Genomic DNA, 57,671 nt, shown 5'->3' with positions numbered 1-57,671 from the left:
CCACGGTGAGGGTCACTTCTCTGTTGATGAGAAAGCGCGTCAGGTTAACCTGACCGAGCGCGGTCTGGTGTTAGTCGAAGAACTGCTGGTGAGAGAAGGCATTATGGAAGAGGGGGAGTCACTGTACTCTCCTGCCAATATTATGCTGATGCATCACGTTACGGCTGCATTGCGTGCTCATGTGCTGTTCACCCGTGATGTAGATTATATTGTGAAAGACGGTGAAGTGATTATCGTGGATGAACACACCGGGCGTACCATGCAAGGGCGTCGCTGGTCGGATGGTTTACATCAGGCGGTGGAAGCAAAAGAGAATGTCGCTATTCAGAATGAGAACCAGACATTAGCCTCAATCACTTTCCAGAATTACTTCCGTTTATATGAAAAACTGGCCGGTATGACCGGCACGGCGGATACGGAAGCCTTTGAATTCAGTTCGATTTATAAGCTGGATACCATTGTTGTTCCTACCAATCGTCCGATGATCCGTAAAGATCTGCCCGATCTGGTCTATATGACCGAAAGTGAAAAGATTGATGCCATCATTGAGGATATCAAAGAGCGTTCTGTAAAAGGCCAGCCTGTACTGGTTGGTACGATTTCCATTGAGAAATCAGAGGTTGTTTCTCAGGCGTTGGATAAAGCGGGCATTAAGCACAGTGTGCTGAACGCCAAGTTCCATGCGATGGAGGCGGATATCATCGCGCAGGCGGGACAAAGCGGTTCGGTAACCATCGCCACCAACATGGCCGGTCGTGGTACGGATATCGTACTGGGCGGAAGCTGGCAGGCTGAAATCGCACGGTTGGAAAACCCCGATGAAGCGCAGATAGCCGAAATCAAGGCGGAATGGCAGAAACGCCATGATGCGGTGCTGGCGGCTGGCGGTTTGCATATTATTGGCACTGAACGCCATGAATCCCGTCGTATCGATAACCAGCTACGTGGCCGTTCCGGTCGTCAGGGGGATCCGGGTTCGTCACGTTTCTATCTGTCGATGGAAGATGCGCTGATGCGTATTTTTGCTTCCGATCGTGTCTCCAACATGATGCGTAAACTGGGTATGAAACCCGGTGAGGCGATTGAACATCCCTGGGTAACTAAAGCGATTGCCAATGCGCAACGTAAAGTAGAAAGCCGTAACTTCGATATTCGTAAGCAATTGCTTGAGTATGATGATGTCGCCAACGATCAGCGCCGGGCAATTTACTCTCAGCGTAACGAATTGCTGGACGTTTCTGATATCAGTGAAACCATCAACAGTATCCGTGAAGATGTTTTCAAAGTGACCATTGATAGCTATATACCGCCGCAATCGCTGGAAGAAATGTGGGATACCGAAGGTCTTGAGCAACGTCTGAAAAATGATTTTGATCTGGATATGCCGATTAAAGAATGGCTGGATAAAGAGCCAGAACTGCATGAAGAGACGCTGCGTGAACGCATTTTCCAGCAGGCGGTTGAAGTTTATCAACGTAAAGAAGAAGTTGTGGGCAGCGAGGTCATGCGCAACTTTGAGAAAGGCGTTATGTTACAAACGCTGGACTCCCTGTGGAAAGAGCATCTGGCGGCAATGGACTACCTGCGTCAGGGTATTCATCTGCGTGGCTATGCGCAGAAAGATCCCAAGCAGGAATATAAGCGTGAGTCTTTCGCCATGTTTGCCGCCATGCTGGAATCATTGAAATATGAAGTGATCAGTACGTTGAGTAAAGTACAGGTTCGTATGCCGGAAGAGATTGAAGTGCTAGAGCAGCAGCGTCGTGAAGAAGCAGAGCGTCTGGCACGCCAGCAGCAGTTGAGTCACCAGGAGGAAGCCAGTCTGGATACCGGTGTGCCTGTTCAGGCGGAACGCAAGATCGGTCGCAACGATTCCTGTCCCTGCGGTTCCGGGAAAAAATATAAGCAATGCCACGGTCGTTTACAGAAGTAACCGATTGTGAATTGATTAATATGAAGTGAGTAATAATAGAAAGGCGGTCACAGACCGCCTTTTACTTGATAGGAAATATCATGGTGCAAAAACAGTTATCCGTTGCGGTAGGTATTATTCGCAATGCTGAACAACGCTTTTTTATTGCTCGTAGACCGGAAGGTGTTCATATGGCGGGGATGTGGGAGTTTCCCGGCGGTAAAGTCGAAACGGGAGAAACCCCTGAGCAGGCGTTAATTCGTGAGTTGCGTGAAGAGACGGGGATTAAGGCGGAAAACCCGCAGCCTTTAAATACAAAAACTTTCTCTACGTCGGAACGAATGATCACACTGCATTTTTTTCTGGTGGAGTGCTGGAAAGGCGATCCTTACGGTCGTGAAGGACAGGCTTCCCGCTGGCTGCGTGCAGACGAGTTGCTGGAAGATGAATTTCCTCCAGCGAATGCGGAAATGATCCGCTGGTTGAAATCTAATTAACCGTTTTCTTGAAAACGCCTGCCTTTACCATTAAACCGCGGCAATGTCCTTTACTGTTGCGGTTCACTCCACTCTTCGCTGTCTGAAACGATGTCATTGCTGGGGATACGTTTTTCCTCGTCAGCCCATTCACCGAGGTCGATGAGCTGGCAGCGCTTGCTGCAAAAAGGGCGATAAACGCTTTTCTTATTCCAAATAACCATTTTCTTGCAGGTCGGGCATTTTACTGTGGTGACGTCATTATTCATGAGATTCTCTTAACATATTTCATTTTAACAACAGGCCAACTCAAACGCTAAACGGGGGGGGATTTGCCCATTATCACTATCCAGAGATAAAAAGCGGATAGCATAGCGTGTTTTATGACCAGAAATTTGCGGGTAGAGCTGATAAGCCAAATCGATGCGCAAGCGTAATAGATCGGCCTCGGAGGCATTATCCTGATAGAAGCCGTTCAGACTAATCTGCGAACGGAAGGTGGCAGAATGGCGAATCAGTTCCAGTACCATATCCAGCGATTTTTTTAGCGGCGCCAATGAGTTCAGCCAGCTGGAAACCAACTGCTCGCGCTGTTCCTGTGGCTGATGAAGCCAGATATGCAGTGTAGGTAAATCGAAACTGCAACATCCTCCCGGTATACTGATCCGCTGACGAACCATGCCGATCAAACGATCTTCCCGCAATATTTGTCCCATCCGCGGTGCGGCCATCAGCGCAGTTGATAGTTCTTTTAACTGGCGACGCAGGGCATGGATTCGCTCCATATCAACACCGGGAACGTCACTCCATTGCAGTAATTTTTGCTGCTGGCGTTCCATCTCTTTTAATAGTTCAGTCCGAACATCCCCGCGTTCTAACACATCCATCAGGTCGGCAATGGAACGAAAAAATGTCAGTGCGCTTCCCATGTCGATCAGGGAATAGTTGCGATGCAACTGCTGTAACAATGACTCAATACGCAACCAGGTACGTGTTTTCTCGTTTAAAGGATATTCAAACAAAATGGCTGAGGAAGCGTCACTCATTCTTAGTAATCCTGTCAGCGGCTGAGGCAGCCAGCTCAAGGTAACGGCGATGTAATTGCGCAACCCGTTGAGCAAGGTCTCTTTGGCTACGGTTATTATCAATAATATCATCGGCATAGGCTAATCGCTGTTCGCGGGTAGCCTGAGCTGCCAGTATATTTTCTGCTTGTTGACGACTGATCCCATCTCGGGCAAGGGTGCGTTCAAGCTGAGTATCCCGGCTCACATCGACAACCAGAACACGTTGGGCTAGTTGTTGCAAACCATTCTCTATCAGTAATGGCACAACCCACAAGACATAGGGATCGGTCAATTCCTGAAATTGAGACTGTGTTTCTGTATGAATCAATGGATGTAACAGATTATTCACCCATTGTTTATCCTCCGGCGAGGAAAAGATTTTCTGACGCAACGCCGCACGATTCAAGGAACCATCGGCGTTGAGGAAAGGGTCGCCAAACCGCAATCTGATAGCTTCCAGCGCATGTTTCCCCGGTTCAACCACCTGACGCGCAATGATATCCGCATCAATGATAGTTACCCCGAGTTTGTAAAACTCATCGGCTACCGTGCTTTTCCCACTGCCGATGCCACCGGTTAAGGCTACGATATATGTCATTACGCCTATTCTGAACGTTAATATACCTGTTTGCCTGAAGCTGTCGCGTTGTTGCGGCAATTTCATCGATTTTGGTATAAGTAAATTTAGTCGATTTTATCCCAAATAAAGGTAAATTCGCAGTCTTGTCGTAGGATTATTCCCGCGTATGATAACGTCACTGGGAATGGTATTAATCACGCCGATCACAACTTTTGCGAATCGTCGCCACTAACCAGGAATTCAAACCTCATGCGTATTGAAGAAGACGTAAAGTTAGGCTTTAAAGACGTACTCATCCGACCTAAGCGTTCTACCCTTAAAAGCCGTTCTGATGTTGAGCTTGAGCGTCAATTCACTTTTCTCCACGCCGGGTGTGACTGGTCTGGCGTACCGATTATCGCCGCTAATATGGATACCGTAGGTACGTTCCGTATGGCAGAGACGCTGGCATCATTTGATGTATTGACGGCGGTCCACAAACATTATTCGCTGGAGCAATGGACGCAGTTTGTTCAACGTTCATCCGTGTCTGTGTTACGCCACGTTATGGTGTCAACCGGTACGTCGGAAGCGGACTTCATCAAATTGAAAAAAATTCTGGCGTTGTCGCCGGAGCTGAAGTTTATTTGTATTGATGTCGCCAATGGTTACTCCGAGCATTTTGTCACGTTTCTGCAAAAAGCGCGTGAGGCCTGCCCGGACAACGTGATTTGCGCGGGTAACGTTGTGACGGGTGAAATGGTCGAAGAGCTGCTTCTGTCTGGCGCGGATATCGTTAAAGTCGGTATTGGCCCCGGTTCTGTCTGTACCACCCGTGTTAAGACGGGTGTTGGCTATCCACAGCTTTCCGCGGTGATTGAGTGTGCCGACGCCGCACATGGTCTGGGGGGGCAGATCGTCAGTGATGGCGGCTGTTCGGCGCCGGGCGATGTGGCAAAAGCGTTTGGCGGTGGCGCTGATTTTGTCATGTTGGGGGGAATGCTGGCCGGGCACGATGAATGTGAAGGCACCATTGTTGAAGAGAACGGCGAAAAAATGATGCTGTTCTATGGGATGAGTTCAGCTTCAGCAATGGAACGCCATGTCGGTGGTGTTGCGGAGTACCGTGCAGCCGAAGGGAAAACGGTCAAATTGCCGTTGCGGGGCCCGGTTGATAGCACTGTGCGTGATATTCTTGGCGGATTACGCTCTGCCTGTACTTATGTTGGCGCTTCACGTTTGAAAGAACTGACTAAGCGCACCACATTTATTCGCGTTGCCGAGCAGGAAAACCGCGTTTTCAATGGTTGACGGATAACCCTCCGCCAGGTGGTTATGTGGACTGATGATGATGGTATTGGCTGGTTCAGGCACCGGCCAATACATTACCCAGTTGAAAAATAGGCAAATACATGCCAATCACTAGTGTACCGACCATCCCCCCGACAATCAGCATAAGCACGGGTTCCAGTGTTTGAGTCAGTGTTTCTGCCTGCTGTTGTGTTTTTCTCTCATGCCACTGTGCTAATTGCCTAAACAAGGTATCTAATGCCCCGGTTTCCTCCCCCACTTGAATGAGCTGCTGACAAGGTGCGGGAAACAGCGTGACAAATTGCCGTGTCGCGTGATGCAGGGTTATGCCTTGATGGATCTGTATTTGTATCTGCTGGAGGGCGGCCTGATAAACGGGGTGGTGGATGGTGGCGGCGGCGTCTAATCCTGCGGGCAATGTCAGCCCTGCGTGTTGCGTCATGGCCAGTACATTAAATATCTGGCTCAGGCAGTTACCGCGAATCAGATTCGAGATGACGGGCAACTTTAGTAGCCATGTCTGTTCCTTTTCCCGCCAGACCGATTTGCGCTGTCGTAAGTTGAAATAACTCAGTAACGCGGCCAATGTGGCGATCAGACCCGCTAAACCATAATTGGCTATCCAGTCCGCCATATTAAGTAACTGTTGGGTAAACCAGGGCAGCGGCGTGTCGAAAGACGCATACAGACTGGAAAATTCCGGTAACACCAATGTCAGCATCAATACGCTGACCAGCGTGGCAATGATTAATACAAAGCAGGGATAACGCAGTGCCTTGATAACCTTCTGGTGTAGCTGAGATTGCCTTTCCTGTTGCAGGGCCAGTTGGAGGCAGCATTCATCGATTTTTCCTGTCAGCTCGCCCACAGCGATCAGAGAACGATAGATGACGGGAAAGATATGCGGATAATCCGTCAGTGTTTCGGAAAGTGACTTCCCTTGTGCAATCTTGTCACTGATTTCCCTTAGGACACAACGCCAGCCTGGACGTTCATGCTGTTCAGCCACCAGTTGGAGGGCCTCCAGTAAAGGAAGTCCTGCCTGTAAAAGCGTCGCTAATTGTTTGATAAGCTCGCTGAGTTGTTCCCCTTTCCAATAACGTTGTGACAGATACTGGCCTGTCTTCAGCAATAAAGGCTGATATCCCTGAGTAATTAAGCGTGTATAGGCTTGTTGTCGATGGGAGCTGATGATTTCTCCGTGGGCTAATGTTCCTTCCGGTGTGACGGCCTGCCAGTGATATAAGCGCTCCAGTTTCATGACGCATTCTCTTGAGGCAGGATGTCTTCGCCAACAACCCGATAAATCTCTGTTATTGACGTCACGCCTTCATTAACCAGTGATAATCCGGCAGTGAACAATGTAGGGGAAGCCGACGGACGCGAGAGTTGGGATAGCTGATTGCTGTCGGCATTATTTGCCAGCGCTTGCTGTAGCTCAGGTGTAATGATCAGCAATTCATAGATAGCAATACGGTCGTAATAGCCGGACAGACAGTGACTACAGCCGTTGGCTTGCCAGTTATTCAGCGGGCCGCGCCATAGCGTGGTTGGAAGATGAGAGAGTGGTTCGGCCTGAGTTTTACAGTGGGGACACAAACGTCGAACCAGACGTTGAGCAATCACCAGTTTCAGCGCGGCGGCGATCAGGTAGCCCGGTATGCCGAGATGACTCAGCCGGGTCAGGGTTTCTACCGCAGAATTGGTATGCAGCGTGGACATCACCAGATGCCCGGTTTGTGCGGCTTTGACGGCGATTTCAGCGGTTTCTGTATCGCGGATTTCGCCAACCATGATGACATCCGGGTCCTGGCGTAGCAGCGCTCGTAATATGCGGCTAAAATCCAGATCGGCTTTAGGATTGATTGCCGTCTGATTGATACCCGGCAAGGGAATTTCAATGGGGTCTTCTACGCTACAGATGTTTCGGCTGATATTGTTCAGCCAGCGGATGGCGCTGTACAGCGTAACGGTTTTGCCGCTCCCGGTGGGACCTGTCACTAAAATCATACCTTGCGGAGCACTGAGCACCTGGATGAATCGATCCAGATCGGCGGGCGAAAGTCCCAGTTTATCCAGTGCCAATTCCTGCTGTCGGGTTTGGAGAATACGCAGCACCACTTTTTCACCATGTTGTACCGGCAATGTTGCAATGCGCAACGAATAGCTCTGCTGGTCAAGCACAATGCTGAATTGCCCGTCTTGCGGTAGCCGCCGCTCGGCAATATTCAGTTTGCCCATGATTTTCAGCCGGGCGGTAATACGTGAGATCAACTCAGTTGGCGGGGCGGCTGTTTCCTGTAATACGCCGTCAATGCGCAAACGAATGCGGTAATAGGTCAGCAAGGGTTCAAAATGAATATCGGATGCGCGGCGTTGAATGGCTAGACGCAATGTTTGATTGATAAAATGAACCGCAGGGCTGTCTTCGTCACCGTCACTAATGTGACTATTTGTTTCATCATGGTAAGCCTCTATGGGTTCCGCAATGGTTTTTACCGGATTAAGCTGCTGCTCCATCCTCGCCTGAGGCCAGTGCTCTATCAAAATCCGGCGGTTGCCGGCGAATCGCAGCGCAGCAATCAGTTCCGCTGAAGGCGCACCGTTGATGGCAACTGATAAGGCCTGCTCATCCATATTCAACAGTAAAGCATGATGGCGGTGACATAGTATTTGTAGTTCATTGGCAAGATGTTCTGCGTCAGTCATCATTAGCCCGCCGTGTCATCAAAACGGAAAACATCCCGACAGGCGGATTGCAGACTGTCTGCTTTACTTACGGTGGCGCAGTTTTTTGTCCAGCGTGATGTGCTGGCTTCTGAATCCCATACGGGGGTCAGCACCACGCGCAACCCTTGTAATGTAGATTGTCCGTTTAAGGTAATGATGCCCTGATTAACGCTCACCGCACTGACATAGCGCGAGGTTTTACTGGCGGGGATGCCCTGGTTTCCCGTGTTGCAGGTGGAAAACGCCGCGTTCTCTAATCCACAAAGATCGATGGCGGTTTTATATGACGCCATTGTTTGCAGCATATCAGTCAGGGCCGCTTTTTGCAGATACCCCTGATAAGCGGGTACGCCAATGGCGCTAAGAATGGCGACAATCGCGATGACGATCATCAGTTCAACCAGCGTAAATCCCTGTTGTTTTTCCATTGTTAATATTCCTGTTGTCATTCATGTCGGCAGGATAGAAAACGTTGCGACATCTGACGAGAGGGAGCGGTTAAAACAGGAATAGGGTTCGGAAAAGGTTTTACAGGTTGCAGTTTATTGAATGATTTTTGCGGGCCGCTTTGCAATTTCCGCCAACGCAGAAAACGGAAGGGAGAGGGGGATAGGCCCGGTATTTCCCAGGCCGTCAAGGCGATTCAGATAAAACGCATCGATAAATCCAGTGCACGGATATGTTTGGTCAATGCACCGACGGAAATATAGTCCACACCGGTTTGCGCGTAGCCGCGTAGTGTCTCTATCGTCACATTGCCTGATATTTCCAATAGGGCTTGGCCCTGGGTGATGTTCACTGCCTCACGGATTTTCTCCAGACTGAAATTATCCAGCATGATGATATCGGCCCCGGCATCCAGCGCCTGTTGCAACTCATCGAGTGATTCCACCTCTACTTCTACCGGCACATCGCTGCGCAGTAACAACGCTTTTTCCACTGCCTGCCTGATGGAACCAGCCGCGATGATATGATTTTCTTTAATCAGAAACGCATCGGACAGGCCAAGCCGATGGTTGTCGCCGCCCCCGCACATCACTGCATATTTCAGTGCGGTTCGCAGCCCTGGTATGGTCTTGCGTGTATCAAGCAGCCGGGTGCGGGTGCCTTTCAGCAAAGAGGCATAATGGCCGACTTCGGTTGCCACGCCGGAAAGCGTTTGCAGGAAATTCAGTGCAGTTCGCTCCCCGGTGAGAAGCTGTTTTGCCGGGCCGGTTATATCGCACAAGGTTTGGTTTGGCGTGATGAAATCTCCATCGGCAACCTGCCAGATAATGGATGTTGCGTCACCAAGCTGAGAAAAAACTTCCTCAAGCCAGCGTTTGCCGCAAAAGATCCCCGCTTCACGGGTGATAATCCGGGCCTGGGCCTGAGTATCATCCGATAACAAGTGTGCGGTAATGTCATGAGTGGCATCCACAACACCGCCCAAATCTTCACTTAATGCCAGCCGGACGCTGGCGGGAATATCCTGAGTAATACGATTGAGCAGGTCAGTCTGGCGTTGTTCCTGACTGTAGCGACGCGTTGTCATCACAAAAAGCTCCGAAAGGGGGATTCGGGCTATATGCTACCTTGTTTGGTTGACGACATCCAGAATGAATAATTGTTATAATTCAATTAATTAGTATGTATTTGAGGTGTGTCGGAAAAGATGGAGTCTATTGGTTAATCATATCGGCTCAGGACAATCACCGTTGACGCGGCAACGGGGATGGTTTTCTGGTGAACATTCCATCCCCGCGTCTTTGCCATATCAGACCTGATGTGGCGAAAAAAACTTAAAAGTTGTAACCCACGACCAGATAATAGCCCCAGCCGGTTGATTTCACTTCAAACGGGCCTTGACCGAAGTTAAGCTCGGCGCCGTCCGCCCATTGTCCTCCATTGTGAAAGTAACGGGCGACGACGGAATAATGCCAGCGGTCATAACCTAGTGCCAGAACGTGGCTGGAGGCGATGGCGTTACCGGTACGGGTGCGCCCGTCCTGATTGCGCAGATCGGAACCGAAGTCAAAGTTAGTGAAACCGATATAAGTGACGTTACCGCCCCACATCGTTCCTAACGGATAAAAATACTTAACTTTAAAGCGGTAGCCGTCCCATTCGTTTTCATTGCCCGCACCATAGTTCTTCCACTGGTATTTGGCATAGATATTGGCGGAAAGCGATAAATCTGTACCGGTATCGATATCGGCACCTAACCCCATGTACCAGGTACTTTGCCGGGAATCGCTGCTGCGCCCGTGATCGTAAATGATGTTGTTGGCGACATACCACTCTTTGAACGGACCGACGCGCAGGTCGGCGCCTGTCAGCTTATCGATGGAAAAACGCGGTTCAATTTCCATAAACAGTGGCGAACCGTCGTCCCAGACGCCACTATTGTTTGAATTTCCTGTGCCGAAAAATTTTGGCACATCAACATAGCCATAAAAATCGAACCAGTCTTTGCGGGCAAACGCCTCATATTCCAGATACACATCATTATTCAACTGTGGCCCGAAGCGAGTGTGATAACTACCCACAATGTTGACACTCTGGTGCCACCAGTCGGAAAGATATTCTGTTTTACTACTGTCAGCGAGAGCGGGCACACTGTAGGACAAGGCGATCAAAGCGCCTGCGGCGAGAGAATTTTTCATATGAATTACCGTGTAGTTAGCAAAGCGCGTTGTGATATCGGGTATTGTGGAATAAGTTTTTGTAATAGCTACAAAAAGTCTCTGATTATTTCAAATCGTTATTTTAAATAAAAATTGAGATAGTGCACGCAAGTTAATTCATGTATTCATTGCGTTGCATAAACATTGTGATATTGATCACTTTTTTCTGACGATTGGGGGCAGGAATAACGCGCTCGCACGTACGGTGTCGGCTATGCGTAAAGACGATTTATGACGTTGTTATAACGCACGGGGAAGCAATAAAATCTTTTTGTATCCAATTGGTTAGATATGATGTTGATAAACATGATACCCTGTGGACAGAGGTATTTCTGTTAAATACGGCACCTTATTCAGCCCGGCAAACGACATGATGCGAGGTTATCGCCGATGCTTTTGGAAAATGGCTGGTTATCCGGGATAAAACACATTCCTTCCCCACATTGCGATAGTCGTCCAGACGACGAAGCGCCTTCTCTACTGGTGATCCACAATATCAGTCTGCCGCCGGGAGAATTTGGCGGCCCTTATATCGATCAATTGTTTACTGCAACGCTGGATCCCTGCGTTCATCCTTATTTTGCCGGTATCTGTCATTTACGTGTTTCTGCCCACTGTCTTATTCGTCGGGATGGGGAAGTTATTCAATATGTGCCTTTTAATCAGCGAGCCTGGCATTCAGGCGTGTCTGAATTTGAAGGCCGTGAGCGGTGTAACGATTTTTCAATTGGCATCGAGCTGGAAGGAACGGATACGCTACCTTTTACTACTGAACAATATTGTCAGTTGGTTAAGATAACCCGGTTACTGATGAACACTTACCCCATTACGCCGTCGCGCATTACCGGACACAGTGATATTGCGCCGGAACGTAAAACCGATCCCGGCCCGGCTTTTGATTGGGATTTATATCACCGCCTGATGCAGGAAGGCTGGATAAAAAACGAAGGGAGTATAAACCGATGACGCTGTTTACATTGTTGCTGGTATTGGCGTGGGAGCGTCTGTTCAAACGTGGCGAACATTGGCAGTTGGATCACCGCCTTGAAGTGATATTCCGTCGTCTGCCTCCCCCTTCTTTGTTCCAAACCTTGTTTCTGACACTGTGTTGCATAGCGGCAGTAGCCGCTTTGTTATGGCTGGCTGGAGGGATTTTTTTTGGCCTGATTCTACTGCTGCTGTGGATTGCCATTAGCCTGATGTGTATTGGCGCGGGGAATGTCCGTCAGCACTATCGTCGATATCTACAGTCAGCGCAGCTTGGTGAAGTAGACGCCAGCCTGGAAATGGCGGCAGAGTTAGCTTTGATTCACGGTTTACCTGTCGGTACTGGTGAAAAAGAGCGTCTGAAGGAACTACAGAACGCGTTGTTATGGATTAACTTCCGGTTTTATTTAGCCCCACTGTTTTGGTTTACTGTCGCCGGCCCTTACGGCCCTGCTGCAATGGCTGGCTATGCTTTTTTGCGTGCTCGCCAGACGTGGCTGGCACGCCACCATACGCCGCTGGCGCGTGCGCAGTCGGGGGTTGATACGCTGTTGCATTGGCTTGATTGGATCCCGGCGCGTTTGGCGGGTGTGGCTTACGCGTTGCTGGGACATGGAGAGAAGGCATTACCGGCATGGTTTGCTTCGTTGGGGGACTATCGTAATTCACAATATTGGGTTTTGACCCAGTTAGCGCAATTTGCGTTGACGCGTGAACCGCATATCGACCCCGTCGAAACGCCCAAAGCTGCGGTGATACTGGCGAAAAAAGTGACGTTGACGCTGGTGGTGGTGGTGGCGTTACTGACGATTTATGGCGCGTTGGTGTAATCGTAACCAGCCAGCGTGTTTTGTCGTGAACAGACAAAAAAATGGCCGGAGATACCGGCCATTTCAGACCATTGACAAAGCTCATTATTAGGGAGAGCGTGCTGAGGGGTCGTAGCGGTGTAAGCCGCCGGAGCGCCCCTCGGTACGGTAGGCCCGTGTATCTCAGGCTTACAGGCTACTTTGTCAGCAACCTCAAATGGCCGGAGATACCGGCCATTTGAGTGAGGATAATCATCAGTAATTGTCTGCTGTCTAGCAGTTTAACGAGTCTGATTTTTCTGTTTGATAAAGTAACCGATACCCAGAACAACCAGCCATACCGGGATCAACAGCACTGAAATCCGAATTCCCGGCGTCAGGTACATGACGACCAGAATACCCGCCAGAAACAGCAGGCAAATATAGTTACCTAGCGGATAAAGCAGCGCTTTAAACTTGGTGACGATGCCTTCACTGTCTTTTTTCGCCCGGAACTTCAGGTGGGCAAGACTGATCATCGCCCAGTTGATCACCAGTGCGGAAACCACCAGTGCCATCAACAATTCAAAGGCTTTACCGGGGATCAGATAGTTGATCAGCACGCACAGCGCGGTGGCCAGTGCGGAAATACCAATGGCGACCACCGGAACGCCGCGGCTATCGACCGTTTGCAGCACTTTAGGGCCATTGCCTTGTTTAGACAGGCCATAAAGCATCCGACTGTTGCAATACACACAACTGTTGTATACCGAAAGCGCTGCGGTCAGTACCACGATGTTCAGTACGGTTGCCACCACATTGCTGTTCAGTTCATGGAAGATCATCACAAAGGGGCTGCCGCCTTCGACCACCTTGCCCCACGGATAAAGCGACAGAAGAACGGTCAGGGAACCGATATAAAAGATCAGAATACGGTAGATAACCTGATTGGTCGCCTGTGGAATGCTCTTTTCCGGGTTATTTGCTTCAGCGGCGGTGATCCCAACCAGTTCCAGTCCACCGAATGAGAACATGATTACCGCCATTGCCATCACCAATCCGGATATGCCATTCGGGAAGAACCCTCCCTGCGCCCACAGGTTGGTGACGGTCGCTTCCGGGCCTCCGGTGCCGCTGAGTAACAGCCAGCCGCCAAATACGATCATACCGATAATGGCCACTACTTTAATGATGGCGAACCAGAATTCCATTTCGCCGTAAACTTTGACGTTCGCCAGATTAATGGCGTTTATCACCAGAAAAAAAACGGCGGCAGAAACCCAGGTTGGAATATCTGGCCACCAATACTGGACATAAATACCCACGGCGCTCAGTTCGGCCATCGCCACCAGAACATACAACACCCAGTAGTTCCAGCCAGAGGAGAACCCTGCAAAATCTCCCCAGTATTTATAGGCAAAATGGCTGAAAGAACCGGCTACTGGCTCCTCTACCACCATTTCCCCCAGTTGCCGCATGATAAGAAATGCAATCACCCCACCTATTGCGTACCCCAAAATAACTGACGGTCCAGCCATTTTGATGGTTTGAGCGATGCCGAGAAAAAGCCCGGTTCCCACCGCGCCACCCAGGGCAATCAACTGAATATGACGGTTTTTTAAGCCACGCTTTAGCGTTCCGTCCTGTTGTTGACCATCCATTAATTTAACCCTCTACCATAGTGAACAAAAATCAAACAGCCCTGAAAAGCGCGTTAGTTTACGCTTTACGTTTGTGTAATTTTATTATTACGGTGAGATGCAGATGACTATTTCTCAGCATCTACCGTTTGTCAGAGAATAGTGACAAGCAAACAATATTGCACTGATTTCTTGCTGGCGTATAAAGAAAAATTATAGCGACATCAATGTCTCTCCCGTAAATCATCACCCTGATTGCCTGAGAATTTGTTGGCGTTCCGTTCCTTTATTATCCTTCACCCTTTTCAGCAACGTTGTTTTTATTACCCGGTGATTAGTATTGAATAATAATTCATTTATTTTGAGTAAAAATTCATTTTACTATTGTTTAAACGGTTCAGCATTGCCTGCTTTACGTTTCATAAAAGTTAAAATATAAGCAAGGGGAATTTATGGTAAGACCACAGGTGGACTACCACTTTGCCGCCTGCCTCTGGTGCAGTTGTTAAAATATGGAGGGATTGGTGGTTTTGCTCAACGTCCTTATGGACAGAAGGTGAATACTTTGTTACTTTAACGTCACGTTTTTGAAATTGGTATTACCAATTGACTCCGCGCCATTCGCAGAGATGAATCCACTATGGCATACAGCAAGATCCGGCAGCCTAAACTGTCAGATGTGATTGAGCAACAACTTGAGTTTCTGATCCTTGAAGGAACCTTGCGCCCCGGTGAGAAGCTCCCTCCTGAACGTGAACTGGCCAAACAGTTTGAAGTTTCCCGTCCTTCTCTGAGAGAAGCCATTCAACGCCTTGAAGCCAAAGGGTTACTTTTGCGCCGTCAGGGTGGTGGTACTTTCGTTCAGGCCAATCTGTGGCAAAGCGTCAGCGATCCGCTGGCGGAATTACTGAGTAACCATCCCGAATCACAATTTGATCTGCTGGAAACCCGCCACGCGCTGGAAGGTATTGCTGCCTACTATGCCGCTTTACGCGGAACCGAGTCAGATTTGCAGCGTATCCGGGATTGCCATGAAGTCATTCAGCAGGCCAGAGATGCGGGAGATTTAGACGCAGAGTCGGAAGCGGTTATGCAGTATCAGATTGCGGTAACTGAAGCCACCCATAATGTGGTGCTGTTGCATCTGCTGCGCTGTATGGGGCCGATGCTTGAGCAGAACGTAAGACAGAATTTTGAATTGCTATATCTAAGCCGGGAAGTGCTGGCGCGGGTGAGCATTCATCGCGCCGGAATTTTTGAGGCGATTGTTGCCCGTGAGCCAGAGAAGGCACGCGAAGCATCACATCGCCATCTGGCGTTTATTGAGGAAGTATTGCTGGATCTTAACAGGGAAAATAGCCGACGAGAAAGGTCATTACGCCGGCTCCAGCAACGTAAGGATTGAGCGTCCTGTTTTGTCTTTTGGGACGCTGAATACGGCGACTACGACGATGAGCCTGTCTTCATGTGCTTTACTTGGATCTGGATGAGTCAGAGCACAGGAAGACAGGCTCCAACAAACTAACTTATTAGAGAAGATAAGGAATAACCATGTCAGATCGTTTAAATAATGACGTGGATCCGATCGAAACCCGCGACTGGCTGCAGGCGATCGAATCGGTCATCCGTGAAGAGGGTGTTGAGCGCGCTCAGTTCCTGATTGATCAGGTACTGAGTGAAGCGCGTAAAGGTGGGGTGAGCGTTGCCGCAGGCAGTGCTGCCCGCCAATACGTGAACACCATCGCAGTGGAAGACGAACCGGAATATCCAGGTAACCTGACTCTGGAAAGTCGTATCCGTTCCGCGATTCGTTGGAATGCGATTATGACGGTGCTGCGTGCGTCGAAAAAAGATCTGGATCTGGGCGGCCACATGGCTTCTTTCCAGTCTTCCGCCACCTTCTATGAAGTGTGCTTTAACCACTTTTTCCGTGCGCGTAATGCGCAGGACGGTGGCGATCTGGTGTACTTTCAGGGCCACATCTCTCCCGGCATTTATGCCCGTGCTTTCCTTGAAGGCCGCCTGACTGAAGAACAGATGAACAACTTCCGTCAGGAAGTGCATGGTAAGGGCTTGTCTTCTTACCCGCATCCAAAATTGATGCCGGAATTCTGGCAGTTCCCGACCGTATCCATGGGGCTGGGGCCGATTGGCGCAATCTATCAGGCTAAGTTCCTGAAATATCTGGAACACCGTGGCCTGAAAGATACGTCTAAACAGACCGTTTATGCTTTCCTGGGCGACGGTGAAATGGACGAACCGGAATCCAAAGGGGCGATTACCATCGCAACCCGTGAAAAACTGGATAACCTGGTCTTCGTTATCAACTGTAACCTGCAACGTCTTGATGGCCCGGTTACCGGTAATGGCAAGATCATTAACGAACTGGAAGGTATCTTCGGCGGCGCTGGCTGGGAAGTGATCAAAGTTATCTGGGGTGGACGTTGGGACGAACTGCTGCGTAAAGACACCAGCGGTAAACTGATCCAACTGATGAATGAAACCGTTGACGGTGATTACCAGACCTTTAAATCCAAGAACGGCGCTTATGTCCGCGAGCACTTCTTCGGCAAATACCCTGAAACCGCCGCGCTGGTGAAAGACTGGACTGACGATCAGATTTGGGCACTGAACCGTGGTGGTCATGATTCGAAGAAAGTCTATGCCGCGCTGAAAAAAGCACAGGAAACCAAAGGCAAGCCGGTGGTTATTCTGGCGCATACCATTAAAGGTTACGGTATGGGCGAGGCGGCGGAAGGTAAGAACATCGCTCACCAGGTTAAGAAAATCAACATGGAAGGCGTGCGTTACTTCCGCGATCGTTTTAATGTGCCGGTCAGTGATGAAGACGTCGAAAAACTGCCGCTTATCACCTTCGATAAAGATTCTGAAGAATACAAATATCTGCATGAGCGCCGTCAGGCACTGGAAGGCTACCTGCCGACTCGTCAGCCGACATTCAGCGAAACGCTGGAACTGCCGACGCTGGAAGATTTCAACACCTTGTTGGAAGAGCAGAATAAAGAAATTTCCACCACTATCGCTTTCGTTCGCGTCCTGAACGTGATGCTGAAGAACAAGTCGATCAAAGATCGTCTGGTGCCGATTATCGCTGATGAAGCGCGCACCTTTGGTATGGAAGGGCTGTTCCGTCAGATTGGTATTTACAGCCCGAACGGTCAGCAGTACACCCCGCAGGACCGTGAGCAGGTTGCTTATTACAAAGAAGACGAGAAAGGGCAGATCTTGCAGGAAGGGATTAACGAACTGGGCGCAGGTTCATCCTGGCTGGCGGCGGCAACGTCTTACAGCACCAATGACCTGCCGATGATCCCGTTCTACATCTACTACTCCATGTTTGGTTTCCAGCGTATCGGCGATCTGTGCTGGGCAGCGGGCGACCAACAGGCTCGCGGCTTCCTGATCGGCGGGACGTCAGGCCGTACCACGCTGAACGGCGAAGGCTTGCAGCATGAAGATGGTCACAGCCACATTCAGTCTCTGACTATCCCGAACTGTATTTCCTACGATCCGGCCTATGCTTATGAAGTGGCTGTCATCATGCATGACGGTTTGCATCGCATGTATGGCGAAGCGCAGGAGAACATTTATTACTACATCACCACGCTGAACGAAAACTACCACATGCCGGCTATGCCGCAGGGGGCGGAAGAGGGTATCCGTAAGGGTATCTACAAGTTGGAAACCCTTGATGGCAGTAAAGGTAAGGTACAATTGCTTGGATCCGGTTCTATCCTGCGTCACGTGCGTGAAGCGGCGCAGATTTTGGCGAAAGACTATGGCATAGGTTCTGATGTATTCAGCGTAACGTCCTTCACTGAACTGGCGCGTGATGGTCAGGATTGTGAGCGTTGGAACATGCTGCACCCAACCGACGAACCACGTGTTCCTTATGTGGCTCAGGTATTGAGTGATGCGCCTGCCGTCGCCTCAACCGATTATATGAAGTTGTTTGCTGAACAAATCCGCAACTTCATTCCTGCCAGCGATTATCGCGTTCTGGGCACCGATGGTTTCGGGCGTTCCGACAGCCGTGAGAACCTGCGTCATCACTTTGAAGTGGATGCGTCTTACGTCGTGGTTGCGGCCCTGGGTGAACTGGCTAAACGCGGTGAAATCGATAAGAAAGTGGTTGCCGACGCAATCGCCAAGTTCGAGATCGATGCAGATAAAGTCAACCCGCGTCTGGCATAAGAGGTAAAGATTACATGGCTATCGAAATCAACGTACCGGACATCGGTGCAGATGAAGTTGAAGTCACCGAAGTGATGGTGAAGGTGGGCGACAAAGTAGAAGTTGAACAGTCGCTGATAACCGTTGAAGGCGATAAGGCTTCAATGGAAGTTCCTTCCCCGCAGGCCGGTGTAGTTAAAGAGATCAAAGTTGCTGTCGGCGACAAAGTTGAAACTGGCAAACTGATCATGATTTTCGATTCCGCCGACGGTGCAGCCGATGCTGCCCCTGCCGAGGCAGAAGAGAAAGAAGAGAAAAAAGAAGACGCCAAACCGGCTGCCGCTGCGGCCAGCGCCAGTAAAAACGTTGACGTGCCGGATATCGGTGATGATGAAGTCGAAGTTACCGAAGTGCTGGTTAAAGTGGGTGACAGCGTTGAAGCCGAACAGTCTTTAATCACCGTTGAGGGTGATAAGGCTTCAATGGAAGTCCCCGCGCCGTTTGCCGGCACGGTGAAAGAGATCAAAATCAGCACCGGCGACAAGGTGAAAACCGGCTCGCTGATTATGGTGTTTGACGTGGCGGGTGGCGCTGATGCCGCACCGACACCAGCCAAAGAAGAGGGCAAAGCGCAAGCTGCCCCGGCGGAAAAAGAAGAAAAAGCCGCCGCCCCGCAACCCGCCGAGAAGTCTGAAAGCAAGGGCGAATTTGCCGAGAACGACGCTTACGTTCACGCGACGCCGGTTATTCGTCGTCTGGCCCGTGAATTTGGCGTTAATCTGGCAAAAGTGAAGGGCACGGGCCGTAAAGGCCGTATCCTGCGCGAAGACGTTCAGGCTTATGTTAAAGAGGCGGTTAAACGCGCCGAGTCAGCTCCGGCTGCCAGCGGTGGCGGTCTGCCAGGTATGTTGCCGTGGCCGAAAGTGGACTTCAGCAAGTTCGGTGAAATTGAAGAAGTCGAACTGGGCCGTATCCAGAAAATCTCCGGTGCCAACCTGAGCCGTAACTGGGTGATGATCCCGCATGTTACGCATTTCGACAAAACGGATATCACCGATCTGGAAGCGTTCCGCAAACAGCAGAACGTAGACGCTGAGAAGAAAAAACTGGATGTGAAGATCACCCCGGTTGTTTTCATCATGAAAGCCGTTGCCGCTGCTCTTGAACAGATGCCCCGTTTCAACAGTTCGCTATCCGAAGATGCCCAACGTCTGACGCTGAAGAAATACATCAACATCGGTGTGGCGGTTGATACTCCGAATGGTCTGGTGGTTCCGGTGTTCAAAGATGTGAATAAAAAAGGCATCATCGAGTTGTCTCGTGAACTGATGGCTATCTCCAAGAAAGCGCGTGACGGTAAGTTGACCGCAGGCGAAATGCAGGGGGGATGTTTCACTATCTCCAGCATCGGCGGCCTGGGTACGACGCATTTCGCGCCGATTGTCAACGCGCCGGAAGTGGCTATCCTGGGCGTGTCCAAGTCGGCGATGGAACCGGTCTGGAACGGAAAAGAGTTTACGCCGCGTCTGATGATGCCGATATCTCTGTCCTTCGACCATCGTGTCATTGACGGTGCTGATGGTGCACGCTTTATTACCATCATCAACAACATGCTGTCTGACATTCGTCGTCTGGTGATGTAACCGTAAAGGCTGGCCTTTCGGCCAGCCTTTTTGTTAACGTCAGTGTTGCTAACAATCATTACGTTTCTAAAAACATAAAGAGTGGGTTTAGAGGCATAAATGTTATCAGGCGGCACTAGTGAGACACTCTTCACCGAAGGCGCTTTGCAGATTATTAACAACTCTGTAAACTGCTGACGGTGGAAGCGTCCCGGTGGATGAAGGGCGTACTTGAATTAACTCGCCATAAGAATGTCGTCTGACCCGCCGGACAATCAAAACAAGAGGTCATGATGAGTACTGAAATTAAAGCTCAGGTGGTGGTACTTGGCGCCGGCCCCGCAGGGTATTCTGCGGCATTCCGCTGTGCGGACTTAGGCCTGGAAACCGTACTGGTAGAGCGCTACGCCACGCTGGGTGGTGTGTGTCTGAATGTTGGCTGTATCCCTTCCAAAGCATTATTGCACGTTGCCAAAGTGATTGAAGAAGCCAAAGCGTTGGCGGAACACGGCATTGTGTTCGGTGAACCTAAAACCGATATTGATAAAATCCGCCTGTGGAAAGAAAAAGTGATCAACCAGTTGACCGGCGGCCTGTCTGGTATGGCGAAAGCCCGTAAGGTTAAAGTGGTTAACGGTTTGGGCAAATTCACCGGGGCCAACACACTGGTGGTTAACGGTGAAAACGGCGAGACGACGATCAATTTTGAAAACGCGATCATTGCGGCGGGTTCCCGTCCGATCCAACTGCCGTTTATTCCGCATGATGACCCGCGTGTATGGGATTCCACCGATGCGCTGGAGCTGAAAAACGTGCCGGAACGTCTGTTGATTATGGGCGGCGGCATTATCGGTCTGGAAATGGGCACCGTGTACCATGCTCTGGGTTCTCAGATCGACGTAGTGGAAATGTTTGATCAGGTGATCCCGGCTGCCGATAAAGATATCGTCAAAGTGTTCACCAAGCGTATCAGCAAGCAGTTTACGCTGATGCTGGAAACCAAAGTGACGGCGGTAGAAGCCAAGAAAGACGGTATCTACGTCACGATGGAAGGTAAAAAAGCGCCGGCTGAACCACAGCGTTATGACGCGGTGCTGGTGGCGATTGGCCGTGTACCGAACGGCAAGAATCTTGATGCAGGCAAGGCTGGCGTGGAAGTTGACGATCGCGGTTTTATCCGTGTTGATAAGCAGTTGCGCACCAATGTGCCGCACATTTATGCGATTGGCGACATCGTTGGTCAGCCAATGCTGGCACACAAAGGCGTGCATGAAGGCCATGTCGCCGCTGAAGTGATCGCCGGTAAGAAACACTACTTCGATCCGAAGGTGATCCCGTCCATTGCCTATACCGAGCCGGAAGTGGCGTGGGTCGGGCTGACAGAGAAAGAAGCGAAAGAGAAAGGTATCAGCTATGAAACGGCGATTTTCCCGTGGGCGGCGTCTGGCCGTGCCATCGCTTCCGACTGTTCAGACGGTATGACTAAACTGATTTTCGACAAAGAGACGCATCGCATTATCGGCGGGGCGATTGTCGGGACTAACGGCGGTGAGCTGTTAGGTGAAATCGGTCTGGCGATTGAGATGGGTTGTGATGCGGAAGATATTGCGCTGACTATCCATGCTCACCCGACGCTGCATGAATCTGTCGGCCTGGCGGCTGAAATTTATGAAGGCAGCATCACTGATTTGCCTAACCCGAAAGCGAAAAAGAAATAACCCCGCCTTTCTCTTCCGACGATTAATCTCTGGTTATCATCCCCCGTGGAAGCGGGGGATGCATTCTGAAGATTAACGCTTTGATGATAAATGAATTCCTTTTTCAAACATCGGCATCCGGCGCTGAAAGCGCCGGATTTTTAGTCTGGGCGCTACGCTTCAGTTAAGCAGCAGCGTCAGCAAATAGTTCAGATCCCCTGCCGCTTTCAATGAACAGCGTTCGAGAATCTGTTCACTGTCCAGATGCGGCAGAGTACTGATATTCTGTCTTAGTTTCGCTCCGAGATCGGTTCGCTGCGCCGCGGTTTCCTGCCGGGTAACGCGGCTTGTCATCCTTGAACCGTCTTGCAGAACCAGGGTGACTTCATGGAAACGGGCATCCGGGTCAAGCTCGTCCGGCGGCGCGGTTTCGTCTGCTATCCGAGTAACCTTGTCTGCCAGCGCGGCGATTGCCGGTTCTACCGGGACTTCCGCAAAGCGCGTCAGTTTCAGTTCCCCCTCCAGCAGTGCCACGGCAATCACATATTCCAGACTGAACCGAGCTTCCACACCGGTGGTGGCTTTGCGGATAAACGGGGCGATATCGCCGCCCGGTGGAAAAGTGACGGTGATGCTTTCTATATTATCCGCGAGTGATGAGCCAGCTTCACGTTGTGCCTGCCACTGTTCTCTTAACTTGAAAGCGGCTTCCGCTGCACTGTGCGTTCCGCCGCAGGTTGGGTAGCGTTTGAATTCCAGACCGGGAGACAGGATCCGCCACGGCGTCCCCCAGGATTTGACCAGTAATTCGGGCTGTTGTTTCTGATCGCCATGCGCGGCCAGAAAGGCTTCCACAACCTGTTGGCTATTCCCGTTGAAGCCGGCCAGCCCCAGTTTTACTGCGGTGAGGCCAGCTCTGGCGGCCAGCCCGGCATGAAGCGGTTTTACCGCTGAACCAAACTGGGCGCGCAAACCTGCCGCCTGGGTTGCCGCAAGGCCGAGAATATTCTGTGTCTGTTCAACGGAGGCGCCAGCCAGACGCGCCGCCGCCGCCGCCGCCGCAATGGCCCCCAGTGTGGCGGTGTTATGATAGCCGAGACTATAGTGGCGCGGGCCGCAGGCAAGACCGCTTCTTCCCGCGACTTCCACACCGATCGCATAAGCCGTGAGAAACGCCTCTTCCGTTATTGATGGGTTTTCCGCTGCCAGCGCAAACAAGGCAGGCAGGATAACGGTGCTGGGGTGACCCCGAAACGCGGGGTGGTAATCGTCAAAGTCCAACGCGTGGCCGACATAGCCCAATATTAGACTGTGGGTCAGGCTGTCTGCACCGCTAAACACCTGTTTTAGCGGGATAAGGCCGCTGTCAATGATGGCGTCCTGGGTTATCGGTAATGCGGCGGCGACAAAATCGGTGACGCCCAGGCGGGCAGCATCAATGGCCGTCTGGTCTGGTGAACTGTGCGTAATGTGGTGGGCGAGTGTAGCTGTTAAGTCAGAAAAATTTGTCATAAATAGCGGAAGGTCAGCAATGGAGATACCTTAATCTACTGTGATCAGCCGATTGATGATTAATAACCAAACTGAATTAAACATTCTTTTTGGTTATATGTGTGAGGCGGGAAAAGGCGTCAGAAACGATCTTTTAGCTGCCCCGGCGTGATGCCAAACACCCGGCGCAGTGCGGTGGCAAAGTTGGCCGGGCTGTTATAGCCGGCGATACTGGCGGCCTGGGGAATGCCGATGCCGTCTTTTTGCAGGGCCAGCATCGCCCGCTGTAAACGGCAGTTACGCAGATATTCAAATACCGTTATGTTGAATGTCTGGCGAAAATGACGTTGCAGCGTACTTTCACTCATGCTGACGCTTTTGGCGATGTCAGTGATGGAGAGCTGGTCGGCAGCGCCGCTTTCCAGCATATCCCTGACCTGATGGACGCGATGATGATTGCGCAAGGTGACGCCGGGCGCGGTTTTATCCTGTAACGCGTGATTGGCGAGTGAGCTGAAAGCCTCAATGATCAGCAACATACATTGAGTTTCCAGATACAGACGTTGCAGGGGGGTTTGGCAGGGGCCGGCATTCAGAATCTGCCAGGCAATAGCCAGCGCCTGACGCGAAGGCGTCCATAAATGGGTGGCAAGATGGATTTGCGTGAAGTCATAAATAGCCTGCCAGTCGCCGACGCTGTCCAGCAGATTGCCGTAAAGCCATTCCCGGCTAAAGGTGAGCGAAACGGTGCGTTCGTATTCATCCCGTTTTCCGCTGCGGCTAAACAGTGTGGGCTCGGTCAGTGAAATCAGTGAAGCAGGCTGGTGATTTCCCAGATGTAGCAACTTTTCATCATAGGTGATGTGCGCGATACCGTTTACCACGATAGCCAGTTTTATCGCGCCGTTCAGTACGCCTTGCGTTTTCATGTTGTGAAGGTTGATCACATCCGCCGTATGCAGAATCAGATCACGGTTCAGTTGTATTACATCGAAACTGCCGAACAGTACGGGGGTATCGTCAATTAACCTCGATCCCAGCAAGCGGTAGTCATTTGAGACCAGACTGGATTGCTGAACGATGTGATTCTTATAAATCGATTTTGACGATGGAACATGATTTTGCATGATCTCCCCTGATACTGTCTGGTTATCGTCGGTCATTTTGCCGCTTTCGCAAAGCAATTCGCTGTTTGCACAAACCCAGCCCTGAAAAACAAATGTAACAATGACTGCGCCGAATTGGTAATGCAAATACTTCTCAATAGCATTTTTCGTTGACGGTCAGCATCAGCGTCTTTCAAATTATGATTTTACAGGGCGATTTTAATGATAAGACTACCTCCGCGTCACTACCTGGCGACCCTTATCGGACTGAGCTGTTCGACGACGCCTTTCCTGACCTGGGCCGAGACGCCAGCGGCGGATACCGCCGCTACCCAACAGACTCAGTTGGACGCCGCATCTGATGCCTCCGACACGATAGTGGTGACCGCCGCAGAGCAAACCCGCCAGGCGCCGGGTGTGTCGGTGATCACCGCAGAAGATATCAGCAAACGGCCACCGGCTAACGATCTGTCTGAGCTGATCCGCACCATGCCGGGGGTAAATCTTTCCGGTAATTCTTCCAGTGGTCAGCGTGGGAATAATCGTCAGATTGATATCCGTGGTATGGGGCCGGAAAACACCCTGATACTGGTGGATGGCAAACCGGTTTCCAGCCGCAACGCGGTGCGTTATGGCTGGCGCGGCGAGCGTGACAGCCGTGGCGATACCAACTGGGTGCCAGCCGATATGGTGGAGCGTATCGAAGTGTTGCGCGGGCCGGCGGCGGCGCGTTACGGTAATGGCGCCGCGGGCGGGGTGATTAACATTATTACCAAACAGCCTGCCCAGGAACTGCATGGTAGCTGGAATACCTATATGAATATGCCGGAGCATAAGTCTGAAGGGGCGACTAAACGTACCGACTTCAGCCTGATGGGCGGCCTGACCGATAACCTGAGTTTCCGTCTGTACGGCAATCTGAATAAAACCCAGGCCGATGCCAGAGATATCAATCAAGGTCATCAGTCGGAACGGACGGGCTCCTATGCCGATACACTGGCTGCCGGGCGGGAAGGGGTGCGCAATAAAGATATTAACGGCCTGCTGCGCTGGGATATCACCAAACAGCAATCTCTGGAGTTTGAAGCGGGAGTGAGCCGTCAGGGCAATATTTATGCCGGCGATACCCAAAATACCAACAGCAACGACTATGTTGTCGGCAATTATGGCCGTGAAACCAATCGGATGTACCGTCAGAACTATGCCGTTACCCATCGCGGATATTGGGACAGCGGCGTCAATTCGATGTCATATCTGCAATATGAACGTACCCAGAATACCCGGATAAGCGAAGGACTGGCGGGGGGAACGGAAGGGATATTTTCGGCGATGGATAATTATGGCACCATCAAACTGGATAGCGTAACGGCGCATAGTGAAGTCAATATCCCTTTTGAAGCGCTGTTCAATCAGACTGCTACCGTTGGCGTTGAATGGACAGAGCAAAAAATGAAAGATCCTGTTTCCACATCACAGGCGCTTTCCGGCGGGTCGATCGACGGTTATGCCACCGGCACGCGCAGTGACCGCATATCGGCGCGTATCGCCTCCGTATTCGTGGAAGATAACCTGGAACTGACGCCCAGTACCATGCTGACGCCCGCGCTGCGTTTAGACAATCATAGTATGGTCGGAACCAATTGGAGTCCGTCGCTGAATTTGTCGCAGGAGCTGGGCGAAGACTTTACGCTGAAAATGGGGATTGCCCGCGCTTATAAAGCGCCAAACCTTTACCAGCTTAACAGCGATTATTTACTTTATAGCAATGGTCAGGGATGCAGTGGCACCAGAACGCCTTGTTATCTGTTAGGTAATGAGGATTTGGAGGCTGAAACCAGTATTAATAAAGAAATCGGCATTGAATTTCATCGTGATGGATATCAGGCCGGTGTGACCTATTTCCGTAATGATTACCGCAATAAAATTGAAGCGGGAACCTCTGTGGTAGGCACAACGGCGAGCAATACCCGGATTTTCCAGTGGGATAATATACCGAAAGCCGTGGTGCAGGGGCTGGAGGGGACGTTGAATATTCCCGTCAGTGAAAGTATCAGTTGGAATAACAACATAACCTATATACTTGAAAGCGAAAATAAAGAAACCGGCGAATATCTGTCGATTGTTCCTGAGTTCACCCTGAATTCATCGGTTAGCTGGCAGGCAACGGAAGATCTCTCCTTCCTGGCGGATTTGACCTGGTACGGACGTCAGAAGCCGAAAAAATATGATTATCAAGGCAACCGCGTGACCGACAGTGGCACGAATGAAGTCAGCCCGTATGCCATTTTCGGTTTGAGCGGTAGTTATGCTGTGAATAAGTATGCCAGCATAACGGTGGGTGTGGATAATCTATTCGATAAGCGTTTGTATCGTGCGGGGAATGCCCAAACCACGGGCAATACCAGAGCCGGTTTGGAGTCCTATATGTACGGCGCAGGCGCCGCCACCTACAACGAACCGGGCAGAACCTTTTTTGTCAGCCTGAATACCCGTTTTTAAGCGGGTATGATAAGCCGCCGTCGCGTGTCGGCGCCGGTTGCCAGGACACGCCGTCAGAGGGAGTTGCGTTATCGTTTCCGGTGCGGGGCGTTACCCCACCGGATTTTTGTTTTAAGTACGGGAGAATATGTGTATCAGTTACGCAATACACGTGATGAGAGGTTTGACTCGGCAGCATGTGGGCGCTACCGCATTATGTCTTTTTGCCCTGATATCATCCCGCCGCAGCCGGGCTGGCCGATTATCTATCTTTTGGATGGCGCCCGCTATTTCCCGGCTGCCGTATCATTAGTGGAGGCGCTGGCCCACCCGCGTTGCGGCGTGGGGCCGGGTATTATTGTTGCGGTTGATTACGACGGCCCTACCCGGCGTGAACGGGATTATCGTCCCGCCGTTGAGCGCATTGTGCCGGAAGCGAACCCGAGGGGCGGGTATTATCCGTCCGGTATGGCAGGGAATGCGGCAGGATTCCGTCATTTTATGCAGACCGAGTTAAAATCCTTTATCTCCGCCAGATATCCAACAGACTGTGGGCGTGAAGCCTTATTCGGTCATTCTTATGGCGGTTTGTTTACTGTCGATACGCTGTTTACTGCTCCGAATGCTTTTCAGCATTTTTATGCCGCCAGTCCATCAGTCTGGTGGAATGGCGGCTACCTTATCCAGCAAGCTGAACCTTTTCTGGCGCACACGTTGGCTGAGATGACGCAACCCGTTAGTCTGGCCTTGTCGGTAGGGGAATATGAGCAGTCGCTGGAACCGTGGGAACTCGGTCTGCCTGACGAGCAGCGTCTTGTGCTGCGCCAGCATCGTCATCAGCGGCGGATGGTCGACGGGATCCGGGAACTGGCGTGGACGTTGCAAAACCGTTCACCGAATTTACGTGTTACGCTGGATATCTACCCCCAACAGTCGCACCAGTCGATGCCGTTGTTTGCTTTGCAGCACGCGCTGCGTAACCATTTTCGCCAGAATCCTGACGCAACCGGGCAATGAACGTTCGGTATTTTGAATAATGTGCCCGGTTGTTCTTGGCTGATGTCTCAGGATACCGGTGCAGTCAACCGGGGCGCCGAGTGCACGGCGGAAAACGTTCCGCTGAGTTCCTGCTGCTGTTCCAGTTGAAAAATGGCGACGGCCTGCATAAGCTGGCGAGCTTGCTCTTCCAGCGAGGCCGCCGCCGCCGCCGATTGCTCCACCAGCGCGGCGTTCTGTTGCGTCACACCGTCCATCTCCGTCACAGCCTGGCTTACCTGGCTGATACCCTGACTTTGTTCGTCCGAGGCGGAGGCGATCTCCCCCATCAGATCGTTAACCTGGCTGATGGAGGTAATGACGCCATCCATCACTTCTCCGGTGCGAATCACCTGTCTGGAACCTGCATCGACACGCTCAACCGATTCTGCAATCAGCCCTTCGATTTCTTTGGCCGCCTGAGCGCTTTTCTGCGCCAAATTACGCACTTCGCCAGCCACCACGGCAAAACCCCGCCCCTGTTCACCGGCGCGTGCAGCTTCGACTGCGGCGTTCAGAGCCAGAATATTGGTCTGGAAAGCGATACTGTTGATCATACTGGTGATCTCATTGATTTTGCGCGAACTGGTGGCAATGCTGTTCATGATGGTGCCGAGTTCGCGTCCCATCTCCCAACTCTGTCTGGCGACCGAGGTCGCTTTTTCCGTCAGCTTGGTGGCCTGATGAACGTTGTCGGTGTTATGTTTTACTGTAGTTCCCAGTTGTTCCATGCTGGCGGCGGTTTGTTGCAGCGCTGCCGCCTGTTGTTCGGTGCGTGAAGAGAGATCGTTGTTACCCGCGCTGATCTCCGCCGTTCCCTGATAGATCGAATCCGCACTGTTGCGAATGGTGATCACCGTCGCTTTCAGGCTTTCCTGCATTTCCCTCAGATAAGGAACCAACTGGCCGGCATCGTTACGCCCGAAATCGTCCAGTGAATGATCCAGTTTGCCCCTGGCCAGCGTGCGAAAGTGCTCTTTTATCAACATCAGCGGTTTCACCACAAAACTTGCCAGATAGCGGTCGGTCAGCAGCAGAATGATGGCGCCTGCGGCCATTGCCGCGATCAGGATTCTTTTACACCACTCAACCAGCTTATAGACATGTTGCACGGTGCCGTTATCCGATGCGATTTGCTGATAGTGGGCTGCCGCTGTAATAAATGCTTCGTTCAACGCCTGGAAATCATCGCGGAACAATCGCCGGTACTCGGCAAACCGTTTTTCCAGCAGAGAGGTCATCATCGGCTGTAATCCTTTATCGATCAACTGACTCCAGGTGGTGATCACTTCATCGACGATACGTTGATCAATTTTCGTATGTGATTGATTTTTGAATTTTTCAAGATTTTCCTGACTGCTTTTCAATGCGGCGTCAGCCGATGCCACGGTGGTATCGATATCATCCAGTTTACCGCTTTGCATCAGTGTCATTGCCCGGTTGATACGGATCACCGAGCGCAGCGCCTGATCGGTCCCGTTCGTCAGGGTATTTAATGATTCCACCTGGGTATTACCCAGAGTCAGGTAATGGGTAGCCTGATTAAGCGAGGACAGCGTAAACCACGAAACCCCACCCCATAACAGCAGAAAAAGACTGAGAATAACCAGCAATACTTTCCTGATTGTAATATTCCGCAAAAAAGACATAGCGACTCCAGATGGCATCAATATCATCCTAACTATTAATAGCCTATCGGCAATCGTGAGGATTGTTTGCATACTGATTTATTATGGAATTCATGCCGATAGCCGCAGGGTATACCGCCAGCCGCACCGGGTTTCGAGGCAACATGCTTTACTTTATTCCCGTCGGCGGCGCGCCATAATCAATTGCACCATAGGGGGGCGGATATTTTTCATTTTGGTGCAAAGCGATATTCATCGTTTATCTGCCAATGAAATGGTTTATTTCCATGCGTTAAATTATTTTTGGCGCAAAATGATTCATTTGAATCATTTTTATTCTGGCTATATTGCAATATTAACTTTTGACGCCACAAATTATCCGCAAATATTGAATCAAGTGAATCAACATGAATCGTTTTTGGCATGGTGGTTGCAATCCCTATTTCGTAGCGGTGCGAAATAGGGGCTAATTTATGGATCATCTTGCGTTGTGCCAACAAATAAAACAGCGATTTGAGTCATTGCCGAAACAGGAACGGCTGGCGGCCAGTTTTGTGCTCGACCATCCGCAGGAAGTGACCGTAATGTCGATGCGCGAACAGGCGCGACTGGCGGGTATTCCCCCTTCCACCATGACCCGGCTGGCGAAACGGCTCGGGCTGTCCGGATACGATGAAATTCGCGCTATTTTCGTTGATGCCGTGCGGGGACAGGGGCATGAGTACGCCCCGCGGGTGCCTGCGCTGGTGGAGATGAAACAGAAAATGGGCGAAAACTCGCTGGCGTTGGATTTGGCCAACACCACCACCGCCTATATTCAAAATCTATGTGAGAAGGCTACGCTGGACGCCATTGTCAGGGCGGCGAAAGTGCTCTCCTCAGGGCGGATGATTTATTGTCTTGGTTTGCGCTCTTCATTTCCGGTGGTCTTCCATTTCGCTCACGTAGCTAATTATTTTCAGGGAAATATCCATTTAATCGAGGGCGCAGGAGAAAGCGGCATCATGGCCCTGATGAATAATAATATCAGCCCGAAAGACGTATTGCTGGTATGTAGTCTTTCTCCTTATGCCAGGCGTTCGGTGGCGTTAAGCCGTTATCTGGCACAGCAGAAGGTTCAGGTCGTGGCTATTACCGACAATGCCAGTTCGCCGTTGGCGCGTATCGCCAGCGAAACCATCCTGGTAAAAAAACAAACCACGTCTTTTTTTGACACGTTAACACCGGCTTTTCTCGTCAGCGAATTATTGGTGGCGTTATTAGCCGCTACCGCGAAAGTGGACGTGCAAGGCCTGGTAAATAGTACCGAAGAAAAATTATGGGCGATGGGAGAGTGGTGGAGCCTGAATTAATTCCGCCGCCGTTTATCGCCGGGCGTTGTTATTTATGGCGGTCATCCCTGGCCGTCACAAGCGACATTAAAATTTTTTATTGCTACCAGGAGAAAAGAGATGATTGCCTATAAACCGGAATTGACTACCGCGCCGAAACACGGTCATAAGAGTCTGCTTTATTCGGAAGTGGTGACGGATTTAAATACACTCGATTCCGTGGATATCGCCGTATTGGGTATTCCCTATGGTTCGCCGTACTCGATCGATGAAGTCAGCAATGATCAGACTCATGCGCCGACGGCGGTGCGCCAGGCAACCGATCGGGCGCTGCGCAGCTTCGAACGCTATGACTTCGATATCGGCGGCCCGATGATGGACAACCAGCCAATCCGCATGGTGGATTGCGGCGATATCGCTGGTGATGCACGCGAGTTGAACCGGCACTATGACGCCGCCGAGGCGGTGGTGCGCAAGATCCTGGCGCTGGGCGGAATGCCGTTGATCATTGGGGGCGACCACGGCATTCCCATCCCGGTGCTGCGTGCGCTGGACGGCGTCGGCCCGATTACCTTGATTCATATCGACGCGCACCTTGACTGGCGTCAGGACGTGAACGGCGTCACAGACGGTTACTCCAGCCCGATCCGCCGGGCGTCGGAGATGGCGCACGTTGGCGAAATCTTCCAGATCGGCCTGCGCGCAAACGGTTCCGCCCGGCAGGAAGAGGTAGATGCGGCACTGGCGTACGGCGCGCATCTGATCACCGCGCATGAACTGCATGACGCAGGCCCCGAGGCCATCCTCAGTCGTATTCCCGACGGCGGCAACTATTACATCACTATGGATGCGGATGGGATCGACCCGACGATTATGCCCGCAGTCAACGGCCCGGCTCTGGGCGGCGTGACCTACAGCGAAGCGCGGAAACTCATTCATGGTCTGGTGAAAAAAGGCCGCGTGGTGGGCATGGATATCGTCGAAATTACGCCTAAAAAAGATGTGAATAATATTACGGCGATTACCGCCTGCCGGTTCTTTATCAATCTGATCGGCATGGCAGTGCGTGCCGGCTATTTTAAAAAAACGTCCGCGAGCTGATTTTAACGCCACATTAGCGACGGCTCGCCACAATAATTATCAGAAACCACTTTTACGCCGCAGGCAAAAACAGCGGTTTATTGCGCCAAAACCAGGGTTTTTTATCGGTAATAAGTCGTTACCCAACCTTTATTCAGTACGCTAAGTCAGGAGAACTGCCATGAAAAGACAGACATTGTTGTCCGCGCTCGTCGGTGTCGTAGCGGCGTTTGCGGTGATGACGGCCAATGCCGCCAGCGTTCTCGACAACATTATGAGCCAGAAGAATTTACGTGTGGCCGTACCGGTGGATTATCCGCCCTATGGCTATGTCGGCAGCGATATGCAGCCGCAAGGGGTAGACATCGATGTCGCCCGCCTGATCGGCGAAAAGATGGGCGTCAAGGTGACGCTGATCCCGGTGACCGCTCCCAACCGCGTACCCTACCTGCAAACCGGCAAGGCGGATATGACCATCTCCTCGCTGGGGAAAACGGAAGAACGCGCCAAAGTGATCGACTACAGCATTGCCTATGCCCCTTTCTTTGACGCGGTGTTTGGCAGCGGTAAGGTCAAGGCGTCCACCACTGACGAACTGGCGGGCAAAACCGTCGCAGTGACCCGCGGCTCCATGCAGGACGAAGAGTTGACCACAATGGCGCCTAAGGCCGTAATCCGTCGCTTTGAGGACAACAACAGCACCATCTCCGCTTTCCTGTCCGGCCAGACCGAACTGGTGGCGATCGGCACGACGGTGGCGGGCGCCATGAAACAGAAAAACCCCAGGCTCGATCTGGAACTGAAGGTCATTTTGTCCAATTCGCCGTGCTATATCGGGATGCCGAAAGACCAGCCGGAACTGGTCGCCAAAGTGAATCAGATCCTACGCGCCGCTAAGGCGGACGGTTCGCTGGACGCTATTGCGCAGAAATGGCTGGGCGCGCCGGCTGGTGATTTGCCGGAATGATGATGGTTGGGCTGGAGAAGCTGGCATGACGGAAAAACGTGCGACGCAGCTATTGGCTGATTGGCTGGCGGCTCTGACACCGGAGGCGATCCCCCAGCCGGTACGCCGGGTGGCGCAGCGCTGCCTGGTGGATACGCTGGGGGTCATGCTGGCAGGCTCGGCGACTCGCGTCGCTGGCGTGGCGCGGGCGGCGACGGCGCAGTACGCCGCAGTTGGCCGGGCGGAGGCGGCAGGATGCGATGTCAGCATGGCCGCGCCAACGGCGGCGTTCGTCAACGCCACGGCGGCTCACGCCCTCGATTTTGATGATAACTGCTACGCTGGTTTTGCGCACGGTTCGGCGGTGATTGTTCCGGCGGCGTTAGCACTGGCGCAGTCCCGTTCCGCCAGCGGCGCGGCGCTGATAACCGCGCTGGTGGCCGGGTCGGAATGCCAGTACCGGCTGGCGCAGGCGTTGGGCACGACGCTGTATGAACGCGGCTGGTGGACCACGGGCGTGTTGGGATCGGTAGGCGCCTGCGCGGCGGCGGCCCGATTGCTGGCGCTGGATGCGGCCACGACCGCGCAGGCGCTGGGGTTGGCTATCGCCGGAACCGGCGGGATGAAAAGCGTATTCGGCAGCGACGCCAAGCCGCTGCTGGCAGGACGAGCCAGCGAGGCGGGCGTGATAGCCGCGCTGCTGGCCGGGCAGGGAGCCAGCGGGCCGACGGATGCCGTCGAACATCCGCACGGGCTGGCGGCGCTGTGCAACGCAGGGCGCTTTATGCGGGAACGGCTGGAGGCGGGCGACAACTGGTGCCTGCTGAACCCCGGCATCGACGTCAAACGTCTGCCGGTGTGCCTTTCTTCCCATGCGGCGGTGGACGGCGTGATGGCGTTGGCGCGCGAACGGGCGCTCGATGTGGGTGATATCGTGCGCATCGTTTGTGATGTGCCGCTGCTGGTAGCGGCCAATCTGGCTTACCCGAAGCCGGTTTCCGTTCAGCAGGCGCAGTTTAGTTTGCCGTTCGCCATCGCCGCGTCGCTCTTTTATGGCGAGCTGACGCTGGATTGCCTCAACGATGAGACGGTGCGCCGCCCTGCGCTGGGGCAACTGATGGAGAAAGTGGTGATGATCACCAGCCCGTTCTGGCGCGACGATGAACTATTGCGCCGGGCGCCGGAGGGGGCGGTGATCACGTTGGAAATGGCGGATGGAACAAAATACGAGCGGTTTACCGCACAGGCGCGGGGAACGGCCATCCGGCCACTGAGTGATGACGAACTGAGCGACAAATTTCGCCGCTGCGCTGGCCGGGTCATGGGTGACATACAGATGCAGCGTTTGCTTGGTCGGCTGTGGGCGGTGGAAACCCTGCCTGACCTTGACGATTTATTGGCACTGCGCCCAACGTGGGGGAAAACGCCTGATGATGTTTGATTTTGCTACGGTATTGCAACAGTGGCCGTTGTTATTAACCGGAACGATAATGACGTTGGTGATGACGCTGATCGCGACGCTGTTCGGCCTGCTGCTGGGTATCGCCTGCGGTTGGGGCCGGGCCAGGGGCGCGGCCTGGCTGCGTTTTCTGGTGGGTTGTTACGTGGAGCTTTTTCGCAATACGCCCTACATCGTGCAACTTTTCTTTATCTTCTTTGGGCTGCCCGCCGCTGGCGTGCAACTGTCGGCGCTGACTGCCAGCGTCGCGTCGCTGATCCTCAACCTCGGCGCTTATTCCGCCGAGATCGTGCGGGCGGGGATCGAAACGACGCCTCGTGGTCAGGTTGAGGCGGCGAAGAGCCTGGCGCTCAGTCGCTGGCAGATTTTCACCCGCGTCGTGCTGCCGCCATCGCTGTCCCGCGTCTGGCCGTCGCTGGTAAGCCAGGTGATTATCATCATGCTGGGGTCGGCGGTGTGCAGCCAGATCTCCACCGAAGAGCTATCGTACAGCGCTAATCTGATCGCCAGCCGCTCCTTTCGTAATTTTGAATCCTACGTTATTGCGGCGGCGATCTATCTGGCGCTCGCTATCGTGATGCGCCGGTTTTTGAATTGGGTGGGGCCACGCTTTATTTTTATGACGGGCCGCCCTTGTCCGCCGTCTTCCGGGCTGTCGTTCAGCGACGTTAAAAAAAGCGCCCGGCGTATTTTCAATCGCTGACATCAGGAAAACGATAATGAGTGATTTCTCACTGTGGGATATCTACCGTAATCTGCTGCTGGCGCTACGCTGGACGGTGGGGCTGTCGGCCATCGCCTTTATCGGCGGCGGCATCGTCGGCGGCATTCTGCTGGTGTGGCGTTTGTCCTGCGGTGTCTGGACGCAGCGCCTGGTTGCAGCTTACGTCAATCTGTTTCAGGGCACGCCGCTGTTGATGCAGCTCTTTCTGACCTACTTCGGACTGGGACTGCTCGGCATCGAAACCCCACCGTTGTTCGCCGCCAGCCTATGCCTGACGCTGTACGCCAGCGCGTTTCTCACCGAAATCTGGCGCGGCAGCGTAGCCGCTATTCCGCGTCAGCAGTGGGAGGCGGCCACCAGTCTGGCACTGTCGTTCAGTGAACAGTTGCGCTATGTGATACTGCCGCAGGCGATGCGTCTGGCTATCGCGCCGACGGTGGGATTTATGGTGCAGGCGGTGAAAGCCACCGCGCTGGCCTCGGTAATCGGTTTTGTCGAATTGACCCGTTCGGGACAGATTATTTCCAATGCCACCTTCGCGCCATTTTTGGTTTATGGCAGCGTGGCGCTCTTATATTTCATCCTGTGCTTTCCGTTGTCACTGTGGAGTCGGCATCTGGAAAAACATTTAACGCGGGGATCAACCGGTCATGACTAATTCCGCCCAGCTTGCCAGCGGCTTTGCGCTGGTCGATATTTGCGACTTGCATAAGCGTTTCGGCGACAATGAAGTGCTGAAGGGCATTGATTTGCAGATAAAACGTCAGGAGGTGGTTTGCATCATCGGCAAAAGCGGTTCGGGCAAGAGTACGCTGCTGCGCTGCATCAACGGCCTGGAGTCCTTCCAGCAGGGGGAACTGCGCGTAGACGGTCAGCCTGTCCAATACGACGATGAAACCGCCATGCGTGAACTGCGCCAGGACGTCGGTATGATATTCCAGAGTTTTAACCTGTTTCCTCATCTCACCGTGGGGAGAAATATTATGCTGGCGCCGTCGCTGGTGAAGAAAATGCCAAAGGACGAAGCGGAGCGCGCCGCCCGACAACTGTTGCAACGCGTCGGGCTGGCGGAAAAGTTCGACAGTTGGCCGGACAGCCTGTCGGGTGGCCAGCAGCAGCGTGTGGCGATTGCCAGAGCGCTGGCGATGAACCCGGAGGTTCTGCTGTGTGATGAGATCACCTCGGCGCTCGACCCGGAACTGGTGGGCGAAGTACTACAGGTGATTGAGAAGCTGGCCAAAGAGGGTATGACCATCATTATGGTGACCCATGAGATGAATTTCGCCCGCAAGGTGAGCGATCGCGTGGTGTTTATGCATCAGGGGAAAGTCCATGAGGCCGGTTCGCCGCAGGCTATTTTCGATAATCCGCAAAGCGCGGAACTGAAACAGTTTTTATCCTAAGACGCTATTAATCCAAAAATTAACCTTGTCAAACCATTGTACCGACAAGCTCTGCCGCAAACCCGCGGGTTTAAAAAACGGCTTTATCAGGAGAAATACACTATGGCACATACGCGTATCCGCCCGTTCAATACCAAAAAAACCTACCCCGAACAAAATCTGGACAACGATCTCTGTCAGGCGGTGGTCGCCGGCAACATGGTCTTTCTGCGCGGACAAATCGGCCAGAATCTGGATACCCGCGAGTCAGTCGGGATAGGCGATGTCGCGGCCCAGACCGAGCAGGCGATGTCCAACATCAAGATGCTGCTCGAAGAATCCGGCAGCAAGCTGGAGGATATTTGTAAAATCACCGTCTATCTGACGGACATCCGCTACCGTGAAACGGTTTACAACATCATGGGGCGCTGGCTGAAAGGCGTGTTTCCGGTATCGACCGGGTTGACTATCGCCGGGCTGGCGCGCCCGGAATGGTGGGTGGAAATCGACGTTATCGCCGTAAAATCCTGAGGATAGCCCATTATGACCACCGCCATTGATATCCTGTCCGAACTGATTGCTTTTCCTACCCTCAGCCGTCAGTCCAATCTGGCGCTGATTGACTTTGTGGAGGACTATCTGGCCGGTTACGGCGTTCGCGTACGCCGGGTGTACAGCGCCGATGGCCAACAAGCGAATCTCTACGCCACCATCGGGCCGCAGGAGCGGGGCGGGATCTGCCTTTCCGGCCACTCGGATGTCGTGCCGGTGACGGGACAGCCGTGGAGTAGCGATCCGTTCACGCTGACACGGCGCGGCGATCGTCTCTATGGGCGCGGAACGGCGGACATGAAGGGGTTTATCGCCTGCGTACTGGCGTTGGCCCCGCGTTTTATTCAGGGCACGCGCGGCGCCGATGCCCAGCCGATACATATTGCCATCAGCTATGACGAAGAGATCGGCTGCGTCGGCGTGCGCGGCCTGCTGGATCAACTGGCGCGGGACGCCGTCCGCCCGACAGGGTGTATCATCGGCGAACCGACGATGATGCGAATTGCGACCGCGCATAAAGGGAAAAGCGCCTGGCGCTGCACCGTGCTCGGTCAGGCGGCGCACTCTTCCCAGCCGCAACAGGGCGTGAACGCCATCGAATACGCCGCCGAACTGATGATGTTTCTGCGTCAGCGCGGGCGCGACTGGCAAAGCGGCTTAACCGATACGTGCTACGATCCGCCGTGGTCGACGGTACAGACGGGAACCGTGCGCGGCGGCGTGGCGGTCAACGTGGTGCCGGATCGCTGCGAATTCGATTTTGAAATCCGCCCGCTGCCGGGCAGCGATCACCATTTGCTGGCGGATGATCTGAGTTATTTCGCCCGCCGACAAATCGTGCCGCAAATGCGGCAGGTCGCTGGCGACGCGGATATTCAGTTTGAGATGCTGTCGGCCTATCCTGGTTTACGGGACGATACGTCGCTGGATATGCTGAAACACCGCTGCGCGGCGGCGGCGGAACAGCCCGGATTTCACGCGCTGGCGTTCGGCACCGAGGCTGGGTTGTTTCAGCAGGCGGGGATCCCGTCCGTCGTCTGTGGGCCAGGATCGATTGCACAGGCCCATAAGGCGGACGAGTATATCGACTGTAGCCAGTTGGATCAGTGTCAGGCGTTTCTGGCGCGGGCGCTCGGCGTATAGCGGGCCGCGCTCTGAACATGTCGGCGCGTTGCCGCAGACATTATGTCCCCGGACAATGCCGCATTGCTGATAACGCGCCGCTTCATCGTCGTAAAATGCCAGTGACCGCGATGAATGGGATACGCGTTCACCAATGAAGTGAAAGAAACGATCTCTTGATGTTGCCACTTTGTAAACGAATTAACAGGTGCTGCAAATTCTGATATGCTGACGGCGCTGTACCGGGCACTCTCTTACCTTACATCCATATGCTGACACATCGGCATGGAAATCATCATCAGGAACAAGAGCGTCGGGCATAACAAAGACAATGAGAGCGAGGAGAAAGTCGTGCTAGAAGAATATCGTAAGCACGTAGCCGAGCGGGCTGCGCAGGGGATTGTTCCAAAGCCGTTAGATGCCACGCAAATGGCGGCGCTGGTTGAATCATTAAAACATCCGCCTGCCGGTGAAGAAGACGTTTTGCTGGATCTGCTGATTAACCGTGTTCCCCCTGGCGTTGATGAAGCCGCCTACGTTAAGGCCGGTTTTCTGGCGGCAATCGCCAAAGGTGAGGCCTCTTCCCCGCTGATCAGTCCTGAAAAAGCGGTTGAACTGCTTGGCACCATGCAGGGCGGTTACAATATTCATCCGCTGATTGACGCGCTGGACAGCGACGTATTAGCGCCGATTGCGGCAAAAGCGCTGTCACACACGCTGCTGATGTTTGATAACTTTTACGATGTGGAAGAAAAGGCGAAAGCGGGGAATACCTACGCCAGACAGGTTATTCAATCCTGGGCGGATGCCGAGTGGTTCCTGTCCCGCCCTGAACTGGCGGAAAAAATTACCGTCACCGTCTTCAAGGTGACCGGTGAAACCAACACCGATGACCTGTCTCCCGCGCCTGATGCCTGGTCGCGCCCGGATATTCCGCTACATGCCCTGGCTATGCTGAAAAACGCCCGTGAAGGGATTGATCCCGACCAGCCCGGCGTGGTCGGGCCGATCAAACAGATTGAAGAACTGAATAAGAAAGGTTTCCCGCTGGCCTATGTCGGTGATGTGGTCGGAACCGGTTCTTCCCGTAAGTCCGCCACCAACTCCGTGCTGTGGTTTATGGGCGACGACATTCCCCATGTGCCGAATAAACGCGGCGGCGGTGTGGTGTTGGGCGGGAAAATCGCCCCTATCTTTTTCAATACGATGGAAGACGCCGGTGCGCTGCCGATCGAGGTGGAGGTAAACGACCTGAACATGGGGGATGTGATTGATATCTACCCGTATAAGGGAGAGATCCGTCGCCATGATACCGGTGATGTGCTGGCAACCTTTGCGCTTAAAACCGATGTTTTGCTGGATGAGGTGCGCGCCGGTGGCCGTATTCCGCTGATTATTGGCCGTGGTCTGACGTCAAAAGCGCGTGAATCACTGGGATTGCCGCCAAGCTCCGTGTTCCGTATCGCCAGGTTGGTGGAAGCCAGCAGTAAAGGCTTCTCGCTGGCGCAGAAAATGGTGGGGCGCGCCTGCGGCGTTGCCGGTATTCGTCCTGACGAGTATTGCGAGCCGAAGATGACCTCGGTCGGCTCTCAGGATACCACCGGGCCGATGACCCGTGATGAATTGAAAGATCTGGCCTGTCTTGGCTTCTCCGCCGATCTGGTGATGCAATCGTTCTGCCACACCGCCGCCTATCCGAAGCCGGTGGATGTGACCACGCACCATACGCTGCCCGACTTCATTATGAATCGTGGCGGGGTGTCGCTGCGTCCGGGCGATGGCGTGATCCACTCCTGGCTCAACCGTATGCTGCTGCCGGATACCGTCGGCACCGGCGGCGATTCCCATACCCGTTTCCCGATCGGTATTTCTTTCCCGGCGGGTTCCGGGCTGGTGGCGTTTGCCGCCGCCACGGGGGTGATGCCGCTGGATATGCCGGAGTCTGTGCTGGTGCGTTTTAAAGGCAAAATGCAACCGGGTATCACGCTGCGCGATCTGGTGCACGCCATCCCGCTGTATGCGATTAAACAAGGGTTGTTGACCGTTGAGAAGAAAGGCAAAAAGAATATTTTCTCCGGTCGTATTCTGGAAATCGAAGGGCTGCCGGATTTGAAAGTAGAGCAGGCATTCGAACTGACCGATGCGTCGGCGGAGCGTTCTGCCGCCGGATGTACCATTAAGCTGGATAAAGCCCCGATTATTGAATACCTGAATTCCAATATCGTGCTGCTGAAGTGGATGATCTCGGAAGGTTACGGCGATCGTCGTACGCTGGAGCGCCGTATTCAGGGTATGCAAAAATGGCTGGCCGATCCGCAACTGCTGGAGGCCGATGCCGATGCGGAGTATGCCGCGGTTATCGACATCGATCTGGCTGAAATCAAAGAGCCGATCCTCTGTGCGCCGAACGATCCCGATGATGCCCGCTGGCTGTCAGACGTACAGGGAGAAAAAATCGATGAGGTATTCATTGGTTCCTGTATGACCAATATCGGTCATTTCCGGGCCGCCGGTAAACTGCTGGATAGTCATAAAGGCCAACTGCCGACCCGTCTGTGGGTGGCGCCGCCGACCAAAATGGATGCCGCGCAGTTGACCGAAGAAGGTTACTACAGCGTGTTTGGTAAAAGTGGGGCGCGTATTGAGATCCCCGGTTGCTCTCTGTGTATGGGGAACCAGGCGCGTGTGGCCGACGGGGCGACGGTGGTGTCAACCTCTACACGTAATTTCCCGAACCGTTTAGGCACGGGGGCCAACGTCTATCTGGCTTCTGCGGAACTGGCGGCGGTGGCTTCACTGCTCGGCCGTCTGCCGACGCCGGATGAATACCAGAGCTACATGGATCAGGTGGATAAAACCGCGCTGGATACCTACCGCTATCTGAACTTCGACCATTTGGATCAGTATACCGAGAAAGCGGATGGCGTGATTTTCCAGACGACGGTTTAAATCATCGTAGTTTGTCTCTTGGCTGGCAGGAGAGGAGGCTATCAGGCCTCCTTTCTCGTATAAAAACGTGTCAGAGTTGAGGAAATAAATCAGGCTGACACGGCCTACATTAGATCGGCAAGACCTTTTTTGTTCCAATTATGCGAGCTATCACTGTGGCAGTGCAGACGGGCCGTTACACTGAAAGACAAGCAATATCACTGAGGATGGCATCATGGACTATGAATTCTTGCGGGACGTTACCGGTCAGGTCATTGTGCGAATGTCGATGGGACATGAAGCGGTCGGTCACTGGCTGAATGAAGAAGTAAAAGGCCAACTGGCCGTGTTGGATGAGGTGGAAGACGCGGCCCGCTCGGTGGCCGGTACGGAGCGTCAGTGGCGAAAAGTCGGACATGAATACACACTGTTGTTGGACGGTGAGGAAGTGATGATTCAGGCAAATCGGCTTGAATTCATGGTTGATGAAATGGAAGAGGGCATGAGCTACTACGACGAGGAAAGCCTGTCGCTGTGCGGTCTGGAAGACTTTCTCGATCTGGCGGTGAAATATCGTGAGTTTGTGCAACAGCGTTAAGCGGGGAACCCCTCCAGAAATATGTCCACCGGGTTGCCGTGTAGGAAGCAATATCCAATATAAAGGTGTTGAGGAAAGTCACTAAAAGACCTTCATATATAAGCGTCAACGGGTGCCAACTCGTTGAGTACGCAGTGTCTGTATCCCCTCCATTTTGAATTTATTTAATCAAATAATCGTTCTGGTGATTTTCTATACTGGGATGTGGCTCTCATTTGTTTTATTTTGATCTAATATAATCATTCATGATTTAAATAAATCATATTTGACGGGGTAATGATGAAAATTAAAGCGACGATAGAAAAAATCCCTGGGGGAATGATGGTGGTGCCGCTGGTCCTGGGCGCCCTGCTGAATACGTTTGCTCCCCAGGCATTGAATGTCGGGGGATTTACCACTGCGTTGTTCAAAAATGGCGCGGCGCCGTTGATTGGCGCGTTCTTGTTATGTATGGGGGCGGGGATTCATATCAAAGCTGCGCCTAAGGCATTGCTAGTCGGGGGCAGTATTACGCTGACCAAATTTATCGTGGCGGTCGCGCTGGGTTTTGGGGTTGAACGATTGTTCGGCGCTGAAGGCCTTTGGGGGCTATCGTCAGTCGCCATTATTGCCGCTATGAGCAATACCAATGGTGGGCTCTACGCTGCGCTGGCCGGTGAATTTGGCGGTGAGGAGGAAGTGGGGGCGACACCATTGATGTCGCTTAGTGACGGACCGGTGCTAACGATGATTGCTTTGGGGGCGGCAGGCATGGCCAACATTCCGCTGATGTCTATCGTTGTAGTGTTGATCCCGATGCTGATAGGCATGTTGCTGGGCAATCTTGACGTACAGATGCGGGAGTTTCTCACCAGGGGCGGCCCGCTATTGATCCCGTTTTTTGCTTTCGCGCTGGGGGCAAGTATTGATTTGAGTATGCTGATTAAGGGCGGTATTGCGGGCATTTTACTGGGCGGCCTGACGACGCTGGTAGGCGGATTCTTTAACATCAAAGTTGATCGCTTGGTCGGCGGATCGGGCATTGCCGGCGCGGCAGCTTCCAGCACTGCGGGTAATGCGGTGGCGACGCCGATGGCAATCGCGCAGGCTGATCCGGCGTTGGCTGAGGTGGTGGCGGTTGCCACACCGTTAGTCGCGACCTCGGTCATTGTCACTGCATTATTAACGCCGATGCTGACGTCATGGGTGGCGAAGCGAAACCGGCAACTGAAAGCGCAATCGGCGGGTGGGGAGGACAAAATATGAAAATGGTGGTGATAGCCGATGATTTTACCGGGGCGAACGATACCGGCGTACAACTGGCCAAAAAAGGAGCGCGTACCGAAGTTGTGTTCGACGCACAGAGAAAAGCGCCGAGCCGGGCCGAGGTGCTGGTGATAAATACTGAGAGTCGGGCATTAACCGCCAAACAGGCGGCGGACAAAGTAAGAGACGCGTTGTTGCCCTATTACTCAGGAAGCAATGAATCGCCGCTGATTTATAAAAAAATTGATTCAACTTTTCGCGGCAATGTAGGGGCGGAAATAGGTGCGGCCATAGCGGTCAGTGATGCGCAGATCGCCATCGTCGCAGCGGCAATTCCTGCCGCCGGGCGTGTCACGTTGCACGGACAATGTGTGGTGCATGGCGTCCCGCTGGCGGAGACGGAATTTGCCAGCGATCCCAAAACGCCAGTTGTTTCCTCACATATTAAGACGTTGATCGGATTACAAACGGAATATCCCATTCACGAACTGGCTCTGTCGGTTGTTCGCTCTGATAACCTGGCGGCGGCGTTACAGAAATTGAGCCGTCAGGGGCCGTGTATTGTGGTGGTTGATGCCGAGCATGATAGCGATCTGGTTCGGCTGGCTCAGGCGATAACGCAAATCACCGCACGGTTTTTATTGGTCGGCGCCGCCGGTCTGGCTAATGCGCTTCCTTCCAACTGTTATTTAAATAGCGAACAGCGGCTGCCAGTGTTAGTCGTCGCCGGCTCAATGAGCGATGCGACGCGGCGGCAGATCGCGTTTGCCGCTGAGGCGAAATTGCTGGGCATCGTCGATGTTGACGTTGAAGCATTGCTTCAGGCGGATAGCCAGAATGCGCAGGATATCGTTACGCGTCAGGCGGTGACGTTACTTCAGGCCCGACAACACTGTGTGCTGCGCACCAGCCGTCACGCCGATGCCCGTCAGATGATAGATACGCTGTGCGAAAAGTATCAACTGAGCCGTCAGCAATTGGGCGACAGTATCAGCAATGCGTTAGGCGCGATTACGCTGGCAATCGTTAATCAGTCGCAGATTGGCGGTTTGTTCCTTACCGGCGGCGATATCGCCATCGCCGTCGCCAGAGCGCTGGGAGCGGAAGGGTATCGTATCACCAGTGAAGTTGCCCCCTGTGTGCCATGTGGAACCTTCGTTAACAGTGAGATAGACGATCTACCGGTGATTACCAAAGCAGGCGGATTTGGCGGAGAGTCAACGCTCCGGGATGCACTTTATTTTATTGAGGAGATGTACAGTGGCAAATAATACGATCGCAGTCACCATGGGCGATCCGGCGGGCATCGGGCCGGAAATTATTATTAATGCCTTGTCTGATGGAGAATTGTCGGGGGCGCCAGCGGTGGTGGTGGGCTGTCTGCAAACGTTACGTCGTGTTCAGTCTTTAGGGGTTACGGCCAATGTTGAACTGAAACCCATTCAACGGGTTTCGCAGGCATGTTTTGCACCTGGTGTCATCAATGTCATTGATGAACCGCTGGAAAATCCCGAGGCGCTGACGCCGGGGAAAGTGCAGGCCCAGGCGGGCGACCTGGCTTACCGTTGCGTTAAACGCGCCACAGAACTGGCGATGGCGAAAGAGGTTCATGCCATTGCTACCGCGCCGTTAAATAAAGAAGCGCTCTATCTGGCGGGGCATCATTATCCAGGGCATACGGAACTGCTGGCGAAACTCACCCACAGCCGCGATTTCGCTATGGTGCTGTATACCGATAAGCTGAAAGTCATACATGTCTCGACGCACATTGCGCTGCGTAAGTTTCTCGATACCCTGAGCCGTGAACGTGTCGAAACGGTGATTGCGATGGCCGATACTTTTCTCAAACGGGTCGGCTTTACCCATCCACGCATTGCCGTGGCCGGGGTGAATCCACACGCGGGAGAAAATGGTCTGTTTGGGGATGAAGAAATCAACATCGTCAGCCCCGCGATTGAGGCGATGAAGGCCAAAGGGATTGAGGTGTACGGCCCATGCCCGCCAGATACCGTCTACTTGCAGGCGTATGAAGGGCACTATGATATGGTGGTGGCCATGTATCACGATCAGGGGCATATCCCCCTGAAACTGCTGGGCTTTTATGATGGAGTCAATATTACCGCCGGATTGCCTTTTATTCGTACTTCTGCCGATCATGGCACGGCGTTTGATATTGCCTGGACAGGAAAAGCGAAGTCTGAGAGCATGGCGATCTCAATCCGGTTAGCCATGCAACTCGCTTAATATCGGCATGATTTTTCACGGTTAACCGGCGTCTTGATTAAATAAATGGATATCGTCGTGGGGCAAACATTCAGTGATGCTTTCCGCTTGAGCGGAGATAAAGTGAAAGGGCAAAGCCGTCTGGATCAGATTATGGATTATCTGAAAAGCCACAATCTGGTGACGGTGGATGAACTTGTTACTGTCATTGATGCTTCCCCGGCGACGATTCGCCGTGATCTGATCAAGCTGGATGAGCAGGGCGTTATCAGCCGCAGCCACGGCGGCGTTACGCTTAATCGGTTTATTCCCGCCCAGCCGACCACCAACGAAAAACTTCAACGTAACTTGCCGGAAAAGCAAGCCATCGCCCGTTATGCCGTGACATTGGTACAACCGGGAAGCTCGGTGGTGCTGGATGCGGGCACCACCATGCTGGAGCTGGCGCGTAATCTGACGCATCTGCCGTTGCGGGTGATCACAGCCGATCTGCAAATCGCCTTGTTTTTATCCGAATTCAAACAGATTGAAGTCACAATTATTGGTGGACGGATTGATGACAGCAGCCAGTCGTGTATTGGTGAGCATGGTCGGCGGTTACTGCGCAGCATCTATCCTGATATCGCGTTTATTAGCTGTAACTCCTGGAGCCTGGAAAAAGGCATCACTACGCCGACGGAAGAAAAAGCCGGGCTGAAGCAAGATCTCGGCCTGAATGCCAGCCGCCGGGTTTTGCTGGCGGACAGCAGTAAATACGGCGCTTATTCATTATTTTGCGTCACGCCACTATCAAACCTGACGGATATTGTCACGGACGGCGGATTGCCGTCAGAAGTACAGGCTCAACTTAAGACACAGCCGTTTAATCTGACGTTGGTGTAATAAAGGCGTCGCTGCTTTAAAAGCCTTTTGTATATTGATACCCATCTATCCGTTTTTTGGCCGGTAAAGCCAAAAACGCGTCCGCTGCCCTTCATTCGCATAAATTCCTCCTTATTCATTCAGGGTTTCATTTTCTGACACTGATTTTGTGATCCAGAAACCATTTCTAAACTCTGCCGTAAACAGGTTATTTACTCGCCATAAACGGTAATGCTAGCATTCGTGTTATGTAATATAGAACTTGGTTCTATAATGTAAAACAAACTATTAATGGGTTCTCAATCGTCGTGGTTGGCGTCGTCGAAAGACAAGGGCCTTTCTTTCCTGGTGTTTGATGTTGTAAGGAGACGTTCATGGGGTTTTCCACAAAATTTTCCGGGATCATTCCTCCGGTATCTTCGATCTTTGCCGCTAATGGCTCGCTGGATGAGGCGGGTATGCAGCGCGTGATCGATTATTTGATTACGGCTGGCGTGAATGGTTTGTTTTTCCTCGGTACTGGCGGTGAGTTTTCGCAAATGTCGGCGGCAGAGCGGATGCAGTTGACCGAAACGGTTGTTCGCCTGGTGGATGGCCGTGTTCCTGTACTGATCGGGGTCGGCAGCACCAATACCCGGGAAGCGGTGTCACTGAGCCAACATGCGCAATCAGCCGGAGCGGATGCGGTGGTTGCCATCAACCCCTATTACTGGCAAATCACCGAAGATAATCTGTTCGGTTACTACGGAGCCATTGCTCAGGCGGTTACGCTACCGGTGATTTTGTATAACTTCCCGAAACTGACCGGGCAGGATCTCCATCCTGAATTGGTGAAACGCCTTGCCGATGCACATGCCAACATTGTGGGTATTAAAGATACCATCGACTCGGTCGCCCATCTGCGCGACATGATCAGCACCGTGAAGTCTGCCCACCCTGATTTCAGCGTGTTCTGCGGGTTTGATGACCATTTACTGAATACGCTGCTGTTGGGCGGAGATGGGGCGATTTCCGCCAGTGCCAATTTTGCGCCAGCTTTGTCTGTCGACCTTTATCAGTCGGTATGCAATGGTGATTTGGCACAGGCGACGGCGCTGCATAAAACCATCCTGCAATTGCCGAAGCTCTATCAGATCGACAGCCCATTTGTAAATGTGGTGAAAGAAGCAATGCAATTGGCGGGGTTGGATATTTCGACTTTCTGCCTGCCGCCCACTCAGCCTTTGAACGCGGCCCAGAAAGCACAGGTCAGGCAAACGCTCATCAATGCCAATATCTTGCCGAAGGAATAACTCAGGCTACGGATAGCGCAGGTTACCGCTGTGACTCAAGGGAAACAGCGGCTTTCATTCTAATCAATAAGTGAAGAAGCCATGTCTATTAATACTATTTTTAATCAAGACAATGCGCAGGTCTATGATATTCATACTCACGCCGCAGGGCCTCAGGGGGCACTGCCGCTGACGCCGGAAATGCTGATAGATTCGCCGAGCGGCCATATTTTTGGCCTGACGCTCAATGCCGGGATGGGTTGGGACCCGAATAAGTTATTGGGCAGTGAGGTGTTGATTCTTGGCACACAGGGTGGCATTCGTGATGCGGATGGCACGCCAGTGGCATTGGGCTACCATACCGGTCACTGGGAAATCGGTTTACAAATGCGCGCCGCCGCCGAAGAAATTGCGCTTCATCGCGGCGTACCGTTTGCCGGCTATATCAGCGATCCCTGTGATGGGCGCTCTCAAGGCACCACCGGGATGTTTGATTCCCTGCCGTACCGTAATGATGCCGCAATGGTTTTTCGTCGTCTGATTCGTTCTCTTCCCACCCGCAAAGCTGTGATTGGCGTCGCGACCTGCGATAAAGGATTACCTGCGATGATGATTGCGCTGGCATCCATGCGTTCTCTGCCGACAATCATCGTTCCCGGCGGCGCCACGCTGCCGCCCACGCACGGCGAGGATGCGGGCAAGGTACAGACTATCGGGGCGCGTTTCGCCAATCACGACCTGACGCTGGAAGACGCCGCGATGCTGGGTTGCCGGGCATGTGCATCACCCGGTGGTGGATGCCAGTTTCTCGGTACGGCAGGAACGTCACAGGTAGTGGCCGAAGGGCTGGGGCTGGCGTTACCGCATTCTGCGCTGGCGCCGTCAGGGCAGGAAGTCTGGCTGGAGATTGCTCGCCAGTCGTCGCGGGCGGTGCTGACACTGGAACGTAAAGGGTTGACGACACGCGATATTCTGACCGATAAGGCGATTGAGAATGCAATGACGGTGCACGCCGCTTTTGGCGGTTCAACCAATCTGCTGCTGCATATTCCAGCCATTGCCCATGCCGCAGGGTGTCAGGTTCCCGGTGTCGATCAGTGGACTGCTATCAATCGCCGGGTTCCGCGTCTGGTCAGCGTATTGCCTAACGGCCCGGTTTATCATCCTACCGTGCGTGCGTTTCTGGCTGGCGGCGTACCCGAAGTGATGCTGCATCTGCGTGCATTAGGGCTGTTGCATGAAGACGCGCTGACCGTTACCGGTGAAACGTTGGGTGAAAACCTGGCATGGTGGGAAAATTCGCAGCGGCGTAAAATATTCCGCGAGCGTTTGCAAGAGTTGGACGGCATTCACCCTGATGAAGTGATCATGAATCCGACGCAGGCCCGCGCCAGAGGTTTGACATCGACGATTACCTTCCCTGTGGGCAATATTGCCCCGGAAGGATCGGTTATTAAATCGACGGCGATAGACGACTCGGTGGTGGGGGAAGAGGGTATTTACCGGCATACCGGGAAAGCCCGCGTCTTTACTTCGGAAGAACTGGCGATTAAAGCGATTAAACAAGGCCATGTGCACAAGGGCGACATCATGGTGATCATCGGCGGAGGGCCGTCGGGGACCGGCATGGAGGAGACGTATCAGGTTACCTCGGCGCTGAAACATTTACCTTATGGCAAATACGTCTCGCTGATTACCGATGCCCGTTTTTCCGGCGTTTCCACCGGCGCCTGTGTCGGGCATGTGGGGCCTGAAGCGTTGGTTGGCGGGCCGATTGGCAAGCTGCGTGATGACGATGTGATTGAAATTATCATCGATCGCCGGAAATTGTCGGGGTCGATTAATTTTATCGGCAGCGAGCAACAGCCGCTGACGCCGGATGTCGCCGCTGAAGTGCTGGCAAAACGTGAAGCCCATCCTGATTTGCGCCCTCATCCTGAATTACCTGATGACACCCGTTTATGGGCAGCCTTACAGGCGGCCAGCGGCGGAACCTGGAAAGGTTGTATTTACGATACCGATAAAATTATCGAAGTATTACAGGCGGGTGTGAAAGCATTAAATAATGGTGAATAGCAAAAAATAAAAAGATAATTACCGAATTGGAAATAATGTGATGTTGTGTATTACCGATTTGTATAAATTATACAGGCGGTAATATGCAATGAATAACTGCGCCTTTTATACTCGTCATACTTCAAGCTGCATGTGTGTTGGCTGCGTTACTCGGCCCATCCGTGGGCCTCGCCCTTATGGGGCCGCCGTGAGCAGCGTTCAAATCTGCTCACGGCAGATTTGTCATTTACCCGAATCACTTACTTGAGTAAGCTCATTCGGGTTCACTCACTTGCCGCCTTCATGCAACTCGAATTATTTAGGGTATATTAATGGCGTTCGTATTTATATTTATTGTCTTTTAAATTTAAAGTGTATTGGCTGTGTTATTTTTCTCCATTAGGGCCGCCGCTGCACTTTGAAATCCGTGAGGTATATATCGACTAAAAGAGAAATATATTTTATTGCAGGGGGAATATGATTCGTCACCAGGGAAATGATAAATAACAGAAATGCACCTTACCTTTAATAATATAAAAAACCGGAGTTGCTGATATGCCTTTACTTATTGTCTGTATCGGGATTTTTTTCCTGCTTATTTTAATCATGAAGTTAAAGTTAAATACGTTTGTTTCCCTGCTCATTGTCGCTTTTGGCGTTGCGCTGGCGTTGGGCATCCCGCTCAACGGTGTCGTGAAGTCCATTGAGAAAGGGTTAGGCGGAACATTAGGCCACATTGCGCTTATTTTTGGCGTGGGTGCCATGTTAGGGCGATTAATCGCTGATGCCGGTGGCGCGCACCGTATCGCAGTAACGTTGATTAATCGATTTGGCGAACGCCATATTCAATGGGCCGTGGTGATTGCGTCGTTTATTGTCGGGATTGCACTCTTTTTTGAAGTGGGATTGGTATTGCTGATTCCCATCCTGTTCACCATGTCACGGCAATTAAATGTTTCCATTCTGCATTTGGGCATTCCAATGATTTCCGCCTTGCTGGTTACTCACGGTTTTCTTCCGCCGCATCCTGGCCCCACGATGATTGCGGGTGAATATGGCGCAGATATCGGAACGGTATTATTTTACGGCATTATAGTCGGTGCGCCGACGGTGGTAATTTGCGGCCCGCTATTCAATAAAGTGGCAAAATTAATTGTCCCGGAAGGTTTCAGCAAAGTCGGGAATATTGATTCCCTCGGTATGCAGAAAACCTTTCGACTGGAAGACACGCCAGGGTTTGGCATCAGCCTGTTTACCGCCATGTTGCCGGTCATATTGATGTCGATTGCCACACTGGTGTCGATGGTTCAGCAGGAAATCGGCGTACCCGATAATCTGTTCACCGGCATTATCAAATTTCTGGGTGACGCATCGGTCGCAATGATTATCTCCTTGCTGTTCGCCATCTATTCGATGGGGTTGGCCCGGCATATTGCGGTGAAAGATCTGATGTCCTCATGCAGTTCCGCGGCTGCCGGTATCGGGATGATGTTGCTGATCATTGGTGGTGGTGGTGCATTCAAACAGGTGCTGATAGATGGTGGCGTGGGGAAATATGTCGCCGAACTGTTTTCCGGCACTTCGGCTTCGCCTATTCTGCTTGCCTGGGGCGTCGCGGCTATTCTGCGTGTTTCTTTGGGTTCTGCCACCGTCGCGGCCATTTCCACCGCCGGGCTGGTGATACCGACGCTGGCGCAAAGTCACGCTAATCTGGCTTTGGTGACGTTGGCGACAGGGGCGGGTAGTGCGATCGCCTCTCATGTCAATGATGCGGGGTTCTGGATGATAAAAGAGTATTTCGGATTGACGATGAAAGAAACCTTTGCGACCTGGACGTTATTGTCGACGCTGGTTTCTATTTTCGGTCTGGCCTTTATTTTACTGCTGAATATGGTGGTTTGACGGTGTTGCTCTGGTATGACAAGCCATGCCAGAGCAGCAATCTCAGCCTTCGTAACCAAGACGTTGGGATAGTTCTTTGGATGCGGCTTTCAGCAACACAATGTAGTCGTTGAATTCTGTATCGGAAACGCGGTTGGTCAGTGTCGACATACTGATTGCCGCGATAGTACGACGCGCATGGTTCCAGATGGGCACTGAAATACATCTCACGCCCTGTTCATTTTCCTGATTATCCAGCGCATAACCATGCTGGCGTACAGATTCCAGCGCTTTCAGGTAGGTTTCCCGATCAAGGATAGTGTTGGGTGTTTGCTGTGTAAATTCATAGTCTTGTAACAGCGCGTTGATTTCATTTTCAGGGTTGAACGCCAGTAAAACTTTACCAATCGCCGTCGCGTGAACAGGCAAACGCCGACCAATGCGTGAAAATGTAATGACGGCCAGTTTCCCTTCTACTTTATCGATGTATACCCCTTCTTTGCCATCAAGGATGGCGAGGTGTGTGGTTTGACCGGTTTGTGACGCCAGATCCAACAGATAGCTGCGCGCTTTTTCACGAATATCAATGGAGTTCACTACCAGATTACCGCGTTCGACCAGCTTCATACCTAACCGGTATTTGCCGTTTTCACGGTTTTGATCGATGTAACCCGCTACCTGCAACGTTTTCAACAAGGAGTGCAGCGTACTTTTATGTAAACCCATTTGGGTGCTGATATCGGTAATTTTGATTTCAACGTTGTATTCGTCGAAAAGGTCCAAAATACGTAAGGCGCGTTCTACCGACTGGATGATTGGCATAGAAAAACCAACTGCTTATGAGGGATAGGCGAATTTTCGAATGGTACTACGTCAGTCAGGGTAAATCAATTTGCCACGGTTGACATTGCCGAGTTTTGTGGGCAATCAGGCTTAACCCTATGGGGCTTGCAATGGCTGGCGCAAAGTAGGTTATTTCCCCGCAACCAGCCTTTTCCCGACTGCTACACTTCCCTCCCTCTTTCGAGGTTCAAACCCATTACCGGGTAAGGAACAGTCAGGCTCGCAATAGGCGTTCCAAGCCTGTGATTAACTCAATGGATTGAATTAACCAATTGATTTTCAAATAAAAAATAGCACTTAGAACGGAATGTCGTCATCAAAGTCCATCGGCGGTTCGTTGCCAGCGGCCGGCGCGTTGTTCTGTGCGGGGCGCGACGGCTGCGGTTGTTGAGCGCCGCCGCTGAACTGATTGCCACCCTGCGGCTGTTGAGGTTGGCCCCAACTGCCGGACTGCTGTCCGCCCGCGCCGCCACCCGCGGGTGCGCCGCCACCTTGACGACCGCCCAGCATTTGCATAGTGCCGCCAATGTTGACCACCACCTCGGTGGTGTATTTTTCTACGCCTGCCTGATCGGTCCATTTACGGGTTTGCAATGAACCTTCAATGTAAACCTGAGAGCCTTTGCGCAGGTATTCACCCGCGACTTCGGCCAGTTTGCCAAACAGCACAACGCGGTGCCATTCGGTTTTCTCTTTCTGTTCGCCAGTTTGCTTGTCACGCCAGGTTTCGGATGTGGCCAGCGTGATGTTGGCGACAGCACCGCCATTCGGCATATAGCGGACTTCCGGGTCTTGCCCCAAATTTCCGACAAGAATAACTTTGTTAACGCCTCTGCTGGCCATGCCCGTGTCTCCTGATGAATCAATTTATATGAGTATAAACGATCGATTTTAGCATGATAAAAGTATCTATCATACCTGCGAGGCTGAATCAAAAATGAATACGCGGATTGCAACGCTTGCATCAGATACTGTATATTCATTCAGCTTTTTTGATGGCGGGCTATCCCTGCCTATCCCCTTTGCGGGCCGTTGCAGGCGGCGTTAAAAAACGTTCCTGACGTTTTTTTTGTGCCATAATTGCACGTTTCGTACCGGTTGTCTCCGCCAGTGAGATGATGCAAAACTGTGTTTATTCCGGGAAGTGTGTGAATGGATAATATCGAAGTTCGTGGTGCCCGTACTCATAATCTCAAGAATATCAATCTGATAATCCCCCGCGACAAGTTGATAGTGATCACTGGATTATCGGGTTCAGGCAAGTCATCGCTGGCGTTTGATACGTTGTATGCCGAGGGGCAGCGGCGTTACGTCGAGTCACTCTCTGCTTATGCGCGTCAGTTTTTGTCGTTGATGGAGAAGCCGGACGTCGATCATATCGAAGGGTTGTCGCCGGCCATTTCCATTGAACAGAAGTCCACCTCGCACAACCCGCGTTCCACCGTCGGCACCATTACCGAAATTCACGACTACCTGCGCCTGCTGTTTGCCCGCGTCGGCGAGCCGCGCTGCCCGCGGCATGACGTGCCGCTGGATGCGCAGACGGTCAGTCAGATGGTGGATAACGTGCTGGCACAACCGGAAGGCAAGCGGCTGATGCTGCTGGCGCCGGTGGTGAAAGATCGCAAAGGCGAACATAGTAAAACGTTGGAAAATCTGGCGACGCAGGGTTATATCCGGGCGCGTATTGACGGTGAAGTGTGTGATCTTTCCGATCCGCCCAAACTGGAGTTGCAGAAAAAACACACCATTGAAGTCGTCGTCGATCGTTTCAAAGTGCGGGACGATTTGGCACAGCGTCTGGCGGAGTCTTTTGAAACGGCGCTGGAGTTGTCCGGTGGCAGTGCGGTGGTGGCTGATATGGATGATCCGACCGTGCCCGAATTGCTGTTTTCCGCCAATTTTGCCTGCCCGGTATGTGGTTACAGTATGCATGAGCTGGAACCGCGTATGTTCTCGTTCAATAACCCCGCCGGCGCCTGCCCAAGTTGCGATGGTCTGGGGGTTCAGCAATTTTTCGATCCGGCCCGCGTAATACAAAATGCGGAGCTCTCTTTAGCGGGAGGGGCGATCCGCGGCTGGGATCGTCGTAACTTCTATTATTTCCAGATGCTGCGCTCGCTGGCGGAGCACTACAAGTTTGATGTCGATGCCCCGTTTGACGTCCTGAGCGAGTCTGTCCAAAAGCTGATTCTGTACGGTTCAGGTAAGGAAAACGTCGAGTTTAAATACATCAATGACCGGGGCGATACCTCGGTGCGCCGTCACCCGTTTGAAGGGGTGCTGCATAATATGGAACGCCGTTATAAAGAGACGGAGTCCAGTGCGGTACGCGAAGAACTGGCGAAATTTATCAGCAATCGTCCTTGTGCCAGTTGTGGCGGTACGCGTTTGCGTGAAGAAGCGCGTCATGTGTTTGTCGAACAGACTACCCTGCCGCAGATTTCCGATATGAGCATCGGCCATGCGATGAGTTTCTTCCAGAATATGAAACTCAGCGGCCAGCGTGCTCAGATTGCCGAAAAAGTACTGAAAGAAATTGGCGATCGGCTGAAGTTTTTGGTCAATGTGGGGCTGAATTACCTGTCGCTGTCGCGTTCGGCGGAAACCCTGTCCGGCGGCGAGGCACAGCGTATTCGCCTGGCAAGCCAGATTGGCGCCGGGTTGGTTGGGGTCATGTACGTGCTGGATGAACCCTCTATCGGCCTGCATCAGCGTGATAATGAACGCCTGCTGGAAACGCTGATCCACCTGCGTAATCTGGGTAATACCGTGATTGTGGTGGAGCATGACGAAGATGCTATTCGTGCCGCCGACCATGTGATTGATATCGGCCCCGGCGCGGGCGTGCATGGCGGTGAGGTGGTCGCGGAAGGGACGATGGAACAGATTATGGCGGTGCCGGAATCGCTGACCGGGCAGTTCCTTTGCGGCAAACGTAAGATTGATGTCCCTGAACGGCGCGTACCCGCTGACCCAACCAAAGTGCTGAAGCTGATTGGCGCAAAGGGCAATAATCTGAAAGACGTGACGCTGACGTTGCCGGTGGGGCTGTTTACCTGTGTGACCGGGGTGTCCGGGTCGGGTAAATCCACGCTGATTAACGACACCTTATTCCCGCTGGCGCAGCGTCAGCTTAATGGCGCCACGCTGGCCGAACCGGCAGCTTACCGTGAGATTCAGGGACTGGAGCATTTCGATAAAGTCATTGATATCGACCAAAGCCCGATTGGCCGCACGCCGCGTTCCAACCCGGCGACCTATACCGGTATTTTTACCCCGATTCGTGAACTGTTTGCCGGTGTGCCGGAATCACGTACCCGTGGTTACAACCCCGGACGTTTCAGTTTTAACGTACGCGGCGGTCGTTGTGAAGCCTGTCAGGGTGATGGGGTCATCAAAGTCGAAATGCATTTCCTGCCGGATATCTATGTGCCGTGCGATCAGTGCAAGGGCAAACGCTATAACCGCGAAACGCTGGAAATTAAGTATAAAGGCAAGGGCATTCATGAAGTGCTGGATATGACTATCGAAGATGCCCGAGAATTCTTTGATGCGATCCCGGCATTGGCGCGTAAGCTGCAAACCCTGGTTGACGTCGGACTGTCGTATATCCGTCTGGGACAATCCGCCACTACGCTATCCGGCGGTGAGGCGCAGCGCGTGAAGCTGGCGCGGGAGCTGTCGAAACGTGGCACCGGGCAGACATTGTATATTCTGGATGAACCGACCACCGGCCTGCATTTTGCCGATATTCAGCAATTACTGGCGGTTCTGCATCAATTGCGCGATCAAGGCAATACCATCGTGGTGATCGAACATAATCTGGATGTGATTAAAACCGCAGACTGGATTGTCGACCTGGGACCGGAAGGGGGCAGCGGCGGCGGCGAAATTCTGGTATCCGGTACGCCGGAAACGATTGCTGAGTGTGAACAATCACATACGGCACGTTTTCTGAAACCAATGCTGGCGCGTAAACCTGTGTAACCTTCAACCGTAAGCTAGGGTAACTATGTGGATACAGCATGAAATTCACCTGAAGCCATCCTGTAGGGATGGTCTTTAACCTAAATAATGGCTTGGCATTATCCGCCGTGGTTGCCGCCTTCTGTATTTTGAATGTTATTCGATAAAGCAAACTTATTATGGGATAACAAAGCCGCAAAAAATCGGTCACCCTTATGTTGAACACCGCAATCTCATCAATGGGTGTTTGGAGTATTCTGTTCCGGTGCGCCGTGGCGTAATTTACCTGAGCGACATGGCTTATTGAGCAACGCAGCCTAAAATAATGAATTATTGATGGCATTAAGCCGTAATATCTTTAAGTAACAGAGGCTTTGGGGCTGAATAAAAATTTGCGAATTGGGTGCCGTCAATATTTGAAAATTATCATTTTTCCGTTACAGTGTTCGTATCAGGAGACATAGCTATTGACTTAAGTCAAATTCAAGGGAGTGAGGTGGTTATGAAATACGATCCAGTTTTAAGAACATTTGTTGAGGATGACTATCGTTTAGAAGATCATCTTGATTTTAAAAAACAGCATGTAGATATCAACTATCAAAAATTACATGCTCAACTAAATGAAATAAATAATGACAACATTCATGCCATATTGACTGAGCAAGAGGGATTATATTTTTTAAAAACGTTGTGTACGCCAAACCCTAATCAGTCGTGGAAAACAGCCCTCTTTGCCTGCACCGATCCCGCCTCGTCGTTTGCCGGGAATATTGCAGAAGCTGTGTCGGTGAGCAGAATCGTGATAGAGATGAAAGGATTTGGCGTGCAGGCAACGGAATATATTGGGAAGAATGGCAGTAAGTATATCAAGCTATCTGGTTATCCAGGAGTGAGGAAGTATTTAGATGCCACTAAATACTTAGTCGATAACCAAAAAATATTGGATATGGGAATAGGAACGAAAGGCATTGAAAGCGGAATTGCGGCGGGAGCAAGATTCTGCATTGTGTTTTCCGGCGCTTATCGAGCCATTGAGCTATTGTTGAAAGATGAATATGCATTAACCGATTTCTTTGTTAATTTAACCATGGATGCAGCAAAATTAGCGGTATCTATTGGCGTAGCTTGGATGGCAAAGACGATAGCGACCACAGCGATGGTCACAGGAACCAGCGTTATTGTTATTGCTGGGGGTATATTTGTCATAGGAGTTTTAGTGAGTGCAATATTATATTGGTTAGATAATAAATATAAAGTAAGTGAAGCAATAATAAAAAACTTAAAATCGCATAATTCATATAAATCACAATACTATCCTTACCATCCCGATCAGTTCTTTAATACTTGGGGGAGATACAGTCGTGGTTAAAGTAAATAGACCATTAGTTGGTGCATTTGCAGTATTGGTTTTCCTACTTTCATGCTGGGGATGCTGGTTTTCTTTAAGCGGATACATAGATTTCTTTAAATCAAGGGATGTAATTACTTTTTCATGGAAAGTTGGATTTATAATATTTGCAGTACCTTTGTCATTCTATTTTTCATATGTTTGTTTTTATTCTTCCATAAAAAACAAACATGTAAGGATCAATAATAAATTAGGGGAATGCTTGGTTAAACTGCTTATCTTTGGTGCAGTAGTTGGTTTGTTTTCATCGATATATATATCATATGAACTTAGTAATCAAGGTTATAAAACCTGTTCTAAAATATCCTGGATGGATCCTAATAAATATGTGAAAAATATTGCTCTTTGCAAAGAATAAGAAATAAGATGAAAATCTGAAAAGTTGCGTTTTTATATCCTGGAGAGA

The 57,671-nt window shown here is 52.0% G+C and carries 47 protein-coding genes and 1 pseudogene (1 of these 48 running past the window's edge); 33 read left to right on the top strand and 15 right to left on the bottom strand.

Annotated features, from left to right (window positions below; translation table 11 throughout):
* Together secA and mutT are read left to right on the top strand one after the other, a co-directional pair.
* On the top strand, nt 1-1,933 hold the 3' portion of the coding sequence (gene secA, locus BIY29_RS00235; protein WP_121572964.1) for a preprotein translocase subunit SecA. It extends 770 nt beyond the left edge of the window; the window shows 1,933 of its 2,703 coding nt (coding positions 771-2,703); the start codon falls outside the window, past its left edge; the stop codon is at nt 1,931-1,933.
* Nucleotides 1,934-2,013: 80 nt separating this feature from the next.
* Nucleotides 2,014-2,409: an 8-oxo-dGTP diphosphatase MutT gene (gene mutT / locus BIY29_RS00230; protein WP_121572704.1), complete on the top strand. Its 396-nt coding sequence runs from the start codon at nt 2,014-2,016 to the stop codon at nt 2,407-2,409.
* 50 nt (nt 2,410-2,459) lie between these two features.
* Here the strand turns inward: mutT and yacG are convergent, their stop codons facing one another.
* Genes yacG through coaE form a run of 3 tightly spaced genes read right to left on the bottom strand, consistent with a single transcriptional unit; the run spans nt 2,460 to nt 4,053 of the window.
* On the bottom strand, nt 2,460-2,657 hold the full coding sequence (yacG, locus tag BIY29_RS00225) for a DNA gyrase inhibitor YacG (protein ID WP_121572703.1): 198 nt from the start codon (nt 2,655-2,657) through the stop codon (nt 2,460-2,462).
* 24 nt (nt 2,658-2,681) lie between these two features.
* On the bottom strand, nt 2,682-3,434 hold the full coding sequence (gene zapD / locus BIY29_RS00220) for a cell division protein ZapD (protein WP_121572702.1): 753 nt from the start codon (nt 3,432-3,434) through the stop codon (nt 2,682-2,684).
* Nucleotides 3,427-4,053 carry a dephospho-CoA kinase gene (gene coaE / locus BIY29_RS00215; RefSeq protein ID WP_121572701.1) on the bottom strand — a complete coding sequence of 209 codons (627 nt, stop codon included), beginning with the start codon at nt 4,051-4,053 and terminating at the stop codon, nt 3,427-3,429. Before coaE ends, zapD begins: the two co-directional genes overlap by 8 nt.
* A 231-nt stretch (nt 4,054-4,284) precedes the next feature.
* Here coaE and BIY29_RS00210 point away from each other — a divergent pair, with 231 nt between their 5' ends.
* Complete coding sequence (locus BIY29_RS00210; RefSeq protein WP_121572700.1) at nt 4,285-5,325, top strand: GMP reductase; 1,041 nt, start codon at nt 4,285-4,287, stop codon at nt 5,323-5,325.
* 55 nt (nt 5,326-5,380) lie between these two features.
* On the opposite strand, the gene hofC is transcribed toward BIY29_RS00210, so the two are convergent.
* From hofC to BIY29_RS00185, 5 genes are all read right to left on the bottom strand, one after another.
* Nucleotides 5,381-6,586 (bottom strand): protein transport protein HofC, encoded by a 1,206-nt coding sequence (gene hofC, locus BIY29_RS00205; RefSeq protein WP_121572699.1) that lies wholly within the window; start codon nt 6,584-6,586, stop codon nt 5,381-5,383.
* The gene (gene gspE, locus BIY29_RS00200) at nt 6,583-8,034 is read right to left on the bottom strand and encodes a type II secretion system protein GspE (RefSeq protein WP_121572962.1); all 1,452 of its coding nucleotides are present in this window, start codon (nt 8,032-8,034) and stop codon (nt 6,583-6,585) included. The genes hofC and gspE overlap by 4 nt, the downstream gene beginning before the upstream one ends.
* A gap of 2 nt (nt 8,035-8,036) precedes the next feature.
* The gene (gene ppdD, locus BIY29_RS00195; protein ID WP_121572698.1) at nt 8,037-8,483 is read right to left on the bottom strand and encodes a prepilin peptidase-dependent pilin; all 447 of its coding nucleotides are present in this window, start codon (nt 8,481-8,483) and stop codon (nt 8,037-8,039) included.
* Nucleotides 8,484-8,698: 215 nt separating this feature from the next.
* Nucleotides 8,699-9,589, bottom strand: coding sequence for a carboxylating nicotinate-nucleotide diphosphorylase (gene nadC / locus BIY29_RS00190; protein ID WP_121572697.1), 891 nt, complete (start codon nt 9,587-9,589; stop codon nt 8,699-8,701).
* A gap of 247 nt (nt 9,590-9,836) precedes the next feature.
* Entirely contained in the window at nt 9,837-10,700 is an 864-nt protein-coding gene (locus BIY29_RS00185; protein ID WP_121572696.1) for a nucleoside-specific channel-forming protein Tsx, read from the bottom strand.
* Nucleotides 10,701-11,111: 411 nt separating this feature from the next.
* Here BIY29_RS00185 and ampD point away from each other — a divergent pair, with 411 nt between their 5' ends.
* Both ampD and ampE read left to right on the top strand, forming a co-directional pair.
* Nucleotides 11,112-11,687 carry a 1,6-anhydro-N-acetylmuramyl-L-alanine amidase AmpD gene (gene ampD, locus BIY29_RS00180; RefSeq protein ID WP_121572695.1) on the top strand — a complete coding sequence of 192 codons (576 nt, stop codon included), beginning with the start codon at nt 11,112-11,114 and terminating at the stop codon, nt 11,685-11,687.
* Complete coding sequence (gene ampE, locus BIY29_RS00175; RefSeq protein ID WP_121572694.1) at nt 11,684-12,538, top strand: beta-lactamase regulator AmpE; 855 nt, start codon at nt 11,684-11,686, stop codon at nt 12,536-12,538. The genes ampD and ampE overlap by 4 nt, the downstream gene beginning before the upstream one ends.
* A 260-nt stretch (nt 12,539-12,798) precedes the next feature.
* Here ampE and BIY29_RS00170 read toward each other — a convergent pair whose 3' ends face one another.
* On the bottom strand, nt 12,799-14,157 hold the full coding sequence (locus tag BIY29_RS00170) for an amino acid permease (RefSeq protein ID WP_121572693.1): 1,359 nt from the start codon (nt 14,155-14,157) through the stop codon (nt 12,799-12,801).
* Nucleotides 14,158-14,776: 619 nt separating this feature from the next.
* Here BIY29_RS00170 and pdhR point away from each other — a divergent pair.
* From pdhR to lpdA, 4 genes are all read left to right on the top strand, one after another.
* On the top strand, nt 14,777-15,541 hold the full coding sequence (pdhR, locus tag BIY29_RS00165; protein ID WP_121572692.1) for a pyruvate dehydrogenase complex transcriptional repressor PdhR: 765 nt from the start codon (nt 14,777-14,779) through the stop codon (nt 15,539-15,541).
* 146 nt (nt 15,542-15,687) lie between these two features.
* Nucleotides 15,688-18,351, top strand: coding sequence for a pyruvate dehydrogenase (acetyl-transferring), homodimeric type (gene aceE, locus BIY29_RS00160; protein WP_121572691.1), 2,664 nt, complete (start codon nt 15,688-15,690; stop codon nt 18,349-18,351).
* A gap of 14 nt (nt 18,352-18,365) precedes the next feature.
* Complete coding sequence (gene aceF, locus BIY29_RS00155; protein ID WP_121572690.1) at nt 18,366-19,973, top strand: pyruvate dehydrogenase complex dihydrolipoyllysine-residue acetyltransferase; 1,608 nt, start codon at nt 18,366-18,368, stop codon at nt 19,971-19,973.
* Nucleotides 19,974-20,245: 272 nt separating this feature from the next.
* Nucleotides 20,246-21,670 (top strand): dihydrolipoyl dehydrogenase, encoded by a 1,425-nt coding sequence (lpdA, locus tag BIY29_RS00150; protein ID WP_121572689.1) that lies wholly within the window; start codon nt 20,246-20,248, stop codon nt 21,668-21,670.
* A gap of 159 nt (nt 21,671-21,829) precedes the next feature.
* On the opposite strand, the gene BIY29_RS00145 is transcribed toward lpdA, so the two are convergent.
* Together BIY29_RS00145 and BIY29_RS00140 are read right to left on the bottom strand one after the other, a co-directional pair.
* Nucleotides 21,830-23,161: an MmgE/PrpD family protein gene (locus BIY29_RS00145; protein WP_121572688.1), complete on the bottom strand. Its 1,332-nt coding sequence runs from the start codon at nt 23,159-23,161 to the stop codon at nt 21,830-21,832.
* 119 nt (nt 23,162-23,280) lie between these two features.
* On the bottom strand, nt 23,281-24,267 hold the full coding sequence (locus BIY29_RS00140) for a helix-turn-helix transcriptional regulator (protein ID WP_121572687.1): 987 nt from the start codon (nt 24,265-24,267) through the stop codon (nt 23,281-23,283).
* A 201-nt stretch (nt 24,268-24,468) separates the two neighbouring features.
* On the opposite strand from BIY29_RS00140, the gene BIY29_RS00135 reads away from it, so the two are divergent.
* Complete coding sequence (locus BIY29_RS00135) at nt 24,469-26,745, top strand: TonB-dependent siderophore receptor (protein WP_121572686.1); 2,277 nt, start codon at nt 24,469-24,471, stop codon at nt 26,743-26,745.
* A gap of 129 nt (nt 26,746-26,874) precedes the next feature.
* Nucleotides 26,875-27,741 (top strand): alpha/beta hydrolase, encoded by an 867-nt coding sequence (locus BIY29_RS00130; RefSeq protein WP_240629886.1) that lies wholly within the window; start codon nt 26,875-26,877, stop codon nt 27,739-27,741.
* Nucleotides 27,742-27,788: 47 nt separating this feature from the next.
* Here the strand turns inward: BIY29_RS00130 and BIY29_RS00125 are convergent, their stop codons facing one another.
* The gene (locus BIY29_RS00125) at nt 27,789-29,408 is read right to left on the bottom strand and encodes a methyl-accepting chemotaxis protein (RefSeq protein WP_121572684.1); all 1,620 of its coding nucleotides are present in this window, start codon (nt 29,406-29,408) and stop codon (nt 27,789-27,791) included.
* 209 nt (nt 29,409-29,617) lie between these two features.
* A complete protein-coding gene (locus BIY29_RS20000) occupies nt 29,618-29,812 on the bottom strand; it encodes a hypothetical protein (RefSeq protein ID WP_147437127.1) in 195 nt (64 codons plus the stop codon).
* Nucleotides 29,813-29,860: 48 nt separating this feature from the next.
* On the opposite strand from BIY29_RS20000, the gene BIY29_RS00115 reads away from it, so the two are divergent.
* From BIY29_RS00115 to BIY29_RS00030, 18 genes are all read left to right on the top strand, one after another.
* Complete coding sequence (locus BIY29_RS00115; RefSeq protein WP_121572682.1) at nt 29,861-30,739, top strand: MurR/RpiR family transcriptional regulator; 879 nt, start codon at nt 29,861-29,863, stop codon at nt 30,737-30,739.
* Nucleotides 30,740-30,838: 99 nt separating this feature from the next.
* Nucleotides 30,839-31,819, top strand: a complete 981-nt coding sequence (locus tag BIY29_RS00110) for an agmatinase (RefSeq protein WP_121572681.1) — start codon at nt 30,839-30,841, stop codon at nt 31,817-31,819.
* 160 nt (nt 31,820-31,979) lie between these two features.
* Nucleotides 31,980-32,765: a transporter substrate-binding domain-containing protein gene (locus BIY29_RS00105; RefSeq protein WP_121572680.1), complete on the top strand. Its 786-nt coding sequence runs from the start codon at nt 31,980-31,982 to the stop codon at nt 32,763-32,765.
* Nucleotides 32,766-32,790: 25 nt separating this feature from the next.
* Entirely contained in the window at nt 32,791-34,185 is a 1,395-nt protein-coding gene (locus tag BIY29_RS00100) for an MmgE/PrpD family protein (RefSeq protein ID WP_121572679.1), read from the top strand.
* Nucleotides 34,175-34,906 carry an amino acid ABC transporter permease gene (locus BIY29_RS00095; RefSeq protein ID WP_121572678.1) on the top strand — a complete coding sequence of 244 codons (732 nt, stop codon included), beginning with the start codon at nt 34,175-34,177 and terminating at the stop codon, nt 34,904-34,906. The genes BIY29_RS00100 and BIY29_RS00095 overlap by 11 nt, the downstream gene beginning before the upstream one ends.
* Before the next feature lie 16 nt (nt 34,907-34,922).
* Nucleotides 34,923-35,585: an amino acid ABC transporter permease gene (locus tag BIY29_RS00090; protein WP_121572677.1), complete on the top strand. Its 663-nt coding sequence runs from the start codon at nt 34,923-34,925 to the stop codon at nt 35,583-35,585.
* Complete coding sequence (locus tag BIY29_RS00085) at nt 35,578-36,330, top strand: amino acid ABC transporter ATP-binding protein (protein ID WP_121572676.1); 753 nt, start codon at nt 35,578-35,580, stop codon at nt 36,328-36,330. The genes BIY29_RS00090 and BIY29_RS00085 overlap by 8 nt, the downstream gene beginning before the upstream one ends.
* A 102-nt stretch (nt 36,331-36,432) precedes the next feature.
* Nucleotides 36,433-36,840, top strand: coding sequence for a RidA family protein (locus BIY29_RS00080; RefSeq protein ID WP_121572675.1), 408 nt, complete (start codon nt 36,433-36,435; stop codon nt 36,838-36,840).
* A gap of 12 nt (nt 36,841-36,852) precedes the next feature.
* Nucleotides 36,853-38,004: an acetylornithine deacetylase gene (gene argE / locus BIY29_RS00075; RefSeq protein ID WP_121572674.1), complete on the top strand. Its 1,152-nt coding sequence runs from the start codon at nt 36,853-36,855 to the stop codon at nt 38,002-38,004.
* Between the two features lie 330 nt (nt 38,005-38,334).
* Nucleotides 38,335-40,932, top strand: a complete 2,598-nt coding sequence (gene acnB / locus BIY29_RS00070) for a bifunctional aconitate hydratase 2/2-methylisocitrate dehydratase (RefSeq protein ID WP_121572960.1) — start codon at nt 38,335-38,337, stop codon at nt 40,930-40,932.
* 214 nt (nt 40,933-41,146) lie between these two features.
* Nucleotides 41,147-41,509 carry a protein YacL gene (gene yacL / locus BIY29_RS00065; RefSeq protein ID WP_121572673.1) on the top strand — a complete coding sequence of 121 codons (363 nt, stop codon included), beginning with the start codon at nt 41,147-41,149 and terminating at the stop codon, nt 41,507-41,509.
* A gap of 279 nt (nt 41,510-41,788) precedes the next feature.
* Entirely contained in the window at nt 41,789-42,754 is a 966-nt protein-coding gene (locus BIY29_RS00060) for a 2-keto-3-deoxygluconate permease (RefSeq protein ID WP_121572672.1), read from the top strand.
* Nucleotides 42,751-44,025 (top strand): D-threonate kinase, encoded by a 1,275-nt coding sequence (gene dtnK, locus BIY29_RS00055; RefSeq protein WP_121572671.1) that lies wholly within the window; start codon nt 42,751-42,753, stop codon nt 44,023-44,025. Before BIY29_RS00060 ends, dtnK begins: the two co-directional genes overlap by 4 nt.
* Nucleotides 43,985-44,998, top strand: coding sequence for a D-threonate 4-phosphate dehydrogenase (locus BIY29_RS00050; protein ID WP_420808395.1), 1,014 nt, complete (start codon nt 43,985-43,987; stop codon nt 44,996-44,998). Before dtnK ends, BIY29_RS00050 begins: the two co-directional genes overlap by 41 nt.
* Nucleotides 44,999-45,043: 45 nt before the next feature.
* Nucleotides 45,044-45,859, top strand: a complete 816-nt coding sequence (locus BIY29_RS00045; RefSeq protein WP_121572669.1) for a DeoR/GlpR family DNA-binding transcription regulator — start codon at nt 45,044-45,046, stop codon at nt 45,857-45,859.
* A 353-nt stretch (nt 45,860-46,212) separates the two neighbouring features.
* Complete coding sequence (locus BIY29_RS00040; RefSeq protein ID WP_121572668.1) at nt 46,213-47,130, top strand: dihydrodipicolinate synthase family protein; 918 nt, start codon at nt 46,213-46,215, stop codon at nt 47,128-47,130.
* Between the two features lie 81 nt (nt 47,131-47,211).
* Nucleotides 47,212-49,185: a YjhG/YagF family D-xylonate dehydratase gene (locus BIY29_RS00035; protein WP_121572667.1), complete on the top strand. Its 1,974-nt coding sequence runs from the start codon at nt 47,212-47,214 to the stop codon at nt 49,183-49,185.
* Between the two features lie 534 nt (nt 49,186-49,719).
* Nucleotides 49,720-51,066 carry a gluconate:H+ symporter gene (locus BIY29_RS00030; protein ID WP_121572666.1) on the top strand — a complete coding sequence of 449 codons (1,347 nt, stop codon included), beginning with the start codon at nt 49,720-49,722 and terminating at the stop codon, nt 51,064-51,066.
* Between the two features lie 42 nt (nt 51,067-51,108).
* Here BIY29_RS00030 and BIY29_RS00025 read toward each other — a convergent pair whose 3' ends face one another.
* On the bottom strand, nt 51,109-51,867 hold the full coding sequence (locus BIY29_RS00025; RefSeq protein WP_121572665.1) for an IclR family transcriptional regulator: 759 nt from the start codon (nt 51,865-51,867) through the stop codon (nt 51,109-51,111).
* Between the two features lie 318 nt (nt 51,868-52,185).
* On the bottom strand, nt 52,186-52,731 hold the full coding sequence (ssb1, locus tag BIY29_RS00020) for a single-stranded DNA-binding protein SSB1 (protein WP_121572664.1): 546 nt from the start codon (nt 52,729-52,731) through the stop codon (nt 52,186-52,188).
* A 309-nt stretch (nt 52,732-53,040) separates the two neighbouring features.
* Between ssb1 and uvrA the strand changes: the two genes are divergently transcribed.
* The 4 genes and pseudogenes from uvrA (at nt 53,041) to BIY29_RS00005 (ending at nt 57,623) form a co-directional block, all read left to right on the top strand.
* Nucleotides 53,041-55,878 (top strand): excinuclease ABC subunit UvrA, encoded by a 2,838-nt coding sequence (uvrA, locus tag BIY29_RS00015; RefSeq protein ID WP_121572663.1) that lies wholly within the window; start codon nt 53,041-53,043, stop codon nt 55,876-55,878.
* A gap of 190 nt (nt 55,879-56,068) precedes the next feature.
* Nucleotides 56,069-56,160: pseudogene (locus BIY29_RS20475) on the top strand (IS5/IS1182 family transposase); the annotation flags it as partial.
* Nucleotides 56,161-56,359: 199 nt separating this feature from the next.
* On the top strand, nt 56,360-57,226 hold the full coding sequence (locus BIY29_RS00010) for a hypothetical protein (protein ID WP_121572662.1): 867 nt from the start codon (nt 56,360-56,362) through the stop codon (nt 57,224-57,226).
* Nucleotides 57,219-57,623 carry a DUF1240 domain-containing protein gene (locus BIY29_RS00005; protein WP_121572661.1) on the top strand — a complete coding sequence of 135 codons (405 nt, stop codon included), beginning with the start codon at nt 57,219-57,221 and terminating at the stop codon, nt 57,621-57,623. Before BIY29_RS00010 ends, BIY29_RS00005 begins: the two co-directional genes overlap by 8 nt.
* Nucleotides 57,624-57,671: the final 48 nt, after the last annotated feature.

The organism is Brenneria alni (genome assembly GCF_003666245.1).
In the GTDB taxonomy this organism is placed as follows: Bacteria; Pseudomonadota; Gammaproteobacteria; order Enterobacterales; family Enterobacteriaceae; genus Brenneria; species Brenneria alni.
This window is presented reverse-complemented; position numbering and strand designations above follow the sequence as displayed.

Coding starts and splice junctions, on each gene's coding strand:
- mutT (WP_121572704.1), top strand. CDS start 2,014: ATGGTGCAAAAACAGTTATCCGTTGCGGTAGGTATTATTCGCAATGCT.
- yacG (WP_121572703.1), bottom strand. CDS start 2,657: ATGAATAATGACGTCACCACAGTAAAATGCCCGACCTGCAAGAAAATG.
- zapD (WP_121572702.1), bottom strand. CDS start 3,434: ATGAGTGACGCTTCCTCAGCCATTTTGTTTGAATATCCTTTAAACGAG.
- coaE (WP_121572701.1), bottom strand. CDS start 4,053: ATGACATATATCGTAGCCTTAACCGGTGGCATCGGCAGTGGGAAAAGC.
- BIY29_RS00210 (WP_121572700.1), top strand. CDS start 4,285: ATGCGTATTGAAGAAGACGTAAAGTTAGGCTTTAAAGACGTACTCATC.
- hofC (WP_121572699.1), bottom strand. CDS start 6,586: ATGAAACTGGAGCGCTTATATCACTGGCAGGCCGTCACACCGGAAGGA.
- gspE (WP_121572962.1), bottom strand. CDS start 8,034: ATGACTGACGCAGAACATCTTGCCAATGAACTACAAATACTATGTCAC.
- ppdD (WP_121572698.1), bottom strand. CDS start 8,483: ATGGAAAAACAACAGGGATTTACGCTGGTTGAACTGATGATCGTCATC.
- nadC (WP_121572697.1), bottom strand. CDS start 9,589: ATGACAACGCGTCGCTACAGTCAGGAACAACGCCAGACTGACCTGCTC.
- BIY29_RS00185 (WP_121572696.1), bottom strand. CDS start 10,700: ATGAAAAATTCTCTCGCCGCAGGCGCTTTGATCGCCTTGTCCTACAGT.
- ampD (WP_121572695.1), top strand. CDS start 11,112: ATGCTTTTGGAAAATGGCTGGTTATCCGGGATAAAACACATTCCTTCC.
- ampE (WP_121572694.1), top strand. CDS start 11,684: ATGACGCTGTTTACATTGTTGCTGGTATTGGCGTGGGAGCGTCTGTTC.
- BIY29_RS00170 (WP_121572693.1), bottom strand. CDS start 14,157: ATGGATGGTCAACAACAGGACGGAACGCTAAAGCGTGGCTTAAAAAAC.
- pdhR (WP_121572692.1), top strand. CDS start 14,777: ATGGCATACAGCAAGATCCGGCAGCCTAAACTGTCAGATGTGATTGAG.
- aceE (WP_121572691.1), top strand. CDS start 15,688: ATGTCAGATCGTTTAAATAATGACGTGGATCCGATCGAAACCCGCGAC.
- aceF (WP_121572690.1), top strand. CDS start 18,366: ATGGCTATCGAAATCAACGTACCGGACATCGGTGCAGATGAAGTTGAA.
- lpdA (WP_121572689.1), top strand. CDS start 20,246: ATGAGTACTGAAATTAAAGCTCAGGTGGTGGTACTTGGCGCCGGCCCC.
- BIY29_RS00145 (WP_121572688.1), bottom strand. CDS start 23,161: ATGACAAATTTTTCTGACTTAACAGCTACACTCGCCCACCACATTACG.
- BIY29_RS00140 (WP_121572687.1), bottom strand. CDS start 24,267: ATGCAAAATCATGTTCCATCGTCAAAATCGATTTATAAGAATCACATC.
- BIY29_RS00135 (WP_121572686.1), top strand. CDS start 24,469: ATGATAAGACTACCTCCGCGTCACTACCTGGCGACCCTTATCGGACTG.
- BIY29_RS00125 (WP_121572684.1), bottom strand. CDS start 29,408: ATGTCTTTTTTGCGGAATATTACAATCAGGAAAGTATTGCTGGTTATT.
- BIY29_RS20000 (WP_147437127.1), bottom strand. CDS start 29,812: ATGCCAAAAACGATTCATGTTGATTCACTTGATTCAATATTTGCGGAT.
- BIY29_RS00115 (WP_121572682.1), top strand. CDS start 29,861: ATGGATCATCTTGCGTTGTGCCAACAAATAAAACAGCGATTTGAGTCA.
- BIY29_RS00110 (WP_121572681.1), top strand. CDS start 30,839: ATGATTGCCTATAAACCGGAATTGACTACCGCGCCGAAACACGGTCAT.
- BIY29_RS00105 (WP_121572680.1), top strand. CDS start 31,980: ATGAAAAGACAGACATTGTTGTCCGCGCTCGTCGGTGTCGTAGCGGCG.
- BIY29_RS00100 (WP_121572679.1), top strand. CDS start 32,791: ATGACGGAAAAACGTGCGACGCAGCTATTGGCTGATTGGCTGGCGGCT.
- BIY29_RS00095 (WP_121572678.1), top strand. CDS start 34,175: ATGATGTTTGATTTTGCTACGGTATTGCAACAGTGGCCGTTGTTATTA.
- BIY29_RS00090 (WP_121572677.1), top strand. CDS start 34,923: ATGAGTGATTTCTCACTGTGGGATATCTACCGTAATCTGCTGCTGGCG.
- BIY29_RS00085 (WP_121572676.1), top strand. CDS start 35,578: ATGACTAATTCCGCCCAGCTTGCCAGCGGCTTTGCGCTGGTCGATATT.
- BIY29_RS00080 (WP_121572675.1), top strand. CDS start 36,433: ATGGCACATACGCGTATCCGCCCGTTCAATACCAAAAAAACCTACCCC.
- argE (WP_121572674.1), top strand. CDS start 36,853: ATGACCACCGCCATTGATATCCTGTCCGAACTGATTGCTTTTCCTACC.
- yacL (WP_121572673.1), top strand. CDS start 41,147: ATGGACTATGAATTCTTGCGGGACGTTACCGGTCAGGTCATTGTGCGA.
- BIY29_RS00060 (WP_121572672.1), top strand. CDS start 41,789: ATGAAAATTAAAGCGACGATAGAAAAAATCCCTGGGGGAATGATGGTG.
- dtnK (WP_121572671.1), top strand. CDS start 42,751: ATGAAAATGGTGGTGATAGCCGATGATTTTACCGGGGCGAACGATACC.
- BIY29_RS00050 (WP_420808395.1), top strand. CDS start 43,985: ATGCACTTTATTTTATTGAGGAGATGTACAGTGGCAAATAATACGATC.
- BIY29_RS00045 (WP_121572669.1), top strand. CDS start 45,044: ATGGATATCGTCGTGGGGCAAACATTCAGTGATGCTTTCCGCTTGAGC.
- BIY29_RS00040 (WP_121572668.1), top strand. CDS start 46,213: ATGGGGTTTTCCACAAAATTTTCCGGGATCATTCCTCCGGTATCTTCG.
- BIY29_RS00035 (WP_121572667.1), top strand. CDS start 47,212: ATGTCTATTAATACTATTTTTAATCAAGACAATGCGCAGGTCTATGAT.
- BIY29_RS00030 (WP_121572666.1), top strand. CDS start 49,720: ATGCCTTTACTTATTGTCTGTATCGGGATTTTTTTCCTGCTTATTTTA.
- BIY29_RS00025 (WP_121572665.1), bottom strand. CDS start 51,867: ATGCCAATCATCCAGTCGGTAGAACGCGCCTTACGTATTTTGGACCTT.
- ssb1 (WP_121572664.1), bottom strand. CDS start 52,731: ATGGCCAGCAGAGGCGTTAACAAAGTTATTCTTGTCGGAAATTTGGGG.
- uvrA (WP_121572663.1), top strand. CDS start 53,041: ATGGATAATATCGAAGTTCGTGGTGCCCGTACTCATAATCTCAAGAAT.
- BIY29_RS00010 (WP_121572662.1), top strand. CDS start 56,360: ATGAAATACGATCCAGTTTTAAGAACATTTGTTGAGGATGACTATCGT.